41 protein-coding genes, 1 tRNA gene and 1 pseudogene (1 of these 43 running past the window's edge) are annotated in these 57,671 nt (G+C 69.7%); 14 read left to right on the top strand and 29 right to left on the bottom strand.

All coding sequences use genetic code 11. From position 1 onward, the window contains the following. The 23 genes from atpD to ABZ990_RS13290 all read right to left on the bottom strand — a co-directional run. A protein-coding gene (gene atpD / locus ABZ990_RS13400; RefSeq protein ID WP_361229998.1) for a F0F1 ATP synthase subunit beta crosses the window boundary here: on the bottom strand, positions 1 to 976 show its 5' portion. Its footprint begins 464 nt before the window's first position; 976 of the gene's 1,440 nt are visible here — the first part of the coding sequence; its start codon is at positions 974 to 976; its stop codon lies beyond the left edge, outside the window. Continuing rightward, on the bottom strand, positions 976 to 1,893 hold the full coding sequence (locus ABZ990_RS13395) for a F0F1 ATP synthase subunit gamma (RefSeq protein ID WP_361229995.1): 918 nt from the start codon (positions 1,891 to 1,893) through the stop codon (positions 976 to 978). The genes atpD and ABZ990_RS13395 overlap by 1 nt, the downstream gene beginning before the upstream one ends. Before the next feature lie 20 nt (positions 1,894 to 1,913). Continuing rightward, entirely contained in the window at positions 1,914 to 3,509 is a 1,596-nt protein-coding gene (gene atpA, locus ABZ990_RS13390; protein ID WP_361229992.1) for a F0F1 ATP synthase subunit alpha, read from the bottom strand. Positions 3,510 to 3,639: 130 nt separating this feature from the next. Then, a complete protein-coding gene (locus ABZ990_RS13385) occupies positions 3,640 to 4,455 on the bottom strand; it encodes a F0F1 ATP synthase subunit delta (RefSeq protein WP_361229989.1) in 816 nt (271 codons plus the stop codon). Further along, positions 4,452 to 4,997, bottom strand: coding sequence for a F0F1 ATP synthase subunit B (locus ABZ990_RS13380; RefSeq protein ID WP_361229986.1), 546 nt, complete (start codon positions 4,995 to 4,997; stop codon positions 4,452 to 4,454). Before ABZ990_RS13380 ends, ABZ990_RS13385 begins: the two co-directional genes overlap by 4 nt. A gap of 40 nt (positions 4,998 to 5,037) precedes the next feature. After that, a complete protein-coding gene (gene atpE / locus ABZ990_RS13375) occupies positions 5,038 to 5,295 on the bottom strand; it encodes an ATP synthase F0 subunit C (RefSeq protein ID WP_093874070.1) in 258 nt (85 codons plus the stop codon). 94 nt (positions 5,296 to 5,389) lie between these two features. Continuing rightward, positions 5,390 to 6,199, bottom strand: a complete 810-nt coding sequence (gene atpB / locus ABZ990_RS13370) for a F0F1 ATP synthase subunit A (protein ID WP_361229983.1) — start codon at positions 6,197 to 6,199, stop codon at positions 5,390 to 5,392. Between the two features lie 225 nt (positions 6,200 to 6,424). Beyond that, positions 6,425 to 6,838: a hypothetical protein gene (locus tag ABZ990_RS13365; RefSeq protein WP_361229980.1), complete on the bottom strand. Its 414-nt coding sequence runs from the start codon at positions 6,836 to 6,838 to the stop codon at positions 6,425 to 6,427. A gap of 262 nt (positions 6,839 to 7,100) precedes the next feature. Further along, on the bottom strand, positions 7,101 to 8,525 hold the full coding sequence (locus ABZ990_RS13360) for an undecaprenyl/decaprenyl-phosphate alpha-N-acetylglucosaminyl 1-phosphate transferase (RefSeq protein ID WP_361229977.1): 1,425 nt from the start codon (positions 8,523 to 8,525) through the stop codon (positions 7,101 to 7,103). Between the two features lie 118 nt (positions 8,526 to 8,643). Continuing rightward, on the bottom strand, positions 8,644 to 9,969 hold the full coding sequence (gene glyA, locus ABZ990_RS13355; protein WP_361229974.1) for a serine hydroxymethyltransferase: 1,326 nt from the start codon (positions 9,967 to 9,969) through the stop codon (positions 8,644 to 8,646). A gap of 471 nt (positions 9,970 to 10,440) precedes the next feature. Further along, positions 10,441 to 11,124, bottom strand: coding sequence for a protein-tyrosine-phosphatase (locus tag ABZ990_RS13350; RefSeq protein ID WP_361229971.1), 684 nt, complete (start codon positions 11,122 to 11,124; stop codon positions 10,441 to 10,443). After that, positions 11,121 to 11,768 carry an L-threonylcarbamoyladenylate synthase gene (locus ABZ990_RS13345; protein WP_361229968.1) on the bottom strand — a complete coding sequence of 216 codons (648 nt, stop codon included), beginning with the start codon at positions 11,766 to 11,768 and terminating at the stop codon, positions 11,121 to 11,123. Before ABZ990_RS13345 ends, ABZ990_RS13350 begins: the two co-directional genes overlap by 4 nt. Before the next feature lie 67 nt (positions 11,769 to 11,835). Continuing rightward, entirely contained in the window at positions 11,836 to 12,681 is an 846-nt protein-coding gene (gene prmC, locus ABZ990_RS13340) for a peptide chain release factor N(5)-glutamine methyltransferase (protein ID WP_361229965.1), read from the bottom strand. Positions 12,682 to 12,718: 37 nt separating this feature from the next. Beyond that, positions 12,719 to 13,795 (bottom strand): peptide chain release factor 1, encoded by a 1,077-nt coding sequence (gene prfA / locus ABZ990_RS13335; protein ID WP_361229962.1) that lies wholly within the window; start codon positions 13,793 to 13,795, stop codon positions 12,719 to 12,721. A gap of 101 nt (positions 13,796 to 13,896) precedes the next feature. Then, complete coding sequence (gene rpmE / locus ABZ990_RS13330) at positions 13,897 to 14,121, bottom strand: 50S ribosomal protein L31 (RefSeq protein WP_030761597.1); 225 nt, start codon at positions 14,119 to 14,121, stop codon at positions 13,897 to 13,899. 199 nt (positions 14,122 to 14,320) lie between these two features. Next, positions 14,321 to 15,427: an LCP family protein gene (locus tag ABZ990_RS13325; protein ID WP_361229958.1), complete on the bottom strand. Its 1,107-nt coding sequence runs from the start codon at positions 15,425 to 15,427 to the stop codon at positions 14,321 to 14,323. A gap of 228 nt (positions 15,428 to 15,655) precedes the next feature. After that, entirely contained in the window at positions 15,656 to 17,749 is a 2,094-nt protein-coding gene (gene rho, locus ABZ990_RS13320; protein ID WP_361229955.1) for a transcription termination factor Rho, read from the bottom strand. Positions 17,750 to 18,201: 452 nt separating this feature from the next. Further along, positions 18,202 to 19,119 (bottom strand): homoserine kinase, encoded by a 918-nt coding sequence (gene thrB / locus ABZ990_RS13315; protein ID WP_361229952.1) that lies wholly within the window; start codon positions 19,117 to 19,119, stop codon positions 18,202 to 18,204. A 447-nt stretch (positions 19,120 to 19,566) separates the two neighbouring features. Beyond that, complete coding sequence (gene thrC, locus ABZ990_RS13310; protein ID WP_361229949.1) at positions 19,567 to 20,637, bottom strand: threonine synthase; 1,071 nt, start codon at positions 20,635 to 20,637, stop codon at positions 19,567 to 19,569. A 6-nt stretch (positions 20,638 to 20,643) separates the two neighbouring features. Further along, on the bottom strand, positions 20,644 to 21,933 hold the full coding sequence (locus ABZ990_RS13305; protein WP_361230180.1) for a homoserine dehydrogenase: 1,290 nt from the start codon (positions 21,931 to 21,933) through the stop codon (positions 20,644 to 20,646). Positions 21,934 to 22,096: 163 nt separating this feature from the next. After that, positions 22,097 to 23,488 carry a diaminopimelate decarboxylase gene (lysA, locus tag ABZ990_RS13300; protein ID WP_361229946.1) on the bottom strand — a complete coding sequence of 464 codons (1,392 nt, stop codon included), beginning with the start codon at positions 23,486 to 23,488 and terminating at the stop codon, positions 22,097 to 22,099. Positions 23,489 to 23,498: 10 nt separating this feature from the next. Next, a complete protein-coding gene (nrtL, locus tag ABZ990_RS13295) occupies positions 23,499 to 24,629 on the bottom strand; it encodes an ArgS-related anticodon-binding protein NrtL (RefSeq protein WP_361229943.1) in 1,131 nt (376 codons plus the stop codon). A 109-nt stretch (positions 24,630 to 24,738) separates the two neighbouring features. Beyond that, entirely contained in the window at positions 24,739 to 25,299 is a 561-nt protein-coding gene (locus ABZ990_RS13290) for a response regulator (RefSeq protein WP_361229940.1), read from the bottom strand. Positions 25,300 to 25,409: 110 nt separating this feature from the next. On the opposite strand from ABZ990_RS13290, the gene ABZ990_RS13285 reads away from it, so the two are divergent. The 3 genes and pseudogenes from ABZ990_RS13285 to ABZ990_RS13275 all read left to right on the top strand — a co-directional run. Continuing rightward, positions 25,410 to 25,481: transfer RNA gene (locus ABZ990_RS13285), tRNA-Arg, on the top strand. Between the two features lie 174 nt (positions 25,482 to 25,655). Then, positions 25,656 to 25,919: a CopG family transcriptional regulator gene (locus tag ABZ990_RS13280; protein ID WP_361229937.1), complete on the top strand. Its 264-nt coding sequence runs from the start codon at positions 25,656 to 25,658 to the stop codon at positions 25,917 to 25,919. Then, positions 25,916 to 26,212, top strand: a pseudogene (locus ABZ990_RS13275) (DNA-binding protein); the annotation flags it as partial. The gene ABZ990_RS13280 and the pseudogene ABZ990_RS13275, both read left to right, overlap by 4 nt. 90 nt (positions 26,213 to 26,302) lie before the next feature. Here the strand turns inward: ABZ990_RS13275 and ABZ990_RS13270 are convergent. Together ABZ990_RS13270 and ABZ990_RS13265 are read right to left on the bottom strand one after the other, a co-directional pair. Further along, positions 26,303 to 27,334 (bottom strand): CBS domain-containing protein, encoded by a 1,032-nt coding sequence (locus tag ABZ990_RS13270; RefSeq protein ID WP_361229935.1) that lies wholly within the window; start codon positions 27,332 to 27,334, stop codon positions 26,303 to 26,305. Further along, positions 27,318 to 29,132: a DUF262 domain-containing protein gene (locus tag ABZ990_RS13265; protein WP_361229932.1), complete on the bottom strand. Its 1,815-nt coding sequence runs from the start codon at positions 29,130 to 29,132 to the stop codon at positions 27,318 to 27,320. The genes ABZ990_RS13270 and ABZ990_RS13265 overlap by 17 nt, the downstream gene beginning before the upstream one ends. Before the next feature lie 185 nt (positions 29,133 to 29,317). Here ABZ990_RS13265 and ABZ990_RS13260 point away from each other — a divergent pair, with 185 nt between their 5' ends. From ABZ990_RS13260 to ABZ990_RS13230, 7 genes are all read left to right on the top strand, one after another. Beyond that, positions 29,318 to 29,740 (top strand): hypothetical protein, encoded by a 423-nt coding sequence (locus tag ABZ990_RS13260; protein WP_361229929.1) that lies wholly within the window; start codon positions 29,318 to 29,320, stop codon positions 29,738 to 29,740. After that, complete coding sequence (locus ABZ990_RS13255; RefSeq protein WP_361229927.1) at positions 29,740 to 30,216, top strand: hypothetical protein; 477 nt, start codon at positions 29,740 to 29,742, stop codon at positions 30,214 to 30,216. Before ABZ990_RS13260 ends, ABZ990_RS13255 begins: the two co-directional genes overlap by 1 nt. 186 nt (positions 30,217 to 30,402) lie before the next feature. Further along, positions 30,403 to 31,746, top strand: coding sequence for a protein kinase (locus ABZ990_RS13250; RefSeq protein WP_361229924.1), 1,344 nt, complete (start codon positions 30,403 to 30,405; stop codon positions 31,744 to 31,746). 190 nt (positions 31,747 to 31,936) lie between these two features. Next, complete coding sequence (locus ABZ990_RS13245) at positions 31,937 to 35,047, top strand: DEAD/DEAH box helicase (protein ID WP_361229921.1); 3,111 nt, start codon at positions 31,937 to 31,939, stop codon at positions 35,045 to 35,047. Positions 35,048 to 35,114: 67 nt separating this feature from the next. After that, a complete protein-coding gene (locus tag ABZ990_RS13240) occupies positions 35,115 to 40,634 on the top strand; it encodes a DNA methyltransferase (RefSeq protein ID WP_361229918.1) in 5,520 nt (1,839 codons plus the stop codon). Between the two features lie 289 nt (positions 40,635 to 40,923). Continuing rightward, positions 40,924 to 48,003 (top strand): DEAD/DEAH box helicase, encoded by a 7,080-nt coding sequence (locus ABZ990_RS13235; RefSeq protein ID WP_361229915.1) that lies wholly within the window; start codon positions 40,924 to 40,926, stop codon positions 48,001 to 48,003. Continuing rightward, positions 48,000 to 50,405: a UvrD-helicase domain-containing protein gene (locus ABZ990_RS13230; RefSeq protein ID WP_361229913.1), complete on the top strand. Its 2,406-nt coding sequence runs from the start codon at positions 48,000 to 48,002 to the stop codon at positions 50,403 to 50,405. The genes ABZ990_RS13235 and ABZ990_RS13230 overlap by 4 nt, the downstream gene beginning before the upstream one ends. A 49-nt stretch (positions 50,406 to 50,454) precedes the next feature. On the opposite strand, the gene ABZ990_RS13225 is transcribed toward ABZ990_RS13230, so the two are convergent. Both ABZ990_RS13225 and ABZ990_RS13220 read right to left on the bottom strand, forming a co-directional pair. Then, on the bottom strand, positions 50,455 to 52,101 hold the full coding sequence (locus ABZ990_RS13225; RefSeq protein WP_361229911.1) for a DUF6880 family protein: 1,647 nt from the start codon (positions 52,099 to 52,101) through the stop codon (positions 50,455 to 50,457). An 83-nt stretch (positions 52,102 to 52,184) separates the two neighbouring features. After that, on the bottom strand, positions 52,185 to 52,799 hold the full coding sequence (locus ABZ990_RS13220; RefSeq protein ID WP_361229908.1) for a hypothetical protein: 615 nt from the start codon (positions 52,797 to 52,799) through the stop codon (positions 52,185 to 52,187). A gap of 176 nt (positions 52,800 to 52,975) precedes the next feature. On the opposite strand from ABZ990_RS13220, the gene ABZ990_RS13215 reads away from it, so the two are divergent. After that, positions 52,976 to 53,986 (top strand): DUF5954 family protein, encoded by a 1,011-nt coding sequence (locus tag ABZ990_RS13215; RefSeq protein WP_361229905.1) that lies wholly within the window; start codon positions 52,976 to 52,978, stop codon positions 53,984 to 53,986. Between the two features lie 109 nt (positions 53,987 to 54,095). Here ABZ990_RS13215 and ABZ990_RS13210 read toward each other — a convergent pair whose 3' ends face one another. Then, positions 54,096 to 54,740, bottom strand: coding sequence for an ATP-binding protein (locus tag ABZ990_RS13210; RefSeq protein WP_361229902.1), 645 nt, complete (start codon positions 54,738 to 54,740; stop codon positions 54,096 to 54,098). A gap of 189 nt (positions 54,741 to 54,929) precedes the next feature. Between ABZ990_RS13210 and ABZ990_RS13205 the strand changes: the two genes are divergently transcribed. The 3 genes from ABZ990_RS13205 (at position 54,930) to ABZ990_RS13195 (ending at position 56,307) form a co-directional block, all read left to right on the top strand. After that, positions 54,930 to 55,802 carry a helix-turn-helix transcriptional regulator gene (locus tag ABZ990_RS13205; protein ID WP_361229899.1) on the top strand — a complete coding sequence of 291 codons (873 nt, stop codon included), beginning with the start codon at positions 54,930 to 54,932 and terminating at the stop codon, positions 55,800 to 55,802. Then, positions 55,799 to 56,002 (top strand): DUF397 domain-containing protein, encoded by a 204-nt coding sequence (locus ABZ990_RS13200; RefSeq protein WP_361229896.1) that lies wholly within the window; start codon positions 55,799 to 55,801, stop codon positions 56,000 to 56,002. Before ABZ990_RS13205 ends, ABZ990_RS13200 begins: the two co-directional genes overlap by 4 nt. Positions 56,003 to 56,103: 101 nt before the next feature. Beyond that, positions 56,104 to 56,307 (top strand): DUF397 domain-containing protein, encoded by a 204-nt coding sequence (locus tag ABZ990_RS13195; protein ID WP_361229893.1) that lies wholly within the window; start codon positions 56,104 to 56,106, stop codon positions 56,305 to 56,307. 110 nt (positions 56,308 to 56,417) lie between these two features. Here ABZ990_RS13195 and ABZ990_RS13190 read toward each other — a convergent pair. Next, positions 56,418 to 57,671 (bottom strand): M4 family metallopeptidase (locus ABZ990_RS13190; protein ID WP_361229890.1); only part of this gene is annotated, 1,254 nt, incomplete at its 5' end.

Below are 57,671 nucleotides of genomic sequence, written 5' to 3'. Positions count from 1 at the left end.
CCGGCGCCGGGTCGGTGAGGTCGTCGGCGGGGACGTAGATCGCCTGCATCGAGGTGATCGAGTGACCACGGGTCGAGGTGATGCGCTCCTGGAGGAGACCCATCTCGTCGGCCAGGTTCGGCTGGTAACCCACCGCGGAGGGCATACGGCCGAGCAGGGTCGAGACCTCGGAACCGGCCTGCGTGAAGCGGAAGATGTTGTCGATGAAGAACAGCACGTCCTGCTTCTGCACATCGCGGAAGTACTCCGCCATGGTCAGACCGGCCAGGGCGACGCGCAGACGGGTGCCCGGGGGCTCGTCCATCTGGCCGAAGACCAGGGCGGTCTTGTCCAGAACGCCGGCCTCTTCCATCTCGACCATGAGGTCGTTGCCCTCACGGGTGCGCTCACCGACGCCCGCGAAGACCGACACACCCTCGTGCAGCTTCGCCACACGCATGATCATTTCCTGGATCAGAACGGTCTTGCCGACACCGGCACCACCGAACAGACCGATCTTTCCACCCTTGACGTACGGGGTGAGAAGGTCGACGACCTTCAGGCCGGTCTCGAACATCTCGGTCTTGGACTCGAGCTGGTCGAAGGCCGGGGCCTTGCGGTGGATCGCCCAGCGCTCGGCGTCGGCGACCGTGGACGGGTCCTCGTTCAGGACCTCGCCCAGGGTGTTGAACACCTTGCCCTGGGTGACGTTGCCGACCGGGACGGTGATGGCCGTGCCCGTGTCGGTCACCGGGGCCTGGCGGACCAGACCGTCGGTGGGCTGCATGGAGATGGTGCGGACCAGGCCGTCACCGAGGTGCTGCGCGACCTCGAGGGTCAGCGTCTTGGTGCCGTCGCCCGACGGGTCGAGCACGTCGACGTGCAGCGCGTTGTAGATCTCCGGCATGGCGTCGACGGGGAACTCCACGTCGACGACCGGGCCGATGACCCGGGCGACGCGGCCCGTGGCGGCGGCCGTCTCAACAGTGGTCGTCATTACTTGTCACTCCCCGCGTTCGCGTCGGCCAGGGCGGCAACGCCACCGACGATCTCGCTGATTTCCTGGGTGATTTCGGCCTGGCGGGCCGCGTTGGCACGACGGGTGAGGCTGGTGATCAGCTCGCCCGCGTTGTCGGTCGCCGACTTCATCGCGCGCCGCGTGGCGGCGTGCTTCGAAGCCGAGGACTGCAGCAGCGCGTTGTAGATCCGGCTCTCGACGTACCGCGGCAGAAGGGCGTCCAGGACGTCCTCCGCCGACGGCTCGAAGTCGAACAGCGGACGGATCGTGTCCGTCGTGCCGGCCTCCTTCGCGACCTCGTCGAGGCTGAGAGGCAGCAGCCGGGCCTCGATCGCGGACTGGGTCATCATCGAGACGAACTCGGTGTAGACGATGTGGAGTTCGTCCACACCACCCTCGGCCGTGTCCTTCTCGATGGCCTCGATCAGCGGCTCGCCGATCTTCTTGGCGTCCGCGTACGTCGGCTCGTCCGTGAAACCGGCCCACGTGTCGGCCAGCTTGCGCTCACGGAAGTTGAAGTGCGCGATGCCACGACGGCCGACGACGTAGATGTCGACCGTCTTGCCCTCGCCCTCCAGCTCCTTGACGAGCTTCTCCGCCGCCTTGATGGCGTTGGAGTTGAAGGCGCCGGCCAGACCGCGGTCGCTCGTGAGGAGCAGGACCGCGGCACGCGTCGGGTTCTCCGCCTCGGTGGTCAGCGGGTGCTTGTCGTTGGCGCCCGTGGCGACCGCGGTCACCGCGCGGGTGAGCTCGGTCGCGTACGGGGTCGACGCCTGCACCTTGCGCTGCGCCTTGACGACGCGCGAGGCGGCGATCATCTCCATCGCCTTGGTGATCTTCTTCGTCGCGGTGACGGATTTGATGCGACGCTTGTAGACCCGGAGCTGCGCTCCCATGAGTCAGGTCCCTTCCGTCGTCACTTCGAGACGTTGACGGCGGAGGCGTCGTCGCCCAGCAGCTTGCCGTCGGACGTCTCGAACTGCTTCTTGAACTCCGCGATCGCGTCGGCGACGGACTGCAGCGTGTCGTCCGACATCTTGCCGCCCTCACGGATGGAGGTCATGAGGCCCGAGTGGCTCTGACGCAGGAACGCCAGCATCTCGGTCTCGAAACGGCGGATGTCGGCCACCGGGACGTCGTCCATCTTGCCGGTGGTGCCGGCCCAGATGGAGACGACCTGGTTCTCGGTCGACATCGGCTGGTACTGCGGCTGCTTCAGCAGCTCGACCATGCGCTGACCGCGCTCCAGCTGCGCCTTCGACGCGGCGTCCAGGTCGGAACCGAAGGCGGCGAACGCCTCGAGCTCACGGAACTGGGCCAGGTCCACACGGAGGCGACCGGAGATCTGCTTCATCGCCTTGTGCTGGGCGGAGCCACCGACACGCGACACGGAGATACCGACGTTCAGGGCCGGGCGCTGGCCGGCGTTGAACAGGTCGGACTCCAGGAAGCACTGGCCGTCGGTGATCGAGATGACGTTGGTCGGGATGAACGCCGACACGTCGTTGGCCTTGGTCTCGACGATCGGAAGACCGGTCATCGAGCCCGCGCCCAGCTCGTCCGACAGCTTCGCGCAGCGCTCCAGCAGGCGGGAGTGCAGGTAGAAGACGTCACCCGGGTACGCCTCGCGGCCCGGCGGACGACGCAGCAGCAGGGACACGGCGCGGTAGGCGTCGGCCTGCTTCGACAGGTCGTCGAAGATGATCAGGACGTGCTTGCCGGCGTACATCCAGTGCTGACCGATGGCCGAACCGGTGTACGGCGCCAGGTACTTGAAGCCGGCCGGGTCGGACGCCGGGGCGGCGACGATGGTCGTGTACTCGAGCGCGCCGGCCTCTTCGAGGGCCGCGCGCACGGACGCGATGGTGGAGCCCTTCTGGCCGACCGCGACGTAGATGCAGCGCACCTGCTTGTTCACGTCGCCCGAGCGCCAGTTGTCGCGCTGGTTGATGATCGTGTCGACGGCCAGGGCGGTCTTGCCGGTCTGGCGGTCACCGATGATCAGCTGACGCTGACCACGGCCGACCGGGGTCATGGCGTCGACGGCCTTGTAGCCGGTCTCCATCGGCTCGTGGACCGACTTACGCTGCATGACGCCCGGCGCCTGCAGCTCGAGGGCGCGGCGGCCCTCGGTCGCGATCTCGCCGAGACCGTCGATCGGGTTGCCGAGCGGGTCGACGACGCGACCCAGGTAACCCTCGCCGACACCGACGGAGAGGACCTCACCGGTGCGCTGCACCGGCTGTCCCTCCTCGATGCCGCTGAACTCGCCGAGGACGATCGCACCGATCTCGCGCTCTTCCAGGTTCAGCGCGAGGCCGAGAGTGCCGTCCTCGAACTTCAGCAGCTCGTTCGCCATGGCCGAGGGAAGACCCTCGACCTTCGCGATGCCGTCGCCGGCCAGGCTGACCGTGCCGACTTCCTCGCGCGAGGCCGCGTCCGGCTGGTACGACTGGACGAAGTTCTCCAGTGCGTCCCGGATCTCCTCCGGCCGGATCGTGAGCTCCGCCATCTGGGTTCCCTGCTCTCCTTGTTGGGCCCGAAGTTTCTTAAGGGGTCTGGGGGCCGACCCCCAGGAATCTTCTGCAATCTCTGCACGGCCCAACCGGGCCGCTGTCATGCGTCTTGATTTGTGGCCGAGGTCAGCCGGCCAGGCGGCGGGTCGCCTCGTCGAGGCGCTCCGCGATGGTGCCGTCGATGACCTCGTCACCGACCCGCACCGAGATCCCGCCGAGGACCGTCGGGTCCACGTCCAGGTTCAGGTGCATCTGGCGGCCGTACAGCTTGGCCAGAACGGCACCGAGGCGCTGCTTCTGCTGGTCGCTGAGCGGCACCGCGGAGGTGACGACGGCGACCATCCGGTCCCGGCGCGCCGCGGCGAGCTTGGACAGGGACTCGAGTCCCGACTCCAGGCTACGGCCCCGGGGCTGGGTCACCAGGCGGACGATCAGACGCTCGGTGACCGGGTTGGCCTTGCCGCCGAGCAGGCTGCGCAGCAGCTCGCCCTTGGCCGATGCCTTCGCGGTCTTGTCCGTCAGCGCGGAGCGGAGCCCGTTGCTGGAGGAGACGATCCGGCCGAACCGGAACAGCTCGTCCTCGACGTCGTCGAGGGCGCCCGCCTTCTGGGCGGCGGTGAGGTCGGCGATGTTCGCCAGCTCCTCGGCCGCGTCGACCAGGTCGCGCGACTGCGACCAGCGGGAGCGCACCATCCCGGCGACCAGGTCGACGGTCTCGCCGCCCACCTGACCGGAAAGGAGTCGCCCGGCGAGCTCGGCCTTGGCCTCGCCCGCCTGCGCCGGGTCGGTCAGGACCCGACGCAGCGACACCTCGCGGTCGAGCAGCGCGGTGACGGCCGCCAGCTCGCCCGCGAGCTTGCCCGCGTCCACCGACGTGTTGTCGGTCAGTGCGTCGAGGGCCTCACGTGCGGCACTCAGTGCCTCGCGGCTCGCTCCGTTCATCGCACGGCCTCGGCCTTCTCCTCGAGTTCCTCAAGGAAGCGGTCGATGGTCCGGCTCTGACGGGCGTGGTCCTCGAGGGCCTCGCCGACGAGCTTCGACGCCAGGTCGGTCGCAAGCTTGCCGACGTCCTGACGCAGCGCGGCGGACGCGGCCTTGCGGTCGGCAGCGAGCTGCGTGTGACCGGCGGCGATGATCTCCTCGCGCTGGCGCTGGCCTTCCGCCTTCATCTCCTGGATGATCGCGGTGCCCTGCTCCGTCGCCTCCTGGCGAAGACGCGCGGCTTCGTGGCGGGCCTCGGCGAGCTGAGCCTTGTACTGCTCCAGCACACTCTGAGCCTCGACCTGGGCCGATTCGGCCTTCTCGATGCCACCCTCGATGGCCTCGCGACGCTCGTCCAGAACCTTGTTGATGTTCGGGAGGAGCTTCTTGGCGAGGAAGCCGAAGACGATGACGAAGGCGATCAGGCCGATGACGAGCTCGTCGAGATGCGGGATGAGCGGAGGCTGGGGCTCCGCCGCCTCCGCAAGAAGCAGAGCGTTCACATCAGTGCCTTCCGTAAAAAGGGTCGGACTTGTCAGCGGCTTACTGGTAGACGAAGCCCATGACGATGCCGATGAGGGCGAGCGCCTCACAGAAGGCGAAGCCCATGATCTGGTTGGTGCGGATCAGACCGGCGGCCTCGGGCTGACGGGCGAGGGCCTGCGTACCGTTACCGAAGATGATGCCGACGCCGACGCCGGGGCCGATCGCGGCGAGGCCGTAACCGATGGAGGCGACGTTGCCGACGACGTTCTCCTTGGCGCCGGCGGCGAGGTTGACCATGTCGAGAGCAGCGGACATGCCGTTACTTCCTTCTCTTTCAATGACCCGGTGGGGGTTGGCCACCGGACGACTGCTGGTTTCGGGGTGGGTGCTACGAGTCCGTGAGCGGGGCTCAGTGGTGCTCGGCGAGCGCGCCCTGGACGTAGCTGCAGGCCAGGAGGACGAAGACGTACGCCTGGACGGCCTGGATGAAGAGCTCGAAAGCGGTCATCACGAGAACCATCACGAACGAGGCGCCGGCGTAGACGAAGCCCAGGCCGTTCATGAGGTACCAGGTGGCCAGCGAGAACATCACGATCAGCAGGTGACCGGCGAACATGTTCGCGAACAGTCGCACCGCGTGCGTGAAGGGCCGGATGAGGAGGTTCGAGAAGAACTCGAGGACGACGACCATCGGCAGGATGGCGCCGAGGTTCTTGTCGTAACCGGTGATGTTCTTCCACCCGCCGACGAAGCCGTGCTTCTTGAAGGTCAGCGAGATCCACAGGACATAGACGATCAGCGCGAGGGCCGCCGGGAAGGCGATCAGCGAGGTGACCGGGAACTGGGCGACCGGAACGATCGACCACAGGTTCATGATCCAGACGAAGAAGAACAGCGACACCATCAGCGGGACGTACTTCTCGCCGTCCTTCTTGCCGATGATCTCGTAGACGATGCCGCGGCGCACGAAGTCGTAACCGGCCTCGCCGACCATCTGCATCTTGCCGGGGATCAGCTTGGGCTTGTTGAAAGCGGCCCAGAAGAAGCCGACGACCACGATCGAGCCCAGGATGGCGAGCAGCATCGGCTTGGTGAAGTCGAAGCTCCCCACCGTGAACAGGGGCTCGTACATGAACGTGTGCAGCCCCGGCGCCGGGAAGCCACATCCGGAGAAGATGTGGCAATCCGGGTCGAAGGCAAGCGTCTGGTCAGCACTCACCGCGGGCTCCTTCAGCGTGGCGCATAGGTACGGCAACCTCGTTGTGTCGGCGCGGCACGCAGCCGCGGGTCGGCACTGGACTGGTCTTACGGATAAGGGGGCGGCGGTTCGGCATCGAGCCTCTCGCTGGGTCAGGCGCCGTTCCGGATGCCCGCGCCCGCACTGCCGCAGTTGGCACCGGACGATAGCAGGAAGCAGCTGGCGGCTTTATCCCGGCCCTACCCTTCACGGCTTCGGCCCCGAATTGTCGGGGTCGATGTACGTGATCTTGGCCTTCATGTAGGCACGGGCCTGGGCGGCGACCCACACGATGGTGGTGCCGAGCAGCGTGAAGGCGAACGCCTTGAAGTTGAACGCGGTCGTCCCCTTCAACAGCGCCAGGAAGATGAAGAGCACCAGCAGCTGGGCCGTGTAGAGCATGAGCCCCATGGCCTGGAACAGATGCGGGAGCTTCTTCGCCGTCCGTTGCAGCACCAGCTGCCCGATGCCCATGAAGAGCAGCACGACCAGGGTTCCGATGACAGCGCCGAGCGCGCCCTTGCCGCCCGCGACCACACCGCTGACGACCGTGGCGATGATGCCCGCGGCGGCGGTGGGGACTGCGGTGTGCAGCAGGATGCGTGCGTCGTTGGACGGCATGGCGGTGTCTCCGCTTGCTGGAGGGGGCGATGGTGTCGTCATGGACGAGCGTAAGCCCGGACCGAGATGAGCCTCGGGGCCGAAAAGGCCGTCGCACTACGGTCTTTCGGCACTGTCGCCGGGTCTCGTGAACGGTATCACAAACTATTTGAATAGGTCTTTACTCGTGCGTGTGCCAACTCTCACACGTGAGAGTGACCGTGCACGTGCGAGCGCGACAGTGAGTCAACTCGCGTGCTAATGACCGGAGATGGGGCGTTCGTCAACCTCGCGCCCCAGCCTTACTTCGATCGGAGAAGCGTGAACGGTGGCCGATCGCGGTCGCTCCGTTGACCCCGGCCGGCACGGGCTCGTGGTCGCGCTCCTCCGCGGAGCCGGACCCGGCGTCCGCGTCGGTGTCGGAGGTCGCGTCGGAGGACGCTTCGGCGGTCGCGTCGGAGGCTGTCTCGGCGTCGGTGTCGGTGTCGGAGCCGGCCCCCTGGACGCCCGCCCGGGCCCCCTCGGTCCGCAGCCGGTACGCACGGCGCCGGTAGCGCGGCGGTACGACCGCCTGCGCCCAGCGCGGCGCTCTCGGCGAGAAGCGCGGCAGCAGGAGCAGCACCAGACCGACCGCGCTCAGCACGACCACGGCGAGGACGATCCACATCGACGTCGAGTGCACCGAATAGGCCAGCGTGCCGAAGGCGATGAGCGCCGACCAGAAGTACATGATCAGCACGGCACGGCTGTGCGAGTGCCCGATCTCCAGGAGCCGGTGGTGCAGATGCCCCCGGTCCGCCGCGAACGGCGACTGGCCCTTCCAGGTACGGCGCACGATGGCGAGCACCAGGTCCGCCATGGGGATCGCGATGATCGTCAGCGGCAGCACCAGCGGGATGAACACCGGCAGGGCTGCGTGGGTGGCGGCCTTCGTCGAGCCCTCGAAGATCTCCAGGAGGTCGGGGTCGACCTGGCCGGTGATCGAGATCGCGGACGCGGCCAGGATCAGGCCGATCAGCATCGAGCCGGAGTCGCCCATGAAGATCCGCGCCGGGTGCATGTTGTGCGGCAGGTAGCCCAGACACATGCCCATGAGGATCGCGGCGAAGAGCGTCGCGGGGGCGGCGGCCTCGATGGTCAGGCCGTACCACATGCGGTACGCGTACAGGAAGAACGCCGCCGCGGCGATGCAGACCATGCCGGCGGCGAGGCCGTCGAGACCGTCGACGAAGTTCACCGCGTTGATCGTCAGGACGACCAGCGCCACGGTGAGCAGGGTGCCCTGCCACTGGGTGAGGGCGACCGTGCCGACGCCGGGGATGGGCAGCCACAGGATCGTCAGACCCTGGACGACCATCACGCCCGCGGAGATCATCTGCGCGCCGAGCTTGATCAGCGCGTCCAGCTCGAACTTGTCGTCCAGGACGCCGACGAGCCAGATCAGCGCGGCGCCGGAGAGCAGTGCGCGGGGCTCGTTGGACAGCTCGAAGACGCTGCTCAGGTTCTGCAGGTGGTCCGCGACCAGCAGGCCCGCGCACAGTCCGAAGAACATGGCGATGCCACCGAGCCGCGGTGTCGGTTCTCGGTGTACGTCGCGTGCGCGGATCTCCGGCATCGCCCCGGTCGCGATGGCGAACTTCCGCACCGGACCGGTCAGCAGATAGGTCACCGCGGCCGTGACACAGAGCGTCAGCAGGTAATCACGCACGGGCTGCCCCACAGGAATCGCTGGCCATCTCAGCCCCACACCCTAGCCGGGCCGTCCCCATGGTCGAGGACACCTCCCGCTCTCCGACGGTTCCCGGGCAGGGTGCGTTACCGGCTTTTTACTGGCCATACGGGGGAAAACGCCCGGCAATTTCCCGTACATCCGCCCGTACCCGGGCCGTTTCCGCGGCGTCGTCGCGCAACGCGGCGGTGAACAGTGCGGGAATTCTCGTCATCTCCGGCGCCCCCATGCCCTGGGTGGTCACGGCAGCGGTGCCGAGCCGGATGCCGCGTCCCTGGCCGTGCCGCTCCCCGTACGGCAGCGCGCAGGTGTCGAGGACGATCCCGGCCGCCGCGAGCCGGTCGCGGGCGGTCTTGCCGTCGACGCCCAGCGGCGCCGGGTCGGCGGTGACGAGATGGGTGTCGGTGCCGCCGGTCGTCGGCGCGAACCCCTCGGCGGCGAGCCCGGCGGCGAGTACGCGCGCGTTGTCGACGACCCGGTGCGCGTACGCGGCGAACGCCGGGGTCGCCGCCTCGCCGAACGCCACCGCCTTGGCGGCGATCGTGTGCATCTGCGCGCCGCCCTGGGTGAACGGGAACACCGCCCGGTCGACCCGTTCCGCCAGCTCCTCGCCGCACAGGATCAGACCGCCGCGCGGGCCGCGCAGCACCTTGTGGGTGGTGCCGCAGACGATGTCCGCGTACGGGACGGGGTTCGGCGCCGCGCCGCCGGCGATCAGGCCGAGCGGGTGCGCGGCGTCGGCGACGAGATAGGCGCCGACCTCGTCGGCGATGGCTCTGAAGAGCGCGTAGTCGAGATGGCGGGGGTAGGAGATCGAGCCGCAGACGATCGCTTTCGGCCGGTGGTGCCGGGCGAGCGCGGCGACCTGCTCGTAGTCGACGAGACCGGTCTCCGCGTCGACGCCGTACGGGACGAAATCGAACCAGCGGCCGGAGAAGTTCGCGGGCGAACCGTGGGTGAGATGTCCGCCGTCGGTGAGTCCCATGGCGAGTACGGTGTCGCCGGGGCGCAGCAGCGCCGCGTAGGCGGCGAGGACGGCGGAGGAGCCGGAGTGCGGCTGGACGTTGGCGTGTTCGGCGCCGAACAGGGCCCGGGCGCGTTCGACGGCGATCCGCTCGGCGGCGTCGGCGTAGACGCAGCCGCCGTGGTAGCGGGCGCCCGGGTAGCCCTCGGCGTACTTGTTGGCGAGCGGGGAGGCGAGGGCGGCCAGCACGGCGGGCGAGGTGAAGTTCTCGGCGGCGATGAGCTGGAGTCCGTCCGCCTGCCGTCGTCCCTCGCCGATCAGCACGTCGGCGATCTCGGGGTCCTGGCGGCGCAAGGCATCGAAACCGGCTGCCGCGGCAGCGGTGGCGGTGGCTTCGGTGCCGGCCTGGGAGCCGGGGCCGGCGTCGGTCGGCGCGCTGGGCACGGTGGGCGGGGGCATGGGGGCGCTCCGGGCGGTGGGGGTGGCCTGAAATCCACTGTAGGCACCCTGCGCGCCCCCTGCTCCCTCACTGCTCCACCGGTGCGGCCCGACCGGTCACGGGGCGGCCACGGGCAGGCTGGGGCGCCGTACGGGGCCGTCAGGGGCGCGCGTACGGGCAGGAGAGGGGGTCGGGAGAGACCGGGGGGTCCGCTGTCCGGGGAAGGGTGTGCCCGGGAGGAGACGGCCGGAGGAGTGGGGCCGTGGGTGTGAGGCCGGGGTGTGGCCAAGGTGTGCGGCGGGTGTGCGGCCGAGGTGTGCCGGAAGCGGTCCCGGAAGGGCCTGGACGCGGGGCCGGGAGGGTGTGGACGCGGGGCCGGGAGGATGTGGCCAGGAGGTGTGTGGCCGGGGGCCCGGGTCCGGCGGGCGGGGACGCGGTGCTCCCCCGCGTCCGCTCGGTACCGAGATCCGTCGCCCGGTACCGCGATCCGCTCAGTGCCGCGCGGGCACGCCCGTCAGCGCCGTGACCACCGGATCCAGCGCCTGCTGGATCTCGTCGCCGATGGAGCGGAAGAAGGTGATCGGCGCGCCGTACGGGTCGTTCACCTCGTCCGCCTCGGCCGACGGGGCGAGCAGCCACCCGCGCAGCGCGGCGGCGGCGCGGACCAGCGCGCGGGCGCGGTCGACCGTGCCGTGGTCGCCGCGCGGGTCCGGCAGGGTGGCCGGATCTATCGCGCGGACGAGGCGGGTGAACTCCTTCAGGGTGAAGGTCCGCATGCCCGCCGAGTGACCCATCGAGATGACCTGCGCGCGGTGGTCGCGGGTCGCCGTCAGGACCAGGTCCGCGCGGATGACGTGTTCGTCGAGGAGCTCACGGCCCACGAAGCCGCTGAAGTCCGCGCCGAAGTCGGCGAGGACGACCTCCGCGTTGGCCTCCATCGGGGCGCCCTCGTGGCCCCAGGTGCCCGCGCTCTCCACGATCAGACCGCCGATGGGGCCCTGGCCGACATGGCCGGCGTACGGGCCGCCGAGGCGGTCTGCCAGGGCATGGCGGGTCAGCCGCTCGGTGATGGGCGAGCGGCAGACATTGCCGGTGCTGACGTGGAGGATGCGGAAAGTGCTGCGGTCGTACGCGTGCTCGTGCCCCGCTATGCCACGCCCCTGCGGGGTGGTCAATTCGCCACCTCGAGGTCGGGTACCACCTTCCGGAGCTCCTCCGCGGTCAGCGCGCCCTCGCGCAGCAGCACCGGCACCTTGCCCGTGACGTCCACGATGGACGACGGGACGATGCCGGGGGTCGGGCCGCCGTCCAGGTACACGGAGACGGAGTCGCCGAGCATGCCCTGGGCCGCGTCGCAGCTCTCCGGCGCCGGGTGACCGGTCAGGTTCGCCGAGGACACCGCCATCGGGCCGACCTCCGTGAGCAGCTCGATCGCGACCGGGTGCAGCGGCATCCGGATCGCGACGGTGCCGCGGGTGTCGCCCAGGTCCCACTGGAGGGACGGCTGGTGCTTGGCGACCAGGGTCAGCGCGCCGGGCCAGTACGCGTCGACGAGCTCCCAGGCCATCTCGGAGAAGTCCGTGACGAGGCCGTGCAGCGTGTTCGGGGAGCCGATGAGCACGGGCGTGGGCATGTTGCGGCCGCGGCCCTTGGCCGTGAGCAGGTCCGCGACGGCCTCCGAGCTGAAGGCGTCCGCCCCGATCCCGTACACGGTGTCGGTGGGCAGCACGACCAGTTCGCCGCGGCGCACCGCGGAGGCGGCTTCACGCAGACCCGTGGCCCGGTCGGTCGCCTCGTTGCAGTCGTATCGCCGAGCCATCAGGTCCGGTCCTCCCTTTGATTGGTCACTCGCGTCGTCTGCGGAACACACCGCTCGCCCGCGCCCGTCACGGCGTCGCCTTGCGGGCGGTCGCGAAGCGCGGGCGGTTGTTCAGGTCGGGGTGGTCGGCGGCGTCGGCCCAGCCGGACTCCTCGTTGAAGATCCACGGGACCTGGCCGCCCTGGGTGTCGGCGTGCTCGATGACGACGAGCCCGCCGGGCCGCAGCAGCCGGTGCGCGGTCCGCTCGATGCCCCGGATGGTGTCGAGCCCGTCCTCGCCGGAGAACAGGGCCATGTCCGGGTCGTGGTCGCGGGCCTCGGGCGCCACGTACTCCCACTCGGTGAGCGGGATGTACGGGGGGTTGGAGATGACCAGGTCGACCTGGCCGTTGAGCTCCGGCAGCGCCGTCAGCGCGTCGCCCTGGTGGACGGTGACGCGCGAGCCCTCCGCGTTCTTCCGGGTCCACACCAGCGCGTCGTCGGACAGCTCCACGGCGTGCACGCGCGAGCGCGGCACCTCCTGGGCCATGGCGAGCGCGATGGCGCCGGAGCCGGTGCACAGGTCGACGATGAGCGGTTCGACCACGTCCATCGCCCGGACGGCGTCTATGGCCCAGCCGACGACCGACTCGGTCTCGGGACGGGGCACGAAGACGCCGGGGCCGACCTGGAGCTCCAGGTACCGGAAGAAGGCGCGGCCGGTGATGTGCTGGAGCGGCTCGCGCGCCTCGCGGCGGGCGATGGTCTCCCAGTAGCGGGCGTCGAAGTCGGCGTCCTTGACGTTGTGCAGCTCCCCCCGCTTCACGCCGTGCACGAACGCGGCGAGCTCCTCGGCGTCGAAACGCGGTGAGGGAACGCCGGCGTCGGCCAGCCGCTGGGTGGCCTGGGCCACCTCGGCAAGCAGCAGGTTCACGCTGGTCCTCCGTGGTGCGGGTGGGGCTTGGAAATTCTTACGCTGCTGCCAGCTTGGCGGCCGAGTCGGCGTCCACGCAGGCCTGGATGACCGCGTCGAGCTCGCCGTCGAGCACCTGGTCCAGGTTGTACGACTTGAAGCCGACCCGGTGGTCCGAGATGCGGTTCTCCGGGAAGTTGTACGTACGGATCTTCTCGGAACGGTCGACGGTGCGGACCTGGCTGCGGCGCGCGTCGGCGGCCTCGGCCTCGGCCTTCTCCTGCGCGGCGGCCAGCAGCCGCGAGCGGAGGATACGCATGGCCTGCTCCTTGTTCTGGAGCTGGCTCTTCTCGTTCTGGCAGGAGGCCACGATGCCGGTGGGCAGGTGGGTGATGCGGACGGCGGAGTCGGTCGTGTTGACGGACTGGCCGCCGGGGCCGGACGAGCGGTAGACGTCGATCCGCAGGTCGTTCGCGTGGACCTCGACCTCGACCTCCTCGGCCTCCGGCGTGACGAGCACACCGGCCGCGGAGGTGTGGATACGGCCCTGCGACTCGGTGGCGGGCACGCGCTGCACGCGGTGCACCCCGCCCTCGTACTTCAGTCGCGCCCAGACGCCCTGGCCGGGCTCGGTGGCCCCGTTGCCGCCCTTGGTCTTCACCGCGACCTGGACGTCCTTGTAGCCGCCCAGCTCGGACTCGGTGGAGTCGATGATCTCGGTCTTCCAGCCGACGCGCTCGGCGTAGCGCAGGTACATGCGCAGCAGGTCGCCCGCGAAGAGCGCGGACTCGTCGCCGCCGGCACCGGCCTTGATCTCGAGGATGACGTCCTTGTCGTCGCTCGGGTCGCGCGGGACCAGCAGCAGACGGAGCTTCTCGGTGAGCTCCTCGCGCTGCTTCTCCAGCTGCTTGACCTCGGCGGCGAAGTCCGGGTCGTCGTGCGCGAACTCCTTGGCCGTCTCGATGTCGTCGCCGGTCCGCTTCCAGGACAGGTACGTGGAGACGATCGGGGTCAGCTCGGCGTAGCGCTTGTTCAGCTTGCGCGCGTTGGCCTGGTCGGCGTGGACCGAAGGATCGGCGAGCTTCTTCTCGAGATCGGCGTGTTCGCCGATCAGTTCCTCGACCGCCTCGAACATCGGGGGCTCCTGAGTGGTGTACGTATGTTGCTACGGGGACGGCAAAGCGCCGGTCCCGGCCACCCCGCGCAGGGGCAGCCGAAGACCGGCGCTGTGGCTCGCTACTTCTTGGCGGAGCCGGCAGCCTTGCCGAAGCGGGCCTCGAAGCGGGCGACGCGGCCGCCGGTGTCGAGGATCTTCTGCTTGCCCGTGTAGAACGGGTGGCACTCGGAGCAGACCTCGGCACGGATGGTGCCCTCGGTCAGGGTGCTACGGGTGGTGAACGACGCGCCACAGGTGCAGCTGACCTGGGTCTCGACGTACTCGGGGTGAATCTCGCGCTTCAAGGTTTCTCCTAGTTCCGGGAGGGCTCCGGGTCGCCCGTGCGGGATGCTCGTGCGTGAACCGGGGCCGACGTACCAGTTTGCCAGGACTGGCCGCATCTCCCAAAACCGGGGTCCGTCCGGAACTATTCCCGGCGGGGTTCCGGGCCCTGGCGGGACCCCCTCACGGGGCCTGCCAGAGCCCCACCGCACGGCTCGCGCGTCACTTCACGATGCCGTCCGCCTTGCCCGTGGCGGTGTCCCGGGTGGCCTCGGCCGGGATCGGCCGGTCCGCCTTCAGGGCCTCCCAGACCTGTCGCGCCTTGTCCTCCACGGGCACGACACGGTTGGGGTCCACCGGGTCGTACACGACCGGCATCGTCACCATGTGCACGTCGTCGGCGCCGAGCTTCGACAGACCGCGGGCGAAGCTCGTCAGCTCCTTGACGGAATCCAGTTCGGAGTCGGGGGTGATCGCCTTGGTGGCGGTGTCCGCGATACCGAAGAGCTTGGTGGGGCTGGAGAACACCCCGACGCTCTTGACCTGCTGGATGAAGGCCTTCATGAAGGCCTGCTGGAGCTGGATGCGGCCGAGGTCGCTGCCGTCGCCGACGCTCTTGCGGGTGCGGACGAGGCCGAGGGACTGCTCGCCGTCGAGGGTGTGGGTGCCCGGGGCGAGGTCGAGATGGCTCTTGCCGTCGTCGATGGGCCGCGTGGTGGTGATCTCGACGCCGCCGAGCTGGTCGATCAGCTTGGTGAAGCCGGCGAAGTCGACCTCGATGTAGTGGTCCATGCGGATGCCGGACATCGACTCGACGGTCTTCACCGCGCAGGCCGGGCCGCCGACCTCGTACGCGGTGTTGAACATCACCCGGTGCTCGGCGGGGACCGCCGCGCCCTCCGCTCCCGTACAGGCGGGGCGGTCGACAAGGGTGTCGCGCGGTATGGAGACCACGGACGCCTTGGTGTGGCCGGGGTAGACGTGCACGACCATCGCGGTGTCCGAGCGGGCGCCGCCCTCGTCCTTGCCGTACGCCTGGTTGGCGCCGGCGCGGGAGTCGGAGCCGAGGACGAGGATGTCCTCGGAGCCGTTGTCGACGTCGTCCGGCCGGTCCTTGCCGAGCTGGGCGTTGATGTCGACGCCCTGGATGTTGTGGTCGAGGCGGACGTACGCGTAGCCGAGTCCGGCACCGGCCCCGAGGACCAGCACCGCGCCGCTCCAGACCGCGACGACGACCGCGCGGCGGCGCCGGGCCCTCGGTTTGCGGCGGCGGCCGGTGGGGCGCCGGTGCGTGGGGCGTACGCGACCGCTGTCGTTCTGCTCGCTCATCCGTCTCCCTCAGGCCTTCGATTCACCTGGTGTGACGGCGAACCACCCGAAAGAGTTGCATGGGAGCCTATGAGGTTTAGATGATCAATGTCCGGGTATACGACTGCGCCCACCGGGCGGATACCCGGTGGGCGCAGTCGTTTACGCAGGTCGCGACGCGGTTACGGAGGGGAGGCGCGGTCTCCCGTTCCCCTGTCCCTCCTTCACCGGAGTGACGGACGTCTCGCGTCAGTCGTTGTTGGCGCCAGGCGTCGTCTTCTGGATCTGCATCAGGAACTCGGCGTTCGACTTCGACTTCTTGAGTCGGTCGAGCAGCAGCTCGATCGCCTGCTGCTGGTCGAGCGCGTGCAGCACCCGGCGGAGCTTCCAGGTGATCGCCAGCTCCTCGCTGCCGAGCAGGATCTCCTCCTTGCGCGTACCCGAGGCGTCGACGTCGACGGCCGGGAAGATGCGCTTGTCGGCGAGCTTCCGGTCGAGCTTGAGCTCCATGTTGCCGGTGCCCTTGAACTCCTCGAAGATCACCTCGTCCATGCGCGAGCCGGTGTCGACCAGCGCGGTGGCCAGGATGGTCAGCGAGCCGCCGTCCTCGATGTTGCGCGCGGCACCGAAGAAGCGCTTCGGCGGGTAGAGCGCGGTCGAGTCGACACCACCGGACAGGATGCGGCCGGAGGCGGGCGCCGCGAGGTTGTACGCGCGGCCCAGGCGGGTGATGGAGTCGAGCAGGACGACCACGTCGTGACCCAGCTCGACCAGGCGCTTGGCGCGCTCGATGGCCAGCTCGGCGACGGTGGTGTGGTCCTCGGCCGGACGGTCGAAGGTCGAGGAGATGACCTCGCCCTTGACCGACCGCTGCATGTCGGTGACCTCTTCCGGACGCTCGTCGACCAGGACGACCATCAGGTGGCACTCGGGGTTGTTGTGGGTGATCGCGTTGGCGATCGCCTGCATGATCATGGTCTTGCCGGTCTTCGGCGGGGCCACGATCAGACCGCGCTGGCCCTTGCCGATCGGCGACACGAGGTCGATGATCCGCGTGGTCAGCACACCCGGGTCGGTCTCCAGGTTGAGCCGGTCCTGCGGGTAGAGCGGGGTCAGCTTGGTGAACTCGGGGCGGCCTCGGCCGGACTCCGGCGCCATGCCGTTGACCGAGTCGAGGCGCACCAGCGCGTTGAACTTCTCGCGGCGCTCGCCGTCCTTCGGCTGGCGCACGGCACCGGTGACGTGGTCACCCTTGCGCAGACCGCTCTTGCGGACCTGGGCGAGGGAGACGTAGACGTCGTTCGGGCCGGGCAGGTAGCCGGAGGTCCGGATGAACGCGTAGTTGTCGAGGATATCGAGGATGCCCGCGACGGGGATCAGGACGTCGTCCTCGGAGACCTGCGGCTCGCCGGCGCCCGGGAAGTCGTCACGGCCACGACGGCCGCGACGGTCGCGGTAGCGCCCGCGACGGCCACGACGGCCGCCGTCGTCGTCGAAGTCGTCCTGCGGGCCGGACTGCTGGCCGCCCTGACCCTGGCTCTGGCCCTGGTTCTGGCCCTGACCCTGGCCCTGGCGCTCCTTGCGCTGGCCGCCCTGCTGGTCGTCGCCCTTGCCACGGTCGCGCTGACGGTCCCGGCGGCCCTGACGGTCGCCGCGCTCGCCCCGCTCGCCACGGTCACCGCGCTCGCCTCGGTCACGGCGGCCCCGGCCCTCGGCGCCGTCGCCGGCGGCCTCGGAACGGGTCTCGCCCTGCTGCTCGGCCTTGGCCTCGCCGCGCTCGGCACGGGCCTCGCGGGCCTCGGTGCGGGTCTCGGTCTTGACGGCCTGGGCGGTCTCGCCCTTGGCCTCGGCGCCGTCCGGCGAACCGGCCGGGGCGGTGGCGCGACGGCGGCGGCGCTCGCCGGCCGGGGCGTCGTCACTGGCAGGCTGACCGGGGATCTCGATCTGCTGCTGGGCGACCGGCGCGGACTTCTCCGCCTTGACGGCCTTGTCGGCGGCCTTCGGCGCGGCGTCGGCGCTCTCGACCGTACGGGCCTTGGAGGTGGCGCGGCGCTTCGGCTTGGCCTCGGCCGTGTCGGCGGAGGCGGAAGAGGCGGCGGAACCGGAGCCTCCGGCCTGCGCCTCCTTGATGACCTCGATCAGCTGGCCCTTGCGCATCCGCGCGGTGCCCCTGATGCCGAGGCCGGACGCGACCTGCTGCAGCTCGGCCAGGACCATGCCCTCAAGGCCGGTGCCGGAGCGGCGGCGCCGTGCGGTGGTGCCGGAGGCAGCACCTGCGGCGGGCGCGGCGGCGTCGACAGAATTGTCGGCAGTCACGCCCATCAGATCGGTGGTGTCGCTCACGAAGGGTCCTTCCCTGGAGCGGACGTCGGCCATCTGGCTCGGCGACCGGTCGTGCTGTCCGGCAGCGGCCCTGCTTGGTGGACCGTGTCGGGGCGGTGGTCCCGCCGGGTACGGCGGAAAGAAAGAAAAACGTGCTGTGGGTCCGGCCCGAGCGCCCCCTGCTCGGCCCTCGGCGAGAGAAGCGAGGGGTGTCGTGCCGGTTCCGGAGCGTGCTCGAAACTGCTCAGGCAGGCTGCTCAGGCAGTGGAGGAGGCTCCCGGAAGAACGGGTGGTCCCTGATGGGGACTCTCAGCACCGCGCCATGAAGACGTCGGGTGCAGACATGAGGTTAACACTACCGGCTCCAACAAACATTCCCCCTCTCCGTCACCGGCAATCTCGTGTCCGTACGTCCCTGGTGAGAGGACGTACGGCCGCGGCGGCCGCCCGGACCGGGCGGCCGAGACCGCGGGTCAGGCAGCGAGCGGCAGCACGCTCGCCCCGGACATGTCGAGGTCGAGCCGGTTCGCGGCCCAGCCCTCGCCCGCCAGCAGCGCGACCTTGTCGGCCGTCCGGGCGTCGGCCAGCGCGAGCACTGTGGGGCCCGCGCCGGAGATGACCGCGGGCACCCCGTCCGCCCGCAGCCGGTTCACCAGGGCGACGCTCTCCGGCATCGCGGGCGCCCGGTACTCCTGGTGCAGCCGGTCCTCGGTGGCCGCGAGCAGCAGCTCGGGGCGGCGGGTCAGCGCCTCGACGAGGAGCGCGGCACGACCGGCGTTGGCGGCGGCGTCCACGTGCGGGACGGTGCGCGGGAGCAGACCGCGCGCGGTCTCGGTCAGTACGGGCTTACCGGGCACGAAAACCACCGGAACGATGGAATCGGCGGGCTCCATCCTGATGGCCCGCGCGGCGCCGGACTCGGTCCAGGCGAGCGTGAATCCGCCGAGCAGACAGGCGGCGACGTTGTCGGGGTGGCCCTCGATCTCGGTGGCCAGTTCGAGCAGCCGGGTCGCGTCGAGCCGGCTGTCGCCGCCTATCGTCACGGCGCGGGCGGCGACGATGCCGGCGCAGATGGCGGCGGAGGACGAGCCGAGACCGCGACCGTGCGGAATGCGGTTGGCGCAGACGACCTCGAGGCCGCGCGGCTGTCCGCCGAGCAGGTCGAAGGCCGTGCGCATCGAGCGTACGAGCAGGTGGCTCTCGTCGCGCGGAAGGTTGTCGGCGCCTTCTCCGGCGATGTCGATGTGCAGCCCGGAGTCGGCGACCCGGACGACGACGTCGTCGTACAGACCCAGCGACAGGCCGAGGGCATCGAAGCCCGGGCCCAGATTGGCGCTGGTGGCGGGGACGCGCACCCGTACGGCGGCGGCGCGGAACGCGGGACCGGCCATCGCTCGTTGACTCTCCTTGACGTGCGAGGTTGTTCGGTGGATTTTTCGACGGGGTCACCCGGAACCCCGGACCGTTCGCGCCCCTGGGGCGGCAACGGCAACAGCGCCGCGCATATGCGGCGGGGCGGGTTCGCCACAGCCTATCCAAGGAAGGTTCTGCGGCGACATAGGGCGCACAGGAGGCGCACGATGCGTGTCGCACACCGTCCTGTGCCCCTCTGTCGGCTCCTGGGCGGGTTTGACTCGCGATCAGGAACAGACAGGGACCGGGTTCCGGCCGAATCGGATTCGGCCGGATCGGATCGATCGGGTGGATCAGGTGGATCGGGTGGATCGGGTGGATCGGGTGGGCGGTTCGGGCCGGTGGATCGGGCCGCCGGACCATGCCCTGGTGAAGCGCGATCCGGTCCGGCGATTGCCGGACCGGACCAGATCAGGCGGAGCGGATCAGGCGAGGCCGAGGCGATCGGCGGCGATCGCGGCGTCGACCGGGACGGTGACCGGCTGCGGGGCGCCGGCGACGGCCCAGTCGGGGTCCTTCAGACCGTTGCCCGTGACCGTGCAGACGATCTTCTGACCCGGGTCGACCAGACCCTGCGCGGCGGCCTTCAGCAGACCGGCGACCGAGGCGGCCGAGGCCGGCTCGACGAACACGCCTTCCTGAGAGGCCAGCAGACGGTAGGCCTGAAGGATCTCACGGTCCGTCACTTCGTCGATGAGACCGCCCGATTCGTCGCGCGCGGCGATCGCGTAGTCCCACGAGGCCGGGTTGCCGATACGGATCGCGGTGGCGATCGTCGACGGGTCCTTGACGACCTCGCCGCGCACCAGCGGCGCCGAACCGGCGGCCTGGAAGCCCCACATGCGCGGGGTGTGGGTGGCCAGACCGTCGGCCGCGTACTCGCGGTATCCGCGCCAATAGGCGGTGATGTTGCCCGCGTTGCCGACCGGCAGGACGTGGATGTCGGGGGCGTCGCCGAGCATGTCCACGATCTCGAAGGCGGCCGTCTTCTGGCCCTCGATACGGACCGGGTTCACCGAATTGACCAGCGCCACCGGGTAGTTCTCGGACAGCGAGCGGGCGAGCGTGAGGCAGTCGTCGAAGTTGCCGTCGACCTGGAGGATCTTCGCGCCGTGCACGAGGGCCTGGCCCATCTTGCCGAGCGCGATCTTGCCCTGCGGCACCAGCACCGCGGAGACCATGCCGGCGCGCACCGCGTACGCGGCGGCGGAGGCCGAGGTGTTGCCGGTGGAGGCGCAGATGACGGCCTGCGCGCCCTCCTCCTTGGCCTTGGAGATGGCCATGGTCATGCCGCGGTCCTTGAAGGAACCGGTGGGGTTGGCCCCCTCGACCTTGAGGTGCACCTCGCAGCCCGTGCGCTCGGAGAGGACCTGGGCGGGAACGAGCGGCGTACCGCCCTCACGAAGTGTGACGACCGGCGTCGTGTCCGTGACCGGAAGACGGTCCCGGTACTCCTCGATGATGCCGCGCCACTGGTGGGTGCCCTTGGTGGTCATGGGTCCTTACTCCCCTTCAACACGCATGATGCTGGCGACACCGCGCACGGTGTCGAGCTTGCGCAGCGCCTCGACGGTCCCGGAGAGGGCGGCGTCGGGCGCGCGGTGGGTGACGACGACGAGGGAGGCCTCGCCGTCCTTGCCCGTCTGACGGACGGTGTCGATCGACACGCCGTGCTCGGCGAAGACCGTCGCCACCTGGGCGAGCACGCCCGGCTTGTCGGCCACGTCGAGACTGATGTGGTACCGCGTGACCACGTCGCCCATGGAGCTCACGGGCAGCTGGGTGTACGCGGACTCGCCGGGGCCGGTGGCCTCGTCGAGCTTGTTGCGGCACACGGCGACGAGGTCGCCGAGCACGGCCGAGGCGGTCGGCGCGCCGCCCGCCCCGGGGCCGTAGAACATGAGCTGCCCGGCGGCCTCCGCCTCGACGAAGACGGCGTTGTACGCCCCGCGGACGGAGGCGAGCGGGTGGCTGAGCGGGATCATCGCGGGGTGCACGCGCGCGGTGACGGACTCGCCGTCGGCGGCCCGCTCGCAGATGGCGAGCAGCTTGATGGTGCAGCCCATGCGCGCGGCGGAGACGAAGTCGGCGGCGGTGACCTCGGTCATGCCCTCGCGGTAGACGTCGTCGAGGCGTACGCGCGTGTGGAAGGCGATTCCGGCCAGGATGGCGGCCTTGGCGGCGGCGTCGAAGCCCTCGACGTCGGCGGTCGGGTCGGCCTCGGCGTACCCGAGCGCGGTGGCCTCGTCCAGCGCCTCGTTGTAGCCGGCGCCGGAGGTGTCCATCTTGTCGAGGATGAAGTTCGTCGTGCCGTTGACGATGCCCATCACACGGTTGATCTTGTCGCCGGCGAGGGACTCGCGCAGCGGGCGGATCAGCGGGATGGCGCCGGCGACGGCGGCCTCGTAGTAGAGGTCCTGGCCGTGCCGCTCGGCGGCGGCGTGCAGGGCCTCGCCGTCCTGGGCGAGCAGCGCCTTGTTGGCGGAGACGACGGAGACGCCGTGCTCGAAGGCGGTGGTGATGAGGGTGCGGGCCGGCTCGATGCCGCCGATGACCTCGATCGCGACGTCGATGTCGCCGCGTTTGACGAGGGCGGTCGCGTCGGTGGTGATCAGCTCGACGGGGATCCCGCCGCGCACCTTGTCGGGGCGGCGCACGGCGACCCCGGCCAGCTCGACCGGGGCGCCGATGCGCGCCGCGAGGTCGTCGGCGTGCGTCGTCATGATGCGCGCCACCTCTGAGCCGACCACACCACAGCCCAGCAGCGCCACCTTCAGCGGACGCGTACGCATCATCGACCTCGTTTCTCGTAACCTTCTGATCCGTATCGCCACGGTCTGATCCGTAGCGATACGGGCGTGTTCCCCACGGTCGGAACCAGTCTCACTCACCAAATAGGCGATTCCACGCCAAGTCCGGATCGTGAGACATCGATTCCGTCACATGACTATTTCATCATCCGACGTCGAGTCGCAGAAGATCTTCCTCTGTCTCGCGTCGCACGATGACCCTCGACGCCCCGCCCTGGACGGCCACGACCGGCGGCCGCAGGGCGTGGTTGTAGTTGCTGGCCATGGAGCGGCAGTACGCGCCGGTGGCGGGCACCGCGAGCAGGTCGCCGGGCGCCACGTCGGCGGGCAGGAAGGCGTCGCGGACGATGATGTCGCCGCTCTCGCAGTGCTTGCCGACCACCCGGGACAGCATCGGCTCGGCGTCGCTGCGGCGGGAGACGAGCGCGACGCTGTACTCGGCGTCGTACAGCGCGGTGCGGATGTTGTCGGACATGCCGCCGTCGACGGAGACGTACGTCCGCAGCCCCTCCAGTGGCTTGATCGTGCCCACCTCGTAGAGCGTGAAGGCGGTCGGGCCGACGATCGCGCGGCCCGGCTCGACGGAGATGCGCGGCGTACGCAGCCCGGCCGCCTCGCACTCGCGGGCCACGATGCCGGTGAGCGCCTTGGCGATGTCGTGCGGCTCGCGCGGGTCGTCGTCGGAGGTGTACGCGATGCCGAGGCCGCCGCCGAGGTCGATCTCCGGCAGTTCCACACCGTGCTCGTCGCGGATCTCGGCGAGCAGCTGCACGACCCGGCGGGCGGACACCTCGAAACCGGCCATGTCGAAGATCTGCGAGCCGATGTGCGAGTGGATGCCGACCAGCTCCAGGCCGTCGAGCCCGAGCGCCCGGCGCACCGCCTCGGCGGCCTGCCCGCCGGCCAGCGCGATCCCGAACTTCTGGTCCTCGTGCGCGGTCGCGATGAACTCGTGGGTGTGCGCCTCGACGCCGACGGTGACCCGGATCTGGACGCGCTGGCGCTTGCCGAGGGACTGCGCGATGTGCGCGACGCGCACGATCTCCTGGAAGGAGTCGAGGACGATCCGGCCGACCCCGGCCTCGACGGCCCGGGTGATCTCGGCGGTCGTCTTGTTGTTGCCGTGGAAGGCGATCCGCTCGGCGGGCATCCCGCCCGACAGCGCGGTCGACAGCTCGCCGCCGGAGCAGACGTCGAGGTTGAGCCCCTCCTCGGTGAGCCAGCGGACGATCGCGCGGGAGAGGAACGCCTTGCCCGCGTAGAACACGTCCGCATCCTCGCCGAACGCGTCGGCCCAGGCCCGGCAGCGGGCGCGGAAGTCGTCGACGTCGAGGATGTAGGCGGGGGTGCCGAACTCCTCGGCGAGCCGGGTCACCGGGATCCCGGCGACCGTCACGACGCCGTCGGCGTCGCGGCCGACCGTACGGGACCAGACCTTGGGGTCGAGACGGTTGAGGTCGGTGGGCGGAGCGGCGAAGTGGCCCTCGGGGAGGACGTCGGCGTAGCGGGGCCCGGCGGGGTGGGCGGATCGGCTCATGACGGCTCTTTCAGATCTGGTCGGGTGCGCTGATGCCGAGCAGGGAGAGGCCGCCGGCCAGCACCGTCCCGGCGGCTTCGGCGAGCGCGAGCCGGGAGCGGTGGGCGGCCGAGGGTTTCTCGTCGCCGAGGGGCAGGACGGTGTGCTGGTACGCGAGGAGCGCGTCGGCGACGGCTTCCAGGTGCCGGGCGAGACGGTCGGGGGCGCGGTGGCGGGCGGCGAGGAGGAGGACGGCGGGGTGGTCGCCGAGGAGGGTGGGGAGGGGGGAGGTGCAGGCGGCCGTGGGGGCGTGCGCGGGGGTGGGGGCCGGAGCGGGGGGCTGCTCGGGGGCGGGGGCGTGCGCGGGAGTGGGGGCGGCCTCGGGGGCGCTCGCGTGTGCGCGGGCGTGCGTGTGCGCGGGCGCGCCCGCGTATGCGTCCGCGTCCGCGGTCTCGTACGAGGGGGCGAACCCGAGCTGCGCGGCGTTACGGACGAGGGCGCGGGCGCGGGAGTGCGCGTACCGCACCCGGAAGAGGGCGTTGCGCTCGTGCTGGACGAGCAGGGGCGCTCCGGGCAGCGCGCGGTCGTGCGCGGCGGGCCGCAGCAGCGCCCAGCGGGCGGCGTCGACGCCGAGGAGGTGGGGCTCGTAGGGCGCGGGGAGGGCGGAAATCCGCTCGGCGTCGTCACTCGCCCCGGCGTCGATGTCGGCGTCGGCGTCGGCGCCCTGGGCCCGCAGGAGGGCCGCGGAGGTCTCGGCGAGGAGGGCGGCGCGGGGCTCGGGGGAGGCGAGGAACCGGACGCGGGTGCCGGCGAGGGCGGTGGAGTGCCCGTACGCGAGACCGGTCCGCGCGATCTCCCGCAGGACACCGTTCCCGTCCCCCGCGTCGAGGGTGAAGTTCAGGAATCCGGGCCCGGTGATGTCGACGGCGCGGATGCCGGGCGCCTCGCGCAGCCGGTCCTTGAGGATCGCGGCGACGTCGCGGGCGTCCCTCCCGGCGGGCCGGGCGAGGCCGAGCGCGACGCTGCTGGCGTAGTCGCCCACTCCCCCGGGCCGGGGGCGCTCGACCTTGACGCGCGGGGGCACCTCGACGCGGAGCACACCCTCGTCGACCGCGCGGCGCACGGCGTGCAGCACGGTGAGGGAGAGGTCCGCGGGGGTCACGTGACCAGCCTAGGGGAGGAGGGGGGTGGGAACGCGAACCGGTTTCGCCATGTGGGCGGTGTGGGGTGCGCGAGGTCGGGGCGGACCGCCGGGCGCCCACCGCGTACCGCTATCGCACTCCCCCGCTGGTCTGCCCGGCGCCTGCGGCGGGCTCCTCGCCGGCGGCGTCGGCGCCGCCGGCCTCACCACCGGTCCCGCCACCGGCCTGCCCCTGCCCGCGCCCCCGCCGGTGCGTCCGGGGCTCACGGTGCATGAGCTGCCGTACCACCCGCACCAGATCAGTCGGCTCGAACGGCTTGGCCAGAAACGCGTCACCGGCCGCCCCGGCAGCGTCTCCGCCGCCGTCCCCGTACTCGGTGCAGGCGCTGATGAACGCCACCGGCAGATGACGCGTCCGCGGGTCCTCCCGCAGCCGCGCGGCGGTCTTCAGCCCGTCCAGCCGCGGCATGACGACATCGAGGGTGACCACATCGGGACGGACCTCGTGCACGAGATCCAGACACTCGGCACCATCGGCGGCGGTCACCACCTCGAACCCCTCGAGTTCGAGATTGACCCTGATCAGCTGGCGAATCACACGGTTGTCGTCCACAACCAGCACTCGCCCCGACACCCCTGACACACGTCGAGAGTAGGTCGCGGGGAGGGGCTGCGTCCGGGTTTTGCCCACTTCCGACCCGTGCGGGCGAACACCCCCCTCGTGACGCCCTGGAAATACCTGTTCACGGGCACCCTACGAGAGCTGGTAGTGTTCATCCCGTCGCCGCAACAAGCGACAACGCCCCCGTAGCTCAGGGGATAGAGCAACGGCCTCCGGAGCCGTGTGCGCAGGTTCGAATCCTGCCGGGGGCACTTCGCAAGAAGTGCCAAAAATGCCCCTGACCCGCAGAAATGCGAGTCAGGGGCATTTTTCATTTCCAGAAGCGCCCGGCGCACTGTGACGCGCCTTCAGGCACGCCTCCGGAAGCACCGGCAGCGGTCACGCCAGGGGTCGACATGATCCGCAGGAGCGGGAGGATCAGCGGCATGAGCAAGCCCACCGGCACGTACTCGATCACCCTGCCGCGCGGTATCGCCGAAGCCGCCGAGGCCCGGGGCGGCCCCTCAGGCCTGTCCGCCTATGCGGCCGCGGCCGTCGCCCGTCAGATCGAACTCGACAACCTCAACGACCTCATCACCGTCGCCGAAGCCGAGCACGGGCCGGTCACGGACGAAGAGATCCAGTCCCTGCGCGACCGGCTCATGCGGGTACGGCGCGAGCAGAGCCCGCCTGGGGCGAGCACTGCGTGACCCGCTCCCCCGCGATTCCCGGCGGCACCCTCGCCCTCGACAGCGAAGGTCTGGCCAAAGCCGTCCCGCGCGACCGCGCGGTCACCAGCCGACTCGCCCTGGCCCGCGCCGACGACCTGCGTGTGATCATTTCAGCGGCCACCCTGGTCGAGGTGGTCCACCCCCGTGTGAACCGCCCGGCCCTGGAGTGGACGCTCTCCCGCCTCGTCGTGGAGCCGGTCACGATCCTCACGTCCGACCCCGAGGACCTCACCGCGCTGTGCGGCGGACGCGCCACCGTCGTCGTCAAAGTCTGCCCTCTCCGCCCCACCAAGGCCGGATCAGAGCCTCCATGCTCCGACCCTCCAGGCCGGCGCCAGTCAGCGAGGACCGTGCCATGTGGTTCAGCCCGTACTGCTCGCACCGTAATCAGGGTCATACAGACGCAGCATGGAGACGAAGCTGTCGAGCAGGTCGAGCTGTTCGGGCCTGAGCGACGGCGCGTTGAAGTGCATCACCATATTGCGGACGTCCTTCACGCGGTTGAGCAGTCCGATGAAGTGATCCTTGTCGACGAGGAGCCACCCGAGTTTGTCCCAGCGTTCCTCGTCATTCAGGAGACGGATGTACTCGCCGAACATCATCTCGTCGACCGAGGTCTTCCTCCTGTGCACCTTCTGGACGTCAGCTTCGTCGTAGACGCGCCCCAGGCAGCGCCGCAGTCGACGCTCGATCTCGCCCAGAGTGAAGAAGGGACGTGCCATGGCACCGAACTCGCCGGCGAGATCGGCGGAGGTGACGATGCCGCTCACCTGCCCGTCCGCGGCTCGGACGAGAACGAACTCGTGCGCACGGATCGCCGGCAACACCGGCAACAGATGCGCCGAGGCGTTAACGGTCTCGTACTCCGTGCTGATCGCACTGGCCAGACACGTCGTACGTCCGGTCGCATGCATGTGAACGATCGATGCCCAGGTGACCACCCCGTGCAGCGTTCCCGATGTGTCGATCACGGGAAGCTGTGAGTACCCGTGTTCCGCCATCCTGCCCATAGCAGCGGACAGAGGCTCATCGGGTGTGATCGATGCGACCCTGTGGGCGCAGGGCAGGTCGTGCACCCGCATGGCCGCCTGCGGGAACGCTCCAACGGTCTCCTCGGAGTCATCGGTCGGGTCCTGCTCGGTGGCATCGTCCCCGTCGCCGGCGCCGGCGACCGTGTCTCGCTCGTCAGCGATCGGGACGATCGCGACCTCGTTGTCCAATGAGCCGACCGCGAAGTCCGGCACTGTGGTCAGGCCGGCGTTCGTCAGGTCGAGCCGGATCTGAGGGACGGACGCGTGGTCACGGATCCGGTAACCCCACAGCGACAACAGGCCCCGGGCCGGCAGGGACGCGCCTTCCAGTCCCTTGACGGTGGCGTCATCCGGCGTCGGCATCACTCGCCCCCTCACGCACCGCGGTCTTGCCCATCTCCTGCTCCACGAGTTTCAGGAGCCTGGCCGTCCGAGCCCGGTAGAAGGCGTCGAAGTCGTCCGCGCGCAACGCCTTGGCGTCGATGAGGTGCGTTCCGATGATGTCGTCGAACCAGTCTCCTGGGCTGCCGGTATGCCGCTCGAAGACGGTCAGGTACGCCGACGGTGCGCTGGCCCCCATCGCTTGCAGCGCCCGGTAGGACAACGGCGTCTTGTTGACGATGCTACTCATCCGGGAGCCGTCCACGCCGTTCTGCTCGAACCATGCCTTCGGAAAGACCTGCCGGATGTCCACGTACTGTCCGATCAGGGACTGCTCGTCGATCGGCTCCCCGTGGAAGAACCAGTCGATCGCCCCCTCCTTGAGAAGGAGGGCGTGGATGCCCTTGTAAGCGGCGCTGTTGCGTGAGGCAAGCCGGTGCAGGCGCTGCTCCTGGAACGTCGCTTCGGTGACGGTGCCGGGCTCCACGCCACCGTCCCTGATCCAGCCGACCACCTGCTCGACATCGCGCACGAACCGGGTGTCCGTGACCCCTCCGTAGAGCTCGCCGAGGACACCGCACCAATACCAGCGGGCCAGCTTCTCCTGAGCGTCCGACTCCTGCAGTGCCTCCCCTAGCAGGACGGCGATGGCTGTCAGGGGCACCACCTGCGACCCGTACGGCAGGTCACGCTCGCGGAAGACGTGCTGTGTGGCCAGGAAGCGGCCCACCCAGGACAGTGCCTCGGCCGTCTTCGGAGCGATCTCCGTGTAGTCGGTCAGCGGTAGGTGGAGCAGGTCGCGGCGCTTGCAACTCACTGCCGGGGCGTTCGACGCACCGGGGTGCTCCGCCAGGAATTCCTGCTTACGCAGGTACGTGCGCACCAGCGCAATGGCTTGGAGGAAGTCCAGGCTCGTGAGCCCGGTCTCCTGGCCGGTGTCCTTGTCCAAGGTGCCGAACACCTGGTGGTCGGAGCACAGTTTGCCCTTGATGGCCTGCCAGTCCTTGATGAGGCTGAAGTCCTGGCCGCCGTGGTCCGCCGAGTACTGCGTGTCGCCCGCATAGGTCGCCGTGAGCAGCTCGAAGACATTGAGGACGACGCCACCGGTGTTCACCCGCTCGAACACCGAGCACACCGCTTCCTTGCGGGTTTCCTTGGGGAGGCGGATCAACGGCACCTTGAAGCCCTTGACCGTGTCGATGACCCGAGCCTGGAAGGCCGACCATAGGTCCCAGCGGTCATCGCCGCCGCTCACATAGGCCCTCTGCCACTTCCCGGTCAGGTCCGATTCAAAGATGAGGTTCAGGGGGAACAGGCCGCTCGCGCATTCCTTCTCGCGCGTCGAGAGGTCTCGGATCGCGTGGCCGTATACGCCGCGCACCACCCGGTCCTCGGGGACCGACAGGATCGCCTCGTCGCGATCCGCAGCCTCGTCCACGGCCTTGACGATGTCGATGTAGTACCAGCGCCTGAGCGGCCTGTTGCGTGCGCCCGTCGTCTCCACCGGCCGGTCGGACCGGAGCGCCTGGAACAAGGAGGTCAGCCGCTGCTGGCCGTCGAGCAACAGCTGCTCCGGCACCACGTGCGGCTGCACATCGGTGCCGTGCAGCGACCGAGCCTTGAACTGGGCGTCGCCTCCCGTCTCCAACGTCATCGCGACACCCAGCGGGTAGTCGAGCGTCACGGTCGCCAGCAGGGCGCGGATTCGGTCGTCGTCCCACTTCCACTGCCGCTGGAAGTCGGGGAGCTGGATCCTGCCAGCCGCCACGTCGTCCAGCATCTTGCCCAGGCTGGGCCCGTCCAGCGCCACGTCAAACCCCCAGTAACACAGGCACTCCGCTACGTCACAGCTCGACATGCTACTGGCCGTCGGCGATGGCCCGACCGAATTCGATCAACCTTGACCGCGAGCTTCAAATCCCCTAGACTTTGACGATTGGAAGTTTTCACTCATGGAGGTCGGTCGTGCCAAAGCGTTCCATCGAGATCGACGACGAGGTGTTCGCCTTCCTGCAGAGCCGGAGCGTGCCCCTGGTGGACACCCCTAACGACGTACTACGACGCCTGCTCCTCAAAGACGCCGACCTCCCCACGAAACCCGCGGAGGACCGGCGCCCCGGTGATCTGATGCCGTTCATCGGGGCGGGCCTGCTCAAAGCCGGGGACAAGCTGATCCACGTACAGCCGCGCCGCGGGCTGACGCACGAGGCCACGGTGACGGCGGACGGGTGGCTCGAGATCGAGGACGGCCGCCTGTTCTCCAAGCCTTCGCCCGCTCTCAAGGCGCAGACCGGAGTCGACATCAACGGCTACGGCAAGTACGTCCTCAAGGAGAGCCCCGAGGTCCGGCTCCAGGACCTCCGCGAGCAGCTGCGAGGCGGTGCCTGATGGCGACGAACCTGATCATCCTCAGCGATCGGGAGCCGCTGGCCTGGGTGCTGGAGAACCAGCGGATGGCCTTCCCTGCCGGGCGCAGCACCGGGCTTCCCGAGAAAGGGGACGAGATCCTCCTCTACACGACCAGGGGCTGTTTCCGGAATCCCGGACGCGACCGCGGACGGATCATGGGTCTGGCGACCGTCACGTCCGAGGTCGCGGCACTCCCGGAACCCGTCTCGTTCGACGGCCGGAACTTCACCTCGGGGTGCACCCTCCAGGTGCACGGGCTGGCCCCGCGCAACGAGGGAGTGATCCTCGCGGACCTCGTCCCGCAGCTTCAGGTCTTCCCAGATCCGAAGACCTGGAGTGTTCGGATGCGGCGTGCGTCGCTGAAACTGCCCGAACCGGACGCTGATCTGCTGCGCCGGGAGCTTCAGCCGATACTCCGGACCCGTACAGCAGTTCTCGGCCAGTACGCGCTCTAAAATCCGGCCGCTGCACCGCCTGGCCTGCTTCGTTTCCGGCGGGGACACGGAGTGCCGGTCGTAAACTGGCCGACGAGCTGTGTGCGCCGTCGGCCGGACACAGCCCTACCACGCGTCTGACTGTTCCAGGGCGCGCACCGCCGGCGACACCACAATCAGGGTTCGACACGGGTGGGGGCGCGGTCCATGTACGAGCTGAACGAGGAGAAGGATCCGGGGGTGCTGGGTCCGTTCGAGCTGCTTGCCGTGCTCGGGCAGGGCGGGATGGGCCGTACCTACCTGGGGCGCAGGCTCCCTCTGGAGAACCTCGGTCCCGAACTGGAGACCGGCTACCACCTGGCCGGGTTCACGGAGTCGGCTGATCCGGCCCTGGCTGCGGTCAAGGTGATCAAGCCGTCGAGACTGCGGGACAGTTCGGAGCACTCCGAGAAGGAGACGCGGGCCCGATTCGCGCAGGAAATCGAGACGATGCGTACGGTGGCCAGTGCCCGGGTCCCGGCGCTGCTCGGCGCCGACGCCGATGCCGAGCAGCCCTGGCTGGCGATGGACTACGTCCACGGCCCGACCCTGCACAAGCTCGTCCACACCTGCGGGCCGTTGGCCGTGGGTCCGTACGGCGCGCTCGGCCTCGCCCTGGTGGACGCGCTGCGCGCCATCCACGGCGCCAAGCTGCTGCACCGGGATCTCAAACCCGGCAACATCGCACTCGGCCCCGACGGTCCTGTCGTCCTGGACTTCGGTCTCGCCGTCCTCACCGAGCGGGACAGTGCCGCGGCCATCACCAAGACGGGCGTCGGCTTCGGCACCCCGTCCTACATGTCGCTGGAGCAGGCGAGGGACATCAAGCACGTGACGGAGTCGGCGGACATCTACTCGCTGGGGGCGGTGCTCTTCTTCGCGGCTGCCAAGCGGCCGCCGTATCCTCTCGCGCCCATGCAGACTCCACCGAAGTGGGACGGCGTGTACGGGCCGTGCCTGCCGCTGCTGGGCCGAATCCTGGTGCAGGTGGCGGAGCAGCGGCCGTCCCTCGACGAAATCGAGAGCGATCTCCGCCAGTTGCTCACCGATCACGGGCTGACGGAAGAAACCGCCGCGGACCAGCTGCGAGTTCTGGTGGCGGACTCCGGGGTGGTGCCGGAGATCCCCGCCAAGGCTCTCTCCGACCTGCCGGACCCCGAGGTCCAGCAGGCGGCCCAGCAGGCCGTCGACCAGGGTGCCGCCCCGGACAGCCCATGGGTTCCCGATCTGTTCGACGAGTTCCTTTGGGCCGAGGCCGAAGACGTGATGCCCCTGGACGGGCCGGCCGAGCCCGCACCGGCCCCCGGCGAGTATGTGCCGACCGTGGTGGACCCCGGCGCCCGGCAAGCCCCGGAAGCCGATGCACCGCTCCCTCCGCGGCCCACCGTGACCAGCTACCGCCTGGCACCGCCACGGCCCCTTTCGACGCCCGACCCGGCCGTGGCTCCGGCCGTGGCCCTGCAGGCAGCCGAACGGCTGCGGGATGCCTATGCCCACAGCGGGCGCCTCTGACCGGGGCCGGAACCCTGGTCCGACCGCGACTCACGAAGGCAGGGCATAGGTCGGCCCGGATTGCGGGGCCTTTGCCCGTTTAGGCTTCTGGGGAGCCGTGCCGCCCCGTCTCGGGTGGAACCGGTAGAAGCAGATCGCATGCCCGAGTACGGCGTGCGTCCCACCGTACTGTCGAAAGGAACCGCCCGCCATGCCCGACGCAGCGTCCGACCTCCCTTCGGGCCCGCCCCCGGCGGGCACGGTGATCGAGGTTCGTGACGAGGAGTGGCTGGTCCGCAGCAGCAGCCAGGTCCGCGCCGACGAGATCCTCATCGAGGCCATCGGCGCCTCCGAGCTGGTCCGCGGGCACCGGGCGCGCTTCCTCACCTCGCTCGACGGCATGCCTCGCGTCCTCCGCCCCGAGAACACCCGGCTCGTCCACGACACGTCCGAGAGCTTTCGCCTCAGCCGGCTCTTTCTGGAGGCCGTACTCCGCAAGACCCCGCTCCCTCAGATCGAACGCCGTCTCGCCCTCACCGAGGGCTTTCTGCTCGATCGCATGGACTACCAGCTGCGGCCGGCGCAGAAGGCCCTCGAGAATCCGCTCAGGCCGCGCCTGCTGATCGGTGACGTCGTCGGCCTCGGCAAGACGCTGGAGATCGGGATCCTCCTCGGTGAGCTGATCCGCCGGGGACGTGGCGAACGCATCCTCGTGGTCACCCCCGCACCGGTCCTCGAGCAGTTCCAGCACGAGATGTGGACCCGTTTTTCGCTACCCCTCGTACGGCTGGACAGCGTGGGGATCTCCCGAATCGAGCGGAAGATCCCGGTCGGCCGGAACCCGTTCACGTACTACAAGCGCGTCATCATCTCGATGGACACCCTGAAGAACGCCAAGCGCTACGGGGCCTGGCTCCAGGGCATCGAGTGGGACGCCGTCGTGATCGACGAGTCCCACAACCTGATCAACCGCGGAAGCGCCCGCCGCATCCTGGCCGAGCTGCTCGCCAAGCAGACCGACGCCCTGATCCTCGCGAGCGCCACCCCGCACAACGGTGTGATGCGGGACTTCACCGGCCTGGTCCGGCTTCTGGATCCGATGGCCGTCAAGGACGAGCAGAACCCGAAGGCGTCCGAGCTGCACCACCTCATGCTGCGCCGTACGAAGGTGAGCAAGGAGGTGGCCAAGGCGCTGACGGGCTCCTGGGCGCCGCGTGGAGCGTCGGAGCCGATCCCCTGCACGGCGGGCGAGCTGGAGGAGCGAATCTTCGCCGAGCTGACCGACGGCTGGCTGCGGAATCCGGACCCGCACGGGGACGATCATCTCTTCCCGTACGTGCTGCTGAAGTCCTTCCTCTCCTCGCACCGCGCACTGTTCACTACGGCACGCAAAAAGCTGGCCGGCCTGGGCTACGCCCTCCCTGAGGGACACAAGAACGTCACCGACCCGCCGCTGACCGATGCGAAAACGCGCTCGGCGGTTCCAGAGGTCGCCTCGCTGCTGCGGCTGACCGAGCTCGCCCGCGAGATCGAGCAGGCGTCGGCTTCGTCTGCCGGAGTCGCGGCCACCGCCAAGCTCGCCGCCCTCGTCACGTACCTCCGGAAGATCGGCGTCGGACCAGGCAGTCCGACTCGCGCGGTCGTGTTCTCGGAGCGCCGCGAGACCCTCAACTGGCTTGGCACGGTCCTTCCCGCGCTGCTGGGCTGGAAGAAGCCCAAGGATGCCGAGGATGCCGTCAAGGTGATGCACAGCGAGGTCTCCGACACGGTCCAGATGGACTACGTGGACGAGTTCGCGCGGGCCGGCAGCGACGTACGGCTGCTGCTGACCGGCGACGGCGCCTCCGAGGGCGTCAACCTGCACCGGCAGTGCCATCACCTCGTCCACTGGGATCTGCCGTGGAGTCTGATCCGCGTCGAGCAGCGCAACGGCCGCATCGACCGCTACGGGCAGACCGAGAACCCCGAGTTCCGCGCACTGATCCTGCGCAGCGAAGTCGAGGGCGCTCTGGACGACCGGACCGTCGCCGAGAAGGTCCTCGCCCGCGAGGCGCGGGTCCACGAGGTGCTGGGCGCGGTGGAGGCCGCCACCAAGGAGGACGACTGGAGCAAGGAGGAGCGCCGGGTGATGGAGGCGCTGCTCCGCGATGCCCCACCCGAGGAAGCGGTCGCCGACCTCCAGGCCGTCGATGTGGACGCGCTTGGCGGAGGCGGCGACCTGGGCGCCGAGTTCTCCGTGGCGCGCCGGACGATGAGCGAGTTCGGGACCGGCCCGGCCCCGGTGGAGCCGGAGGCCGACGGCGCCGGCTCCGACGAGGGCTTCGCCGCCGACTTCGTCACGGACTTCGATTTCGATCTGGACCTGGATCTGGACGACTACGGGTCCGATGCACCTGAGGTGTCCGTCCCGGCACAGGACGGACCCGACTCGACCACGGACGGGCCCGGCATCCCGACCGTGGACGAACTGCGCCTGTTCGACCGCGCCCCGGAGCGGAACCGCCTCTTGTACGTACGTACCGGCCTGGAGGAGCTGGCGAAGCTGGAGTCACTGCACCTCGACACCGCCTTCGTCGGCACCGACCTCAGCTTCGACACCCCCGAAGACCTGGCCGACCGGCTCGATGTGCTGCCGCCCGGCTATCTGCGTGACCAGAACATCACCCGCCGGATGAAGCTGACCTTCAGCCGCGGGGACGCAGCCGATTCCCTCAAGCGGGCTCGCGAGGACTCGAATTCGTCCTCGCTCTGGCCGGACGCCCACTACGTCGGCGAACTCCACCCGATGGTCGAGTGGATCACCGACAAGGTGCTGGTCCACCTCGGCCGGCAGCAGGCCCAGGTCCTCCAGGTCGATCCGCAGTGTGCGCCGACGCCGGTGGTCCTCACCCAGGGTGTGTGGTCCAACGCCGAGGGGCGGCCGACGCTGGTCGCCTGGCTCGCGGTCGACCGGCTCGACGAACCGGAGCCGCGGGTCCGGGAGCTCACTCCGGAGCTTCTCGCCGAACTGGGGATCGGACCGGACATGTCCGACCACTACAGCCCCGGTCCTCTGGAGGATCTTCAGCCGCTGGTTCCCAAGGCGGTGGCCGAGACCCGGCGTACGCTCGTCGGACTGCGGGAGCTCGCGGACCGGGACGTGGACGCCCCGCTCCGCGCGTACGAGAAGCAGGTCGGCACCTGGCGACAGGAGCTGCTCCCGGGCTTCACCCGGTCCACCCGCGACGATGCGGCGGACCGCCTGGCCGAGGCCGCGGCCCGCCTGCGGACCTCGGGCGACCCGATGGTCCGGGTCCTGGCCGTACTGGAGCCCGGCGTATGAATCCCCGGTGCGGACATCCCCGTCCGCTCGACCGCACCCCCATGAACAGCGAGCAGGAGCAGCAGGCGTGACGTTCGATTCCCTGATCAACGAGCGCGAGTACTTCCCGTCCTTCTACCTGGACGACATCCTGCCGAAGCAGCTCGCGAGCGGCCCTCTCAAGGAGTGGGCCGCCTTGGAGCGCCAGGGCCAGGCCACGCCCCGGCAGAGCCTGCGCGATCTGACCCGCCCGTACATGGATGCACGGGCGGAGCTCGGCCCGGACGCGGAGAAGTACAACGGGCTGCCGTACGCACCTGCCGTCGCCGCGCAGGAGGCGGCCGCCGCCGTGCTGAAGGCCGTGGGACCGGACAGGGAGCCGCCCACCTTCCAGCCCACGCCTGCGGAGACCGGAGCCGTCACCACGCCTGAGGGCGACTGGCGGACCACCCTGGCCGGCTGGCACGAACGCCTGCTGAAGGCCCTGTCCTTCTCCCCGCAGCCGGGCCATTTCACCGCCCGTACCCCGACCGGCCCGATTGCCGTGCCGGTGGCTCACTCGGAGCCGGGTGTCCTCGTCCTGACCGGCGGTTTCGCGGAGGACCTCGACGCCACCCGCGGTGACGGGCCCGCGAACCTCCTTCCCGCTCCGGTCCGCGTGTCGTCCTCAAAGACGCTGACGACGGTCCGCGAGCTCGCGTCCTGGGTGCTGAACGCGGAGAACGCCCCGCGTTACGCGCTGCTCCTCTTCGGTGGCGTGCTGATCCTCGCCGACCGGCAGGCCTTCTCTCGCGGCCGCTATCTGGCGGTGAACCTGGACACGGCCCTGCCCCGCAAGGCGGCAAAGGGGGCGAAGGCCAACGAGATCGACCTGATCGCGGCGATCTTCGCGGCCTCGTCGCTGCGGCCCGGCGAAGACGGCTCGGACGACAAGATCGCCAAGCTGGTCGCCGAGTCCCGGGACCACTCGGTGGGCGTGACCGCCGAGCTCCGCGTCGGCCTCCAGAAGTCCGTCCAGCTCATCGCCAACGAGGTGCTCGAACGCGCCCGCGAGGAGTTCGGCGTCCGCCCCGAGGACCTGCCGGACTGGCTGCCCGACACTCTGAAGGAGCCCGACGCTCTGCGGCACCTCCTGACCGAGGAGTCGCTGCGCTACCTGTACCGCATTCTGTTCCTGCTGTACGCGGAGGCCCGTCCGGAGCTCGACATCCTGCCGGTGAAAAGCGAAGCGTACGCGACCGGGTACAGCATTGCCCGGCTGCGCGAGCTCGTCGTACAGGAGAAGCTCGGCAGCGCTTCCCGGGACCGGTTCCACTTCCACGAGTCCCTGGCCCTGCTCTTCGAGAAGGTGTTCACCGGCCACCCGGTGGCCAGGACGGTCACCGACCGAAGCGCGCCGGTCGAGGAGGCGCCCGAGCTGGTCGAGGACGACGGCCACGAAGGCGTACGCATCGAGGCCCTGCGCTCGCGTCTCTTCGACCCCGAGTCGATAAAGCTGGTCGGACAGTGCATTCCGTATCCGCACGAGACTCGCTCCGACGGCTCGCCGGCCCCGGCGAGGCCCCTGGATCTGCGCCTGCGCAACAAGGTGCTGCACCAAGTCCTCCGCCACCTGACGCTGGTCGAGGGCCGGGGGAAGGGCCGCGGCGGATTCATCAGCTACGCCAACCTCAGCATCAACCACCTCGGCGCGGTGTACGAGGGCCTGATGTCGTACACCGGTTTCATCGCCACCGAGCCGATGTACGAGGTCGCCAAGGGCGGCAACCCGGAGGGCGGCTCCTGGCTGATCACGACCGGCCAGGTGCGGAGCGGGCTGTACTCGGACGCGCCGGGCGACAGCGTCTTCGTCAAGGAGGACGGCATCAACCCGGAGACGGGCGTGCCCGACTCGGTGGTGCACCCGGTCGGCTCGTACGTGTACCGGCTGGCCGGCCGCGACCGGCAGACCAGCGCCTCGTACTACACGCCCGAGTCCCTGACCCAGGCGACCGTCGAGCAGACGCTCCGCTTCCGCCTGGACGACGAGGGCCGTGTGGACCCGCGCGAACCGGAGAAGTCCGAGGTAACAGCGGCGGAGGTACTGCGCTGGCGGGTGTGCGAGCCGGCACTCGGCTCCGGCGCCTTCCTGAACGAGGCGGTCAACCAGCTGGCCGAGCTGTACCTGAAGCTGGCCCAGCACGAGCGGGGCGAGCAGATCGACCCGGAGGAGTACCCGCGCGAGCTCCAGAAGGTCAAGGCGTACATCGCCCTCCACAACGCGTACGGCGTCGACCTCAACAAGACGGCCGTGGAGCTGGCGGAGATCTCGCTGTGGCTCAACACCATGTACCCGGGCATGCGAGCGCCCTGGTACGGCCTGCACCTGCACCGCGGCAACTCGTTGATCGGCGCGGCACGGAAGGTGTACCCGGGCCAGTCCCTCGACAAGGGCGGCTGGCTGAAGGCCTCCGACCAGCAGGCGCCGAAGGCGGTCCCGCTCACCGAGAAGTTGGGGGGTGCGGGGGTCCACCGGCCCGTGCACCAGTTCCTGCTGCCGGCGCTCGGGTGGGGGGCGGTCGGCGACTCGGTGTCGGTGCGGAAGGCCACGGGGAAGAGCGTGGTGGCCGGGGCGGTGGCCGAGTGGCTGGACCCCGAGCTCATCGAGGCGATGAAGAAGTGGCGTTCGGGCATCCGCCGGGCGCCGAAGGGCGAGAAGAAGACGTCGGCAGCGGCGTCGGAGAAGACCCCGACGAGCCAGGCCACGGTTCTGGCGCGGGAGGTGCGGTCCGGGCAGGGCGCGCTCGATCTGGGCCTGGAGATCTGGGAGCAGTCGGGCTTCGACTTCTCGGCGGCGGCAGCGGCCGAGGCCGCGACTCCCAAGAAGCGGGTCGCACCGGCACGGCGCGGTGGCGCGGGCGCGGACGAGGGTTCCTTCGGTCAGACAGGGCGCCTGCGGGCCCTGGCCGAGCGGGTGGAGTACCTGTGGGGCCTGGTCAGGCTGCGGCTTGAGCTGTCGGAGCAGGAGATCTCCCGTGACATCCCGGTGTGGGGTGTGGAGGGGCGAGGCGAGCGGTCGACTCCGGTGATGGACCGGGAGGCCGTCCGTGAGGCTCTGCAGATGGAGGGCAGTCCGTACTGGCGGCTCAAGCAGGTCATGGACGCGTGGTGCGCGCTGTGGTTCTGGCCGCTGGAGGAGGTCTCGCTGCTCGACGGCACGGCGCCGGACTACTTCAACGGCGCGCAGGACCTGAAGAGACTCAACAGGGGCAGCCACGACCGGAAGGTAGCTCTGCGGGACCTGGACGACTGGATCGAGTTCGCGGAGTCGGTCCTGGGGCGGGTGGATGTGGAGCCGGGGAAGGACACCGGGTCGCTGTTCGAGATTCCGAAGGTCAACGGGCTCAAGGGTCTGGACGAGTTCGAGGCGGCCCTCGACGAGAAGATGACCGAGATCTCGGGCTGGGTGGACCCCCTGAACCTGGGTGACCTCTTCCCGTGGCACGGGACGGCGGTCCGCATCGCGAAGGACCGGGGATTCTTCCATTGGGAGCTGAACTTCGCGCATGCGTTTGCGGGGGGTGGGTTTGACCTGATGGTGGGGAACCCTCCGTGGGTCAAGCAGGAGTGGAAGGAGAGCGGGGTCCTCGCGGAGTTCGAGCCGTGGTTCGAACTGGCGGAGAAGCCGAGTAACGAGGCTTGGGCGGAACGCAAGGCGGCAGTGCTGGGCGGGGAGGCGGCTCGGTCTGCATTCATGGGAGAGTTGGCTGACTCCGCCGCATTGTCCGGGTACTTGGCATCTTTGGACGCCAATCCCGAACTGGTGGGAACACAGCCCGATCTGTATCGGGCGTTCATGCTGCTGTCATGGCGAGCAATTGGCGCCCAGGGGGCCGCTGGGCTCATCCACCCGGCAACACACCTTACGGGCGCCAAAGAGGGGGCACTCCGGCAGGCGGCTTACCATCACCTGCGGCTGCACGCGGACTTTGCTAACGAGCTCAGGCTCTTTGCACCTCCTGTCCACCACAGCACGCACTTCAGCATCAACGTCTACGGTCGGCAGAGTCCTGTGCGCTTCGAGCACATGAACTGGCTGTTTCACCCAGCGACACTGTCGCAGTCTGTACGACATGACGGCTCGGGGGAAGTCCCAGGAATCTTCCGAATGGACAAGGAGGAATGGGATACACGCCCGCACCTCTCACGCATCTCCATTGTCACCCAGTCGATGCTGTCAGCGTGGCATACCCTAGGAGGCCATAACGACGCACCCACGGAACAGGCAAAGGCTCTTTTCCCTATCACACGCTCCGAAGAATCTGCTATCAAAGCCCTAGCCAAATATTCCCATCGACTGAGTTCAATGCACCCGCGCGTCAGTCCGGGATTCCATGAGAAAAACGATCGAACCGCCGGATATTTCACGTGGCGCTCTGGCTCAGCGGCGTCCTGGAACGATGTAATCCTTCAACCTCGCTTCTTCAGTCTGGCTACCCCATTTACTGCACAACCAACTCAAGACGCCCGGGTAGCCGCTGACATGGAGTCGTGGAATTATCCAGATCTAGCACCAGAAGCATTGCCGCGCACCCACTACCGGCCAACAAATAATCGGAGCAAGTACTCTGAAGGGCTCCATAAGCGAGAGTGGATCGACTACAGTCTCTTGAAATTGCTACATGCCGATAGGCGGGCACTTTCCATCGCTTCAGACCTCGCGACTGAAGTAGATGCATCCCCTGAGGTGGCCATTGAAGGGGTGCTGCGGGATTGGGCCACCCGACCGTGGACATCCTTCTATCGCATGGCATGGCGGCGCAGGACCCCTTCCGACTACGCCCGGTCGCTCACGCCAGCATTGATCCCTCCTGGACCATCCCATGTCGATCAGGTTCATACCCTAATCGCCCAGGACAACTACAAAACCGTGCAAGTGGCGGGCTTCTGGTCGTCCTTGCCCTTGGAATACTTCCTCCGCATCACAGAACGCGGAGACCTACGCGTGGGCGAAGCGGAGGTTATGCCAGCGCCCACCACGAAGCACCCTCTCACCTCGGCACTCACGCTGCGTACAATCCGACTGAACTGCCAGACAGCAACGTATGACCATCTGTGGGCTGAGCTCTACTCACCGGCCTGGGATCAGGACTCATGGGCGACCCATTGGCCCTTGCTTTCTCCCCTTACAGACGGCATTAGCTCAAATTGGAACTCCAATAGCCCGCTACGCTCTGAACTATCTCGCCGTGCGGCATTGGTCGAAATTGATTCCCTCGTGGCTGTATGGCTGGGCATCACAGCTGACCAACTAGTGGCGATGTATCAAGCCCGGTTCCCCGCCATGCAAAAGCAAGAAGAGCATATGTGGTTCGATGCGTCTGGGAGGCGCATCACCAAAGCCCACCAGGTGCACGGCCACGGCCAGCCGAAGGACGCCTGGAAGCAGCTCAGCTCGCATGAGGACTTCCCACTCGAAGCGAACGTGCCCGACGGGTACGAGGGCCCGCTCTACCGGGCGGACCGGGTGAAGGAGATGCGGACCGCGCACGCGGAGTTCACGCGGCGGATGCGGGCCGCCGGCTGGGAGCCCGGGGACACCGAGCCGCCGGACACCGCCCAGGAGTAGGCCGAGCGGCGAAACCTGCGCAGCGGCCGTCCGTCCTCTCCCCTCGCAGGGAGGGGCCGGACGGCCAGGGCGGCGGCACACCGCCCTCGCACGTGGTCCAGAAGGAGGCGCCCTGCCGCAGGGCCCTCGCACCAGCCCCTCCCGGCCCGATGCCGCCCCGCTGTCCGACCCGCCACGTAAGGTGGTCGAGACCGAGGGTGAAGCTCTCACCCCTGGTCGGTGACACGAGTAGGGCAGGGCCTCCGGGGCAACACCGGAGCAGGACGTACGGGGAGGGCCGGCGGGCGCCATGAGACCCACACTCGCCGCGCAGGCATTGCGCGACACGACAGTCGAGTATCTGACCACTACGTTCGCGCTGGCGGAGCCCGACACCCAGGAAGCGCTGACCGACTTCCTCACCGACCCGGCCGACGGGCTCTTCCGCGGGCCGTACCACCGGATCCGGCGGCCCTTCCGGGCCGCCGAGGACGGCTGGCAGCGGCACCTCGACTGGCACAAGGGCGATTTCTGGCCATACGCGCATCAGGCCGACGCCTTCGCGCGCCTGACCACCAAGGACGGACACGTCCCGCAGCCCACGCTCGTCACCACCGGTACGGGCTCCGGAAAGACCGAGTCGTTCCTCGTCCCGATCATCGACCACTGCCGGCGCGCCAAGGCAGCCGGCAAGCACGGGATCAAGGCCGTGCTGCTCTACCCGATGAACGCCCTCGCCGGTGACCAGGCCGACCGGATCGGCAAGCTGTTGACCGATGAGCGCCTGGCGGACGTGACGGCCGGGCTGTACATCGGTGAGGCGAGCTCCGCCAAGAACGGCTCGCCGTACGGGCGGGTCGCGGTGGACCGGGCCGAGATCCGGCGGAATCCGCCGGACATCCTGATCACGAACTACAAAATGCTGGACCTCCTGCTCCAGCGGCAGCAGGACGCCCCGCTGTGGGCCGACACCGACCTCGCGTACATCGTGATCGACGAGTTCCACACGTACGACGGCGCGCAGGGCACCGATGTCGCCATGCTGCTGCGGCGGCTCGGCACAGCCGTCGGGGCTGCCGAGGAGGGGCGTCCGCTGGGCTCGATCTGCCCGGTGGCGACCTCGGCGACGCTCGGCGAGTCGCCCGTGCCCGACCGGCAGGACCAGGGCGGCGCGAGCGGCCCCCGGGCCATGCTCGACGTGGCCTCACAGGTGTTCGGCATGCGCTTCCCCGATGACGCGGTGGTCGGGGAAGACCGGCGCGACCTGAACTCCTTCCTCTCCCCCGTCGACCTGTCCCTGCCGCTGCCCTCCCCCACTGATCTCGTGGCCCTGCCCGATCCGGCCGCCAGTGATGACGGGCTCGACGCCGTCTGCCGCATGGTGCTCGGCTGCGACACGTCCGACGCCCGCGAGATGGGACGCCGTCTCCTCGCGCACCCGCTCACCCACGATCTGCTGACAGCCGATGTGGACCAGCCACTCACGGCCGAGGAGATCCTGGCCTCCTTCCCCACCAGTTCCGCGTGGCGGGTGACGGCGGCCCAGGATCCGAAGGGGGCGGCCACCGCGCTGGACCGGTTCATCGCGCTGATCTCGGTGGCCCGCGATCCGAAGGCGCCCGCCGATCAGAAACGGCCCCTGCTGCTCGTCGAGACGCACCTGTGGGTGCGCTCGCTCTCCCGCGTGCTGCGGTTCGTGTCGCCGAAGCCCGTCTTCTCCTGGACGGACGCCGATCAGGCCGCCACCGCGGCAGTCGTCTCCGCCGCGCAGGCGGACCGGCGCCAGGCCGTGGCGCGGGCCGGGCGGCTGCCGTCGGCGTACTGCCGGCACTGCGGGCGGTCCGGCTGGAGCGCCATCGTCCCCGAGCGGAACCCGACCTCCCTGGTCACCGCGCCTGATGACGTCTACCGGCTCAGCGCGGGCGGCGGCAACGGCAAGGCGCGGGTGCGGGCGCTCATCGCGGCGACTCCCGCCGAGGCGGCGAGGCAGGCCCGGCAGACACTCGGCCGGAACATACGGCGCGGAAAGCGGGCGGCAGAGCGTGAGGCGACCGTGCTCGTCCTGGAGGACAGCGGGGAGGCACTGCGCCGGATCGATCCCGACGAGGTGTTCCGAGCCGACGGCTCGATCGCGGAGACTCCGGAGAACGGGGTGTTCGTCAAGGCGTGGTTCGACAACGCCGATCAGGACGAGTACACGAAGCAGGACCGCTGCCCGGCGTGCGGACAGGCGCAGGGCATCCGCTTCCTCGGTGCCGGTGTCGCCCCGCTCGCCTCCGTGGCCGTCACGCAGCTGTTCACCGGTGGGGAGCTGCCGAAGGAGGACGCCGAGGGCAGCGACCGGCGCAAGACCCTGATCTTCAACGACTCCGTGCAGGACGCGGCGCATCGGGCCGGGTTCGTGGCATCGCGGGCCTGGAAGTTCTCCCTGCGGTCGCTTATCCAGGAACAGCTGACGGAGCGCACGGCGGAGGAATCGGGCCTCGCTGCCGACGGCGTACCGCTCAACGAGCTGATCGCCGCGCTGGTGAGGCGAGCTTCCGTGGACAAGGAGAAGCTGCTCGCCTCGGTCGTGCCGCCCGACCTGCACGACGTGGACCGGGTGAAGCGGCTCCTCGCCGGCAAGAAGCGGCTGCCGAAGGGCACGTGGGATCTGGTCGGTGAGCGGCTGGCGTTCAACACCCTGCTGGAGTTCGGGCTTAACTCCCGGATGGGCCGGACACTGGAGCTGACCCGCACGGCGGCGGCCGAGGTGTACCTGCCGGATCCGGGAAGTGCCGCCAAGCTCGCCGAGGGACTGTACGAGGAGCATCTGCGGCGGCAGCTGCCCGTGGACCCCGAAGAGGCGGAGGACGGCAACGAGCCGGCCGGAAAGAGCGCACGGCCGACCCTGCCCGCTTCCGGACCGGAACGACTGCGCCGCTTCGAGGGATTCGTCCGCGGACTCCTGGAGCACGTGCGGATCAGCGGCGGCATCCGTCACACGTGGCTGGACGATTTCATAGACGCCGAGGGACGCAGCCGCTACACGGTCTGGGGCGGACGTCCCGAAGGCATGCAGGCCTTCGGGCGGAACTCGGACGCACCGGCCTTCATCCTGGTGGGAGCGCGCTCGGGCCGGACGGACTTCGAACGGGTCGACACCAAGGAGAGCTGGTACGCCGACTTCGCGGAGCGCTGCCTGGGTATGGACCGCGCCCTCGCCACAAGCTATCTGGCCGAGCTGATGCCGCAGTTGGCCCACGCTGACATCGGCGCCTTGGCCCACCGGCGCACCGGGGAGAACAAGGCGGGCGGCAGCAACCGGGAGCACGGGGTCTACGGGCTCACTCCCGGGCATATCCGGGTGCGGCCGCTGACCGACGAGCAGACGGCGCACGCGGCCCTGGTCTGCCCGGAGTGCGGCTGGACGCAGACCGTGCCACCGGAGCGGGTCGGGGTGTGGCAGGGCCTGCCCTGTCTGCTCAAGGGCTGCGCGGGACAGCTGGCGGTTCCCTCCAAGAACGCTCCCGGCCGGGCCGGACGGGATTACCGGCTGGATTATTACCGGCGGCTGTACCGGGAGGCAGGGCCGTACAGCGTGGTCGCCGCCGAGCACACCGGTGTGCTCGGCCGCAAGGAGCGCGAGGAGGTCGAGAAGGGCTTCCGGCAGGGTGTCCGACACACCGATCCGAACGTGCTCTCCTGCACGCCCACACTGGAACTCGGCATCGACATCGGCCAGTTGGAAGCCGTCGTGCTGGCGTCGCTGCCGCCGAGCACCGCCGGATACGTCCAGCGGGTCGGCCGGGCGGGCCGCTCCACGGGCAACGCGCTCATGGTGTCGCTCGCCGACACCAGCCCCCGCGCCCTCTACCACCTGTCCGAGCCTCGCCAGTTGATCGCGGGGCGGATCCTGCCGCCCGGATGTTTCCTGTCGGCGGGCGAGCTGCTACGGCGTCAGTACGTCGCCCACCTCGTCGACCTGGCCGCGCGCGGCCGGCTGGAGGGCGTCACCCCGCTGCCCGACCGGGTGACGGCCCTGTTCGGGCGGGTCGGCTGGCTGCGGCGGTTCTCTCAGGCCGTGACCGGACGGCGTGACCTGGTCGACGACTTCCTGAAGCTGTTCCCCGAGATCGACGGAGTGCCGGACTCCGGAGTCTCCAAGGACGCCCGTTCCACCCTGCACCGCTATGCCGCAGGGAAGCTGGCCGAGGAGTTGCGGGACGCCGAGGAGGCATGGGAAGCCGAGAGGGCCGAGCTCGTGGACCGGCGCGCCCTGATCAACGAAGCGGCGGAGGCGCTCCACGAGAACGTGGAGGACGAGGCCCGGGAGAAGCGGAACCTCGTCCGGGAGGCGATGGCCGTCGCCAAGCAGATCCAGGATTTCGCGCAGGCAGGGGCCCAGGCGTTCCTGGTCGAATGGGGACTGCTGCCGAACTACAGCCTCGTGGAGGACGGCGTACGGCTTGAGGCCGCGCTGACCCGCAAGGAGCCTGCCCGACGTGCTCGGAGTGCCGCCGGTGCCGACGCGGACAAGGCGCCGGCGTCACAGTGGCGCACCGAGACCCGGACGTACACACGGCCCTCCGAGTCGGCGCTCACCGAGCTGGCCCCCGGGAACTCGTACTACGTCCTCGGCTATCACCACACGATCGACGGCTTCGATCTCGGCCCGCGCCCCAAGGATGACGAGGAGGACCCGCGTTCCGCCGTGGTCACCTGGCGGGTGTGCCGTGACTGCGGACACGTGCGTACGGAGAACGCCGAGGCCGACAAGTCGGCCTGCCCTCGCTGTGCCGGACCCGGCATCGGCGGCAGGGCCGCGCTGCATCATGTGATCGTCCCGCACAAGGTGACTTCACGGGACAAGCGGGACGACGCCCGGATCATCGACGACCGCGACTCGCGCAACCAGCGCTACTACTCGACCGCCACCGCTGTGGACATCGACCCGGCCGCGATCAAGGAGAGCTGGCGACACTTGGGCGCCACTTTCGGCGTCGACCACGTACGCGAGGCAGTCATCCGGAGGTTCAACCTCGGGCCCGCCAAACTGAGCCGGCGCCCGGACACGTTCTTCGCCGGCACCGAGGTCACCCTCACGCCCTTCGTGCTCTGCCCGCTGTGCGGCGGCGCCACCGACCGCGATCCCGGTCACGCCCCCGTACAGGAGGAGCTGTCCGAATCGCTGACCGGGCGCCCGGAGTTGGCGCATCACCGTCCCTGGTGTCCCACACGGCGCCGCGGCCGGGCCGTCCAGGCCCAGGACCGCCGGGTGATCACCGCGACCGAGCACCGTACCGAGGCGCTGCGCATCCTGCTGCCCGCCGCGACGCTGCATGTGCCGGAGCGGCTGGCGTCGTTCTCCGCGGCTCTGCACCTGGGGCTCGCACTGCGTTACGGCGGGGATCCGGCGCACATCCGGTCGACGCCGAGCACGGAGCCGGACCGCGAGACCGGGCTCACCCGCAACTACCTGGTGCTCTACGACTCGCTGCCCGGCGGCACCGGATACCTCCAGCGGCTCGTCGAGGGCGTGGGCGAGGAGTTCCGGGCGGTCCTGGCAGCTGCCCAGGCGTATCTGCGCGACTGCCCGTGCCGAGACGGGTCCCGGCGCGCGTGCCACCTGTGTCTGCTGGGGTATGCGCCGGAGCGCGAGTACGCGTTCCTGGACCGCCGCGAGGCCCTGTGGATGCTCGACGACGTGCTCGGCGAGGACGGCCGCAGCCGGTGGGACGTCAAGCCCGTCCGCAAGGACCGGGCGGGCCGCGAGGAAGACGAGGAGGAGCACCGGAGGCGCTTCGCCCAGCAGGCGCAGAGCGACCTGGAGCGGCGCTTCATCGACTGCCTCGACCGCTGGCTCGCCGAACCCGCCAACCAGGCGGACGTGGAACACGAGGAGACCCCGACCGGCCGGCAGGGCAAGCAGTTCACCCTGCGTCGGCGGGACGGCTCGCCGATCCGCTGGGAGTCGGTGGCCCAGAAGCCGCTGCACGCGCAGGGGACGGTGCCGGACCTGCTGCTGCGTCCCGTCGCGGGTGAGACCACCTCGGACGGCGCGCCGCCCCTGCCCGTGGCCGTCTACCTGGACGGCTACCGGTGGCACGCGTCCGCGGCGACGAACCGGATCGCGGGGGACGCCGCCAAGCGGGCCCGACTGCGTGCCGACGGCATACTGGTCTGGCAGATCACCTGGGACGACGTCATGGCCTGGGAGAAGGAGCTGCGGGGCCGGGCAGGGCGGAGTGCGGCGGCGGAAGGGGACGAGGCCGCGCAAGCGCTCACCCCCGCTCTGGCCGGGCCGTCGGCGCGGGCCGCGTGGCCGCCGTACGACGTCGAGGGCAAAGCCTCGCCGGGGGGCCGGGCACGGGCCAGTTGGGAGAAGCAGAAGCAGGATCCGAGCGAAATCGACCGGGTGTTCGCAGGGGCCATCCCCGCCCTGCTCGGCTTCCTGGCCGACCCTGATCTGCGGCGCTGGCACGCGATGGCCCGTCTTTGTGTCGGAGGGCTGCTCCCGTTGGCGAAGCGGGAGGAGGTCGTGGACGCCTCTCCCGAGGCCGCCGTGCCATGGATCGAAGCGACGTTGCGGGGCGCCGAACGTCCGCCGGTCAGCGGTCATGGCCTGAAGCTCTTCCCCGTTCGTGACGGCTCCGGCCTGCCACTGGTGTTGATCGGCGACGCCCGGGTGAAACCGCAGGGGCTGAGTGCGCTGGCTGTTCTCGACGACCGCGCGGAGGCGGTGGCCGGTGACAGCGATACCCATCGACGGCGTTGGAAGGCGTGGCTGAGCTGGGGGAACGTACTCCAGTTCCTGGATCCGACCGGGACCGGCCGAGCCGACGGGCTGCAACTCGCCCGCAGCGAGCTGGACTCGTTCGACGCGGGGCTGCTCGCGGCCACGGCCGTACGGGCGGACGGACTGCTCACGGCCCTGCGGGACGCGCTCCCGGGGACAGGGCTCGTCGTGCCGGAGCACGAGGACCAGAACGCGAGTCCGGGGACGGCCGGCGAAGCGGCCGTGCGTCCCGTACCCGCCGCCGTCGGGACGCCCGCGACTCCCACCGCGCTGGAACGCGCCGCCTGGGAGCTCGTCTTGCGCGAGCTGTCGTATGTGGGCGACCCGGCGATCGAGGCCCTCGCCAAGACGCTCTCGGACCGCGGGGACGTGCGGGCCGCCGAGGCCGGCTGGGATGCCGCCGGTATCTCCCGGCCGCTCGAACTGGCCTGGCCGGACCGCAGGATCGCGGTGGTCCTGGAAGAGGACGCGGCCGACGACGCCTACATGGCGGAGTGCGCCGCGGCGGGGTGGCGGGTCCGGGCGCCTGGCGGATGGGACGAGAAGGAGCTCGCAGCCCTGCTCGACGACGGGCGGCAGGGCGCGTCCGGAGAGGGAGGGGACCGGCAATGAGCCATGGGGTCAGGACACAGGTCGCGGTCACGCCGCAGGCCAACGAGGACATCCGGCGCCTCGACGCGGCGACGAAGAACTCGGTGGGCGACTTCGTCCGCCGACTGCGGGCCGACCGGTCCAACCGGGCCCTGCGGCTGACCTTGCTTCGTGAGGCGGGCGGAAACGGGCGTCTGTTCGTCGCGGCGCTCGACAGCAGCCGTATGGGGCTGCTGCTCGAAACCGAGGAGAACCGCTTCAGTCTGCTGGCCGTCCGGATCGGGCCGTCGGCCCGGGAAGAGCTCGCCCGGCTGACCGTGGAGATCAACGCGGTCTCCGGTGGTGTCGAGCTCGTCGACCAGAGCGAGGTCAGCGCCAATGTGGTGGCGATGCCCGTACGCCCCGAGCCCGGTTCACAACCGGGCACCACACCAAGGCAGCCCTCCGTCACTGACGCATCCGCTGTCCCTTCCGGCATCGAGGCCGTCGCTTCCGAGACCGCGCCGGCCGCCGCCGCCCTTCCGGTCCCTCTCTTCGCCCCGTACGAGGACGAGGAACTGGTCGGCCTGGGGGTCACCGCCTCTCTCCTGCCCACCCTGCGGAGGATCACCGACGGCCGTCAGCTGAGTGCCGTCCTCAGCCACAACCTTCCCGGTCTCACCCGGGAAGTACTGCTCGCGCTGCATGACGGCATGGAGCCGCTCGAAGTCCGCAGGTTCATCACCGACCAATGGCGGGCGGACGAAGAGGTCGACCCGTGGGACTGGGCCCGGGCGGCACGACGCCCCGTATCCCAGGTCAGTACCGAGGACGCGGCTGTACTGGACGCGCTCGGGGACGGCTTCGACGCCTGGCGGCTCTTTCTCCACCCCGAACAGCACAGGCTCGCCACCGCATCGTTCAAGGGATCGGCAAAGGTCACCGGGGGACCGGGCACCGGCAAGACGGTCGTGGCCCTCCATCGGGTCCGGCACCTCGCCGCCCAGCTGCCACCGGGGCAGACCAGACCCGTCCTGCTGACCACGTACAACACCAACCTCGCAGCCGATCTGAAGGAGCGCCTGCAGCGACTCGGCGGTGACGCTCTCGTAGGCCGGGTCGACGTCAAGTCCGTGGACCAGCTGGCCAGGGAAGTGGTCGAGCAGCATCCGAGCTCCGTGCTCGGCATGCCCATGGGCGACGAGGAGGCCATGGCTCTCTGGCACCGGGTGTGCGCCGAGGCGGGGGTCTTCGATTTCGACGCCGACTTCCTCGACTCAGAGTTCAAGCACGTCATCCTCGCCCAGGGCTGTGGTACCGAACGCCTGTACCTCCGGGCCGAACGGCGGGGCCGGGGTGTGCTGCAACGAGCCGGCCGGAAGCAAGTATGGGAGCTGGTGGCGAAGTACCGGGCGCTCCTGGACGGTCCACCCAAGCGCAGCACGTACGCGCTGATCGCCGACGAGGCCGCGCGGATCGAGGAACACCGCATGGCCAAGGCCGCAGAACAGGCGCGTTACAAGGAAGAGCAGGGCGGCCTGGACCTCATCCACCGCGAAGCCGGCAGCGGCATGTGGCTCAAGCCTCGATACCACCACATCGTGGTGGACGAGGCTCAGGACCTGTCGGCCTCGCACTGGCGGATGCTACGAGCGATGGTGGCGCCTGGGCCGAACGACATCTTCCTGGTCGGGGACGCCCACCAGCGTATCTATTCGCACCAGGTCGTCCTGGGCAGGCTCGGCATCAGCACTCCCGGCCGGGCCTCCCGGCGGCTGACATTGAACTACCGCACGACGCGCGAGATCCTCGGCAGTGCTCACGGTCTCGTGCACGGCGAGAGCTTCGACGATCTCGACGACGGTGCGGACACTCTGGACGGGTACCGCTCCATCCTCACGGGACTGGCCCCCCAGTACTGGCGTGCTCCCGACTGGGAGACCGAGATGAGGGCCATCGCCACGCTGCTCAAGGAGCGACACGAGCACTACGGCACTCCGTACGCGGCCATGGCCGTCAGCGTTCCGGACAAGGCCGCAGTCACCCAGCTCGCCTACACACTGGCGTGCAAGCCTTTCCTGATTCCCGCAAGCGAGATCGGCAGGGAGGGCCCCCGCGACACCGACACCGTGCGCATCGGCACCATGCACCGTTTCAAGGGGCTCGAATTCCAGCGGGTGTTTCTTGCCGGCGTCAGCGAAGGTTTGATCCCCCATCAGCGCATCGAGGCCTTCCGGCTGAGCAATCCCGACCGATGCCGCCAAGAGGAACAACGAGCCCGTTCCCTGCTCTTCGTGGCGGCCACCCGGGCACGAGACGAGCTGGTCGTCTCCTGGCACGGGCGGGCGAGTCGTTACCTGCCCCGGGATGCCGATCGACGTGCCGGCCGCGCGACATCCCTGCTGACGGGCGATGGTCCTCCGTCGGGTTCGAACGCAGCCTGATCTGTGGGGCGCACCCCGGGCACCCGGGCGGCCGGCCCGTCATCTTGGCTCACAGGCCGTGTTCGTACATCAGCCGCATCAGGTTCCGCTTGCGGCGATGGGCCGCGCGCAGGGCGGTGACGTACGTGGTGAAGTCGTCCGGTGTGCCGAGGTGGCGGTGGCAGTCGCGGATGCTCAGGAGCAGGCTGACCAGCTGTTCGTAGGCGTGGTTGCCGGTCTGGTGGGTGAGGCGGGTGGCCAGGCGGAGGTAGACGGTGAGGGCGTCGGCGGGGCGGGTGGGGCGGGAGTGGTCGGCGAGGGTGAGCCACTGGCCGTCGTGGGCGCCGGTCGTCGTGGCCGCCTGCCATGCCGCTTCCGTGTCCTTGTCGTCGAGCAGGATGTCGACGAGGGTCGGGTCGGCGGCGGCGCGCAGGAGGTCCAGGGCCGCTGCCCGCTCGGCCGGCCAGCGGTTCGCGGCCTGGGCGGCGGCGCGGAGACGCTGGTACGTGGGCAGGGTGCGGCAGGCGGTGAAGTGGTCGCGGCGCAGGGTGGCGGCATCCGCAAGCCGGTCGGCGCGGGCGTACCGACCGGCGAGGTCGTCCACGAGGGCGGTGTCGATCGTGGCGAGGTCGTCGGTGTCGCGGATGCCGCGCTCGGCCCAGTCGAGGGCTTCGGCGGACCGGCCCGCCGTGTCCAGTTCGCGGGCGATGAGCAGGTGGGTGTGGCCGTTCGGCGCGAGGTCCGCCGCGTGGACGGCGATCACCGTGTCGATGTCCCGCCCGGATTTCGCGAGGCGCCGCATCAGATCCTTCTCGGCCCAGCCCGTCCGGTTGGCCTGCCACGCCTCGACCGCGTACCGGCGCAGGGCGGCCATGCCCCGGTCGCCGAGGAGGTCCGTGTAGTCGAGCGGGTCGAGGTCGGTCAGGTCGGAGGCGTCGGCGACGGCGTGCGCGGCCAGCCAGTGGGCCAGTTCCTCCGGGTCGGGACGGGCGGCGCGGCAGGCCTCGTGGTGGGTTTCGGCGAGGTCGGTGCCGATCTGTTCGAGCGATCCGTCGGAGTCGTCGACGCGTTCGATCACCCCGGCCAGCAGGTCGATCGCCTCCCGCGCCAGGGTCATCGCCTCGGCGGCCCGGTGCGAGGCGGTCAGCGACCGGATCGCGGCCACCGCCTGCCTCGCCTGACCGGTGTAGGCGCGGGCGTCGGAGTACTCGACATAGTCGTACTGGGCGAACGGGGTGATGTCGAACAGTTCGCGGACCCGGGACCTCACCACCGCCAGGTCCCCACGCGCGGCGGCCGCCCGCGCCTCCAGACGGCGGCGCAGCTGCCGGTCCCCGGCCATCTCTTCCCGTAGAAGTGCGAGCAATTCGTCTCGGTTCAGACCGGACAGCCAGGTCTCGAAGCCCCGCGCCCGGTCCCGGGCCGACGCGCGCCGGGCGGGGAGGTCGGCCCCCTGGGCGATCGCGGTCAGGCCGAGGGCGACCAAGTGCTTGCAGAAGTTGCCCTCTTGGCCGTACGGGCAATCGCAGGTGCCCGTCGGCCCTTTGCGCCCGCCCAGCAGGAGCTCCGCCTCGTACCGCTCCGTGCCGCGCACGTACGCTCTGATCCAGCCGTCGCCGATCTCCAGGCCGGATACGTCGTCGACGTAGTCGAGTCCACGCTCGAATGAACGTTTCCCGGCCAGCGACTTCAGCTTCGCCTCGGTAAGACCGCTCACCGCTCCCCCACCCTCCGGTCTACTCCGGTTCGACGGCCCGTCATGCTAGCCGTCGTTGACCGCCCCTACGGCGGGATCGGCGGTCAGGCGGGGTCGCCGGCCGGGGTGGCCTCGGCGTGCAGGGCTTCCAGCGTGCGGCGCTCGATGAGGCCGGCCATCGCCCAGGAGGCCGCCGAGTCCAGGCGCTTGTGGGTGGCGGTGGGACGCGCCTGGATGGTGGCGGTCGTCGTGTCCGGGCCGGGGGTGATGCGGATCTCGACGACGACCTTGGTGTCCGAGGGGCCGCTCAGGGTCAGGTCCAGGGTGCCGTGGCCGAAGGTGGTGACCTCGTCGAGCGGCACGGCGGGGTCGTTCTCGATCGCGTACCGCACACTGTCGGTCAACTGGAACGCGGTCCTCTTCGCGATGCCCGGCACCCGCACCTCGCGAACGCTCGGCAGGGCGACGGCCTCGGGGCCGAGCGCGAGGCCGTACCGGCGGGCCGTGCGTATCGCGCCCACGGCGGCGGCCATGGACAGGATGGCCAGGAAGGCGAACGCGCTGCCCGCACCCGCGCCGAGGACCTCGGGGACGGCCTCGCTCACCACCACGTCCCCGCCCGCGATCAGGAGCGCCGCCAGGCAGGCCGCGAACAGCGCGCCGGTCGTCAGCGCGGGGAAGAGCAGGCGGCGTACGACCGCGAACCAGTAGCCGAGCATCGAATCGTTCCTCTCACCAAGGGAGCCGAACCCTACGGTGACCTGCGCTCACACCCCGCACCCACCCCTCGTTACCGGGGCCCTCGTGGCAAGCCCGGTGTCGCAACATCGCTCGTCCGCCGGACAGTTCGGCCGTTTCGGCACGGCGGGCGGCCCCGAAGGATCACAATGCGCGCATGATTGATGACTGGAAGTCGCGGATCGAGAAGGCGCAGCAGAACCTCATCCAGGAGGAGGACCCCGTGGCCTGGGTCAGCGAGCGGGACGCCATGGAGCGGTTCCTGCGCTACCCGTCGCTGTCGGTGCGCGGGGCGCTGTTCGGGGTCGCCGTGCACCGGGACGGGGCCTGGCGGCTGGTGTCGCCGCTGCGGGACGCGACGCCGCAGGGGTCGCGGGACAGCCTCCACTCGATGCTGTGGTTCCGGGCCAAGGACGACACCGATGTCCCCGCCGAGCGCCGGGAGTTGCTCGACGCCGTCGCCGTCCTGGAGAAGGAGCCGATCGACGAGGTCGAGGTGCTGGGCGAACGGTTCCGGGTGGTGCGGGGCGACGAGCTGGCGCGGTCCGGGCAGGAGGGTCTCGAACCGCCCCGGCCGACCGACGTCGAACCGCTCCTGTGCTCCTGGGAATTGAGCCGCAAGCGCTCGCCCTCCCCCGACCTCGACTTCGTCCTCGATCCGGCCCGGGAGAACCGGCCGATGGCGGAGGCGCTGCGGCTCTGGCTGCGGGAGTTCACCTACGACGGGGAGCGCTACCCGGATGACGTCAGCGCCGACTCCGAGCAGGCGGTACGGACCCACCCGGAGGTCGTGCTGATGCCGACCACCTTCGGGGTGGTCGAGAAGCGGGGCGCCGCCTGGGAGCCGCAGGGGTCCCTGATGACGACCCCACACGACGCGCGCGCGTTCCTGTACGGCGCGCTGAACGAACTCTGGCCGATGATCTACGAGTTCGACGACAAGAAGCGCAAGCGGTACGCACGGGCGGCGGAGGAGTTCCGCACCCTCGGCCGCTCCAACGAACTCACCTTCGACGGGCGACTGTTCCACATCTGCCGGACCGAACGCATGGTCCGGGTCGGCCCGGACGGCCCCGAGAAGCCCCGGCCGTCGGACGTGGACGACACCGAGCCGATGAAGATGCACCCGACGATGGACGAGTTCGGCGTGATCCACTACGACGCGTGAGGTGTGGCGTGGTGTGACGCACGGAGAGGCGTGAGGCGCGGAGAGCGTGAGGCATGCGGGCCGGCCGCCCCGGGACGGGTCCGGCCCACGGCCGGCCCACCGGTCACCCCTAGGCCTCCTGCCCGGTATCGCCCCGGTCCTCGCTCCACCCCCGTACCACCAGGGCCGTCGCCGCGGGCACCCGCAGCGGCGGCCCCTCGTCCAGGCCGAGCACCACCGCAAGGCCCCCGGCCGCGTACCGATCGGTCCCCACGCTCCGCACGGTGCGCCACTGTTGCCCGACCCGCACGGACAGGCCCTTGGTGACGGTCACGGCGGCGGCCTCCCTCGTACGCGGCACGGGCACCAGCTCCGGGGCCTTGAGGTCCGCCCACATCGTCTTCCCGATGCCGCCCGGGCGCGGGCTGACGCCCCAGTTGTCGGTGAGCGCGTCCACGATCTGGAGCCCCCGCCCGTGGGTGTCCTCCGCCTCCGGCTTCTGGATCTCGGGCCGCCCATCCCCCGCGTCGCTCACCTCCAGCCGGAGCATGCCGCCCGTCGCCGAGTGGGCGATCCGCACCCCCACCTGCCGGTCACTGGGTACCGGTACGCGCAGGGCGTTCGTGACGAGTTCGGAGAGGACGAGTTCCGCGGCTTCGAGGAGTTCCCGACCCGCGCCCCAGTCACCCAGGACCGCGTGGAGGACCGCTCTCGCTCTGGAGGCGCTGCGACGGTGGCGGGAGAGGCGGAAGGTGATCTCGCTGATGACGGACACAGCAGCCCCCTAAGGGTCGATAGCTGTCGTTCAAGCCCACTGGGATCGGGCCTGATGCGTGGCCCGGCAGAACTTGAGAGTGCCGCTAGACGTCGCTCCACGCAACGTTGAATGGAGTGTTGGGCCCGACATTCACCCGTTCGGGAAAACTGCCGCTGCCAGGGTCTGAACTCTGATAGGCACGTGTCTATGCCGAACGTGAAGCCATCCACCGTGCTCGGTCGCCAACTCGGCGACGAACTCAAGCGATTCCGCGACGCAGCCGGTCTCACCACCGCAACTGCGGCAGAGGTCCTGGACTGCACCAAGGGCAAGATCAGCCGCATCGAGAACGGTCACGTTCCCGTGCGGACACCAGACCTGGTCGCGCTCATGCAGGCGTACGGCGTGGACGACCCGGCAGCGCGCGAACGGCTCACGGCACTGGCCCGACGCGCCAACCGACGCCGCCGCGAGGGCTGGTGGCATGACTACAGCTCCCTGCTCAGCGACTCGTACCGCGATCAGATCGAGATGGAAGCGATCTGCGACAGCATCCGGACCTACCAGGTGCAATTGGTTCCCGGCCTCTTGCAGACGGCAGAGTACGGGCGGGCCGTGACCGTCGCCTCACGCACCTGGCAGACGGCCGAGGAAATCGATCGCTTCGTCGACGTGCGCCTCGCTCGGCAGGAACGGCTCACCAGCGAGACGCCTATCGACTACTGGGCAGTTCTCTCGGAAAGCGCCCTCCGGCAGGAAGTCGGTGGGGCCACCGTCATGCGAGCACAGTTGGAGCACATGGCCTCCATGGCTGAGCGGTCCAACGTCACCGTGCAAGTGCTGCCGTTCTCGCGGGGTGCACATTCGGGTATGTTCGGGCCGTACCTGCTGCTGAGTTTTCCGCAGATGGCATCGCTCGACCTGGTGCTGACCGAGGCCCCGACCGGCAATATCTGGATAGAGGGAGAGCTCGAGGTCGCCCGCTACCGCGCACTGTTCGACGATGCGCGCATGGCAGCTCTGCCACCGACGGAATCGCTTGAGCTGATCCATCGCGTCGCCAAGGAGTACCGGGAATGAGCAACAACGTCCACCCGACACCGGATGCAGTCACCTCGATGTGGCGTACGAGCAGCTACAGCGGCGGGCAGGGGGACTGCGTCGAAGTCGCCCCCAACCTCCCCCACCTCGTCCCCGTCCGCGACAGCAAGCGCCCCGCCGGCCCGGCCCTCGCGTTCACCCCCGACGCCTGGCGGACCTTCCTCGGACACCTCGCCTGACACGACAAAAACGGGTCCCCGACCGCGTCGCCACATTTCGACAGCTCTTCGGCCACGTCATCGCTCGCGCTGATTCGTCGCATCGCCAAGGAGTACAGACCATGAACCAGGTCAACCTCGTTCTGCCCGACCTCACCGAAGCCGCCTGGCGCACCAGCAGCTACAGCGGCGCGCAGGGCGAGTGCGTCGAAGTCGCCCCCAACCTCCCCCACCTCGTCCCCGTCCGCGACAGCAAGCACCCCGCCGGCCCGGCCCTCACCTTCACCCCCGACGCCTGGCGAACCTTCCTCGGACGCCTCGCCTGACACACCAAAAGCCGTCCCCGACCGCATCGGCGGTCGGGGACGGCTCTTTGATGCCTGTCACCAGCGGCGCGGTCACCGGCGGCATGCCGCCGGTGACCGCACGGGCGGGCTTACTTGGTGACGTTGACGCCGTTCCAGGCGTTCGCGACCGCGGTGTACTCGGCGCTGCTCGCGCCGTAGAGGGAAGAGGCCGCGGAGAGGGTGGCCGCGCGGGCGCCCGAGTAGTTGGTGGTGGAGGTCATGTAGGTGGTCAGGGCCTTGTACCAGATCTTGTAGGCCTTGGTCCGGCCGATGCCGGTGACGGTGACGCCGTTCGCGGTGGGCGAGTTGTAGCTGACGCCGTTGATGGTCTTCGCGCCGCTGCCCTCGGACAGCAGGTAGAAGAAGTGGTTGGCCGGGCCCGACGAGTAGTGGACGTCGACGCTGCCGATGCCGGAGTACCACGCGTCCTTGGACGCGCCGTCCTTGGACGGCTTGTCCATGTAACGCAGCGGCGTGCCGTTGCCGTTGATGTCGATCTTCTCGCCGATGAGGTAGTCACCCTTGTCGGTGGCGTTGTTGGCGTAGAACTCGACCGAGGTGCCGAAGATGTCCGAGGTGGCCTCGTTGAGGCCGCCGGACTCACCGCTGTAGACCAGACCGGCCGTCGAGGCGGTCAGGCCGTGGGACATCTCGTGGCCGGCCACGTCGAGGGAGGTCAGCGGCTTGCTGTTGCCGGAGCCGTCGCCGTACGTCATGCAGAAGCAGGAGTCGTCCCAGAAGGCGTTCACGTACGCGTTGCCGTAGTGGACGCGGGAGTAGGCGGCGACGCCGTTGCCGCGGATGCCGTTGCGGCCCAGCTCGTTCTTGTAGAAGTCCCAGGTCATCGCGGCGCCGTAGTGGGCGTCGGCGGCGGCGGTCTCGCGGTTGGACGCGAGGCCGTTGCCGAAGGTGTTGGTGGTGTTGGTGAAGAGCGTGCCGGTGCCGGAGCTGCCGCCCTTGAGGTCGTACGTCTTGTGACCGCCGCGCGTGGCGTCGGTCAGGGTGTACGAGCCGGAGCCGGAGGTGCCGAGCGTGACCTGGCCGCTGTACATGGTGTTGCCGACGCCGGTCTCGATGGACTCGTAGGAGTAGAGCTCCTTGCCGCTGGTGGCGTCGGTGATGACGTGGCGGCGGCTCGGGGTGCCGTCGGCCTGCGTACCGGTGACCACGGTCTCCCAGGCGAGGACGGGCTTGCCGGTGGCGGCCCAGATCACCTTGCGGGCGTCGTCGGCCTTGGCCGAGCGGGCGTCGGAGGCGGCGACGGCGGACTTGCCGGCGGTCGCGGCGGCGACGGCCGGGGCGGTCGTGGGGACCGATATCCGGGCGCCGGTCGCCTTGGTGGT

It is taken from the genome of Streptomyces sp. NPDC046203, from assembly GCF_040646255.1.
Taxonomy (GTDB): Bacteria; Actinomycetota; Actinomycetes; order Streptomycetales; family Streptomycetaceae; genus Streptomyces.
Note: the sequence above shows the minus strand (reverse complement) of the source record. Positions and strands in the feature narration are given on the sequence as shown.

What these genes read in the sequence shown, in the direction of transcription:
- atpA (WP_361229992.1), bottom strand. Translation starts at nt 3,509, where the DNA reads ATGGCGGAGCTCACGATCCGGCCGGAGGAGATCCGGGACGCACTGGAG.
- glyA (WP_361229974.1), bottom strand. Translation starts at nt 9,969, where the DNA reads ATGCCCCCGCCCACCGTGCCCAGCGCGCCGACCGACGCCGGCCCCGGC.
- ABZ990_RS13265 (WP_361229932.1), bottom strand. Translation starts at nt 29,132, where the DNA reads ATGCTGGACGACGTGGCGGCTGGCAGGATCCAGCTCCCCGACTTCCAG.
- ABZ990_RS13255 (WP_361229927.1), top strand. Translation starts at nt 29,740, where the DNA reads ATGGCGACGAACCTGATCATCCTCAGCGATCGGGAGCCGCTGGCCTGG.
- ABZ990_RS13220 (WP_361229908.1), bottom strand. Translation starts at nt 52,799, where the DNA reads ATGCTCGGCTACTGGTTCGCGGTCGTACGCCGCCTGCTCTTCCCCGCG.
- atpE (WP_093874070.1), bottom strand. Translation starts at nt 5,295, where the DNA reads ATGTCCGCTGCTCTCGACATGGTCAACCTCGCCGCCGGCGCCAAGGAG.
- ABZ990_RS13230 (WP_361229913.1), top strand. Translation starts at nt 48,000, where the DNA reads ATGAGCCATGGGGTCAGGACACAGGTCGCGGTCACGCCGCAGGCCAAC.
- thrB (WP_361229952.1), bottom strand. Translation starts at nt 19,119, where the DNA reads ATGGCCGGTCCCGCGTTCCGCGCCGCCGCCGTACGGGTGCGCGTCCCC.
- ABZ990_RS13200 (WP_361229896.1), top strand. Translation starts at nt 55,799, where the DNA reads ATGAGCAACAACGTCCACCCGACACCGGATGCAGTCACCTCGATGTGG.
- lysA (WP_361229946.1), bottom strand. Translation starts at nt 23,488, where the DNA reads ATGAGCCGATCCGCCCACCCCGCCGGGCCCCGCTACGCCGACGTCCTC.
- ABZ990_RS13245 (WP_361229921.1), top strand. Translation starts at nt 31,937, where the DNA reads ATGCCCGACGCAGCGTCCGACCTCCCTTCGGGCCCGCCCCCGGCGGGC.
- ABZ990_RS13365 (WP_361229980.1), bottom strand. Translation starts at nt 6,838, where the DNA reads ATGCCGTCCAACGACGCACGCATCCTGCTGCACACCGCAGTCCCCACC.
- ABZ990_RS13395 (WP_361229995.1), bottom strand. Translation starts at nt 1,893, where the DNA reads ATGGGAGCGCAGCTCCGGGTCTACAAGCGTCGCATCAAATCCGTCACC.
- ABZ990_RS13250 (WP_361229924.1), top strand. Translation starts at nt 30,403, where the DNA reads ATGTACGAGCTGAACGAGGAGAAGGATCCGGGGGTGCTGGGTCCGTTC.
- ABZ990_RS13270 (WP_361229935.1), bottom strand. Translation starts at nt 27,334, where the DNA reads ATGCCGACGCCGGATGACGCCACCGTCAAGGGACTGGAAGGCGCGTCC.
- ABZ990_RS13325 (WP_361229958.1), bottom strand. Translation starts at nt 15,427, where the DNA reads ATGAGCGAGCAGAACGACAGCGGTCGCGTACGCCCCACGCACCGGCGC.
- prfA (WP_361229962.1), bottom strand. Translation starts at nt 13,795, where the DNA reads ATGTTCGAGGCGGTCGAGGAACTGATCGGCGAACACGCCGATCTCGAG.
- thrC (WP_361229949.1), bottom strand. Translation starts at nt 20,637, where the DNA reads ATGACCACCAAGGGCACCCACCAGTGGCGCGGCATCATCGAGGAGTAC.
- ABZ990_RS13345 (WP_361229968.1), bottom strand. Translation starts at nt 11,768, where the DNA reads ATGGCTCGGCGATACGACTGCAACGAGGCGACCGACCGGGCCACGGGT.
- ABZ990_RS13205 (WP_361229899.1), top strand. Translation starts at nt 54,930, where the DNA reads ATGCCGAACGTGAAGCCATCCACCGTGCTCGGTCGCCAACTCGGCGAC.
- ABZ990_RS13385 (WP_361229989.1), bottom strand. Translation starts at nt 4,455, where the DNA reads ATGAACGGAGCGAGCCGCGAGGCACTGAGTGCCGCACGTGAGGCCCTC.
- ABZ990_RS13215 (WP_361229905.1), top strand. Translation starts at nt 52,976, where the DNA reads ATGATTGATGACTGGAAGTCGCGGATCGAGAAGGCGCAGCAGAACCTC.
- ABZ990_RS13235 (WP_361229915.1), top strand. Translation starts at nt 40,924, where the DNA reads ATGAGACCCACACTCGCCGCGCAGGCATTGCGCGACACGACAGTCGAG.
- ABZ990_RS13280 (WP_361229937.1), top strand. Translation starts at nt 25,656, where the DNA reads ATGAGCAAGCCCACCGGCACGTACTCGATCACCCTGCCGCGCGGTATC.
- ABZ990_RS13305 (WP_361230180.1), bottom strand. Translation starts at nt 21,933, where the DNA reads ATGCGTACGCGTCCGCTGAAGGTGGCGCTGCTGGGCTGTGGTGTGGTC.
- ABZ990_RS13195 (WP_361229893.1), top strand. Translation starts at nt 56,104, where the DNA reads ATGAACCAGGTCAACCTCGTTCTGCCCGACCTCACCGAAGCCGCCTGG.